The 55,463-nt window shown below is 61.5% G+C and carries 54 protein-coding genes and 1 other RNA gene (1 of these 55 running past the window's edge); 25 read left to right on the forward strand and 30 right to left on the reverse strand.

What is annotated here, in order from left to right:
* Positions 1 to 29: 29 nt before the first annotated feature.
* From ACIP8I_RS10430 to ACIP8I_RS10445, 4 genes are all read right to left on the reverse strand, one after another.
* Positions 30 to 1,247 carry a 2-octaprenyl-3-methyl-6-methoxy-1,4-benzoquinol hydroxylase gene (locus ACIP8I_RS10430; RefSeq protein ID WP_400760956.1) on the reverse strand — a complete coding sequence of 406 codons (1,218 nt, stop codon included), beginning with the start codon at positions 1,245 to 1,247 and terminating at the stop codon, positions 30 to 32.
* A 109-nt stretch (positions 1,248 to 1,356) separates the two neighbouring features.
* Positions 1,357 to 2,544, reverse strand: a complete 1,188-nt coding sequence (ubiH, locus tag ACIP8I_RS10435) for a 2-octaprenyl-6-methoxyphenyl hydroxylase (RefSeq protein WP_400760791.1) — start codon at positions 2,542 to 2,544, stop codon at positions 1,357 to 1,359.
* Positions 2,541 to 3,875: a Xaa-Pro aminopeptidase gene (pepP, locus tag ACIP8I_RS10440; RefSeq protein WP_183782965.1), complete on the reverse strand. Its 1,335-nt coding sequence runs from the start codon at positions 3,873 to 3,875 to the stop codon at positions 2,541 to 2,543. The genes ubiH and pepP overlap by 4 nt, the downstream gene beginning before the upstream one ends.
* 27 nt (positions 3,876 to 3,902) lie before the next feature.
* Positions 3,903 to 4,463, reverse strand: a complete 561-nt coding sequence (locus ACIP8I_RS10445; protein WP_400760794.1) for a YecA family protein — start codon at positions 4,461 to 4,463, stop codon at positions 3,903 to 3,905.
* Between the two features lie 134 nt (positions 4,464 to 4,597).
* Here ACIP8I_RS10445 and ACIP8I_RS10450 point away from each other — a divergent pair, with 134 nt between their 5' ends.
* From ACIP8I_RS10450 to ACIP8I_RS10465, 4 genes are all read left to right on the forward strand, one after another.
* On the forward strand, positions 4,598 to 4,807 hold the full coding sequence (locus ACIP8I_RS10450; RefSeq protein WP_007967945.1) for a TIGR02449 family protein: 210 nt from the start codon (positions 4,598 to 4,600) through the stop codon (positions 4,805 to 4,807).
* A complete protein-coding gene (locus ACIP8I_RS10455) occupies positions 4,804 to 5,121 on the forward strand; it encodes a cell division protein ZapA (protein WP_007967943.1) in 318 nt (105 codons plus the stop codon). The genes ACIP8I_RS10450 and ACIP8I_RS10455 overlap by 4 nt, the downstream gene beginning before the upstream one ends.
* A 30-nt stretch (positions 5,122 to 5,151) precedes the next feature.
* Positions 5,152 to 5,330, forward strand: a non-coding RNA gene (ssrS, locus tag ACIP8I_RS10460) — 6S RNA.
* An 80-nt stretch (positions 5,331 to 5,410) separates the two neighbouring features.
* Complete coding sequence (locus tag ACIP8I_RS10465) at positions 5,411 to 6,016, forward strand: 5-formyltetrahydrofolate cyclo-ligase (protein ID WP_400760798.1); 606 nt, start codon at positions 5,411 to 5,413, stop codon at positions 6,014 to 6,016.
* Between the two features lie 35 nt (positions 6,017 to 6,051).
* Here the strand turns inward: ACIP8I_RS10465 and ACIP8I_RS10470 are convergent, their stop codons facing one another.
* Positions 6,052 to 6,207 (reverse strand): hypothetical protein, encoded by a 156-nt coding sequence (locus ACIP8I_RS10470; RefSeq protein WP_367086142.1) that lies wholly within the window; start codon positions 6,205 to 6,207, stop codon positions 6,052 to 6,054.
* A 197-nt stretch (positions 6,208 to 6,404) separates the two neighbouring features.
* Between ACIP8I_RS10470 and ACIP8I_RS10475 the strand changes: the two genes are divergently transcribed.
* From ACIP8I_RS10475 to ACIP8I_RS10490, 4 genes are all read left to right on the forward strand, one after another.
* A complete protein-coding gene (locus ACIP8I_RS10475) occupies positions 6,405 to 6,854 on the forward strand; it encodes an EVE domain-containing protein (RefSeq protein WP_007968408.1) in 450 nt (149 codons plus the stop codon).
* Between the two features lie 121 nt (positions 6,855 to 6,975).
* Entirely contained in the window at positions 6,976 to 7,941 is a 966-nt protein-coding gene (locus tag ACIP8I_RS10480; protein WP_400760800.1) for an HlyD family secretion protein, read from the forward strand.
* Entirely contained in the window at positions 7,938 to 10,664 is a 2,727-nt protein-coding gene (rbbA, locus tag ACIP8I_RS10485; RefSeq protein ID WP_400760803.1) for a ribosome-associated ATPase/putative transporter RbbA, read from the forward strand. Before ACIP8I_RS10480 ends, rbbA begins: the two co-directional genes overlap by 4 nt.
* Positions 10,664 to 11,782 carry an ABC transporter permease gene (locus ACIP8I_RS10490; protein WP_367086145.1) on the forward strand — a complete coding sequence of 373 codons (1,119 nt, stop codon included), beginning with the start codon at positions 10,664 to 10,666 and terminating at the stop codon, positions 11,780 to 11,782. The genes rbbA and ACIP8I_RS10490 overlap by 1 nt, the downstream gene beginning before the upstream one ends.
* Positions 11,783 to 11,798: 16 nt before the next feature.
* Here ACIP8I_RS10490 and ACIP8I_RS10495 read toward each other — a convergent pair whose 3' ends face one another.
* The gene (locus tag ACIP8I_RS10495; protein WP_027610485.1) at positions 11,799 to 12,206 is read right to left on the reverse strand and encodes a flagellar basal body-associated protein FliL; all 408 of its coding nucleotides are present in this window, start codon (positions 12,204 to 12,206) and stop codon (positions 11,799 to 11,801) included.
* Positions 12,207 to 12,356: 150 nt separating this feature from the next.
* Here ACIP8I_RS10495 and ACIP8I_RS10500 point away from each other — a divergent pair, with 150 nt between their 5' ends.
* A complete protein-coding gene (locus ACIP8I_RS10500; protein ID WP_115985873.1) occupies positions 12,357 to 13,334 on the forward strand; it encodes an NADPH:quinone oxidoreductase family protein in 978 nt (325 codons plus the stop codon).
* A gap of 82 nt (positions 13,335 to 13,416) precedes the next feature.
* On the opposite strand, the gene ACIP8I_RS10505 is transcribed toward ACIP8I_RS10500, so the two are convergent.
* Positions 13,417 to 14,031, reverse strand: coding sequence for an energy transducer TonB (locus tag ACIP8I_RS10505; RefSeq protein ID WP_400760808.1), 615 nt, complete (start codon positions 14,029 to 14,031; stop codon positions 13,417 to 13,419).
* A 178-nt stretch (positions 14,032 to 14,209) separates the two neighbouring features.
* Positions 14,210 to 14,839, reverse strand: coding sequence for a flagellar basal body-associated protein FliL (locus ACIP8I_RS10510; RefSeq protein WP_367086148.1), 630 nt, complete (start codon positions 14,837 to 14,839; stop codon positions 14,210 to 14,212).
* 225 nt (positions 14,840 to 15,064) lie between these two features.
* On the opposite strand from ACIP8I_RS10510, the gene glpT reads away from it, so the two are divergent.
* On the forward strand, positions 15,065 to 16,414 hold the full coding sequence (gene glpT / locus ACIP8I_RS10515) for a glycerol-3-phosphate transporter (protein ID WP_003229323.1): 1,350 nt from the start codon (positions 15,065 to 15,067) through the stop codon (positions 16,412 to 16,414).
* On the opposite strand, the gene ACIP8I_RS10520 is transcribed toward glpT, so the two are convergent.
* Positions 16,390 to 17,058: a gamma-glutamylcyclotransferase gene (locus tag ACIP8I_RS10520; RefSeq protein WP_400760811.1), complete on the reverse strand. Its 669-nt coding sequence runs from the start codon at positions 17,056 to 17,058 to the stop codon at positions 16,390 to 16,392. The genes glpT and ACIP8I_RS10520 overlap by 25 nt on opposite strands.
* A 354-nt stretch (positions 17,059 to 17,412) precedes the next feature.
* Between ACIP8I_RS10520 and ACIP8I_RS10525 the strand changes: the two genes are divergently transcribed.
* Positions 17,413 to 17,886 (forward strand): sn-glycerol-3-phosphate transporter, encoded by a 474-nt coding sequence (locus tag ACIP8I_RS10525; protein ID WP_400760813.1) that lies wholly within the window; start codon positions 17,413 to 17,415, stop codon positions 17,884 to 17,886.
* 50 nt (positions 17,887 to 17,936) lie between these two features.
* Here ACIP8I_RS10525 and ACIP8I_RS10530 read toward each other — a convergent pair whose 3' ends face one another.
* The 6 genes from ACIP8I_RS10530 to ACIP8I_RS10555 all read right to left on the reverse strand — a co-directional run bounded on the left by ACIP8I_RS10530 (position 17,937) and on the right by ACIP8I_RS10555 (position 25,302).
* Positions 17,937 to 18,905, reverse strand: a complete 969-nt coding sequence (locus ACIP8I_RS10530) for a CDP-6-deoxy-delta-3,4-glucoseen reductase (RefSeq protein ID WP_329697061.1) — start codon at positions 18,903 to 18,905, stop codon at positions 17,937 to 17,939.
* A complete protein-coding gene (gene ubiD, locus ACIP8I_RS10535; RefSeq protein ID WP_003229330.1) occupies positions 18,905 to 20,371 on the reverse strand; it encodes a 4-hydroxy-3-polyprenylbenzoate decarboxylase in 1,467 nt (488 codons plus the stop codon). The genes ACIP8I_RS10530 and ubiD overlap by 1 nt, the downstream gene beginning before the upstream one ends.
* Before the next feature lie 69 nt (positions 20,372 to 20,440).
* Entirely contained in the window at positions 20,441 to 22,441 is a 2,001-nt protein-coding gene (locus ACIP8I_RS10540) for an acyltransferase family protein (RefSeq protein WP_400760817.1), read from the reverse strand.
* A 195-nt stretch (positions 22,442 to 22,636) separates the two neighbouring features.
* Positions 22,637 to 23,896, reverse strand: coding sequence for a transcription termination factor Rho (gene rho, locus ACIP8I_RS10545; RefSeq protein WP_003229334.1), 1,260 nt, complete (start codon positions 23,894 to 23,896; stop codon positions 22,637 to 22,639).
* Positions 23,897 to 24,144: 248 nt separating this feature from the next.
* The gene (gene trxA, locus ACIP8I_RS10550; protein WP_003206727.1) at positions 24,145 to 24,474 is read right to left on the reverse strand and encodes a thioredoxin TrxA; all 330 of its coding nucleotides are present in this window, start codon (positions 24,472 to 24,474) and stop codon (positions 24,145 to 24,147) included.
* Between the two features lie 120 nt (positions 24,475 to 24,594).
* Positions 24,595 to 25,302 carry a FadR/GntR family transcriptional regulator gene (locus tag ACIP8I_RS10555; RefSeq protein ID WP_400760818.1) on the reverse strand — a complete coding sequence of 236 codons (708 nt, stop codon included), beginning with the start codon at positions 25,300 to 25,302 and terminating at the stop codon, positions 24,595 to 24,597.
* A gap of 256 nt (positions 25,303 to 25,558) precedes the next feature.
* On the opposite strand from ACIP8I_RS10555, the gene ACIP8I_RS10560 reads away from it, so the two are divergent.
* The 5 genes from ACIP8I_RS10560 to ppx all read left to right on the forward strand — a co-directional run bounded on the left by ACIP8I_RS10560 (position 25,559) and on the right by ppx (position 30,151).
* Positions 25,559 to 26,344, forward strand: coding sequence for a transporter substrate-binding domain-containing protein (locus tag ACIP8I_RS10560; RefSeq protein ID WP_400760820.1), 786 nt, complete (start codon positions 25,559 to 25,561; stop codon positions 26,342 to 26,344).
* Positions 26,345 to 26,366: 22 nt separating this feature from the next.
* Entirely contained in the window at positions 26,367 to 27,035 is a 669-nt protein-coding gene (locus ACIP8I_RS10565; protein ID WP_400760822.1) for an amino acid ABC transporter permease, read from the forward strand.
* Positions 27,032 to 27,682 carry an amino acid ABC transporter permease gene (locus tag ACIP8I_RS10570; RefSeq protein WP_400760824.1) on the forward strand — a complete coding sequence of 217 codons (651 nt, stop codon included), beginning with the start codon at positions 27,032 to 27,034 and terminating at the stop codon, positions 27,680 to 27,682. The genes ACIP8I_RS10565 and ACIP8I_RS10570 overlap by 4 nt, the downstream gene beginning before the upstream one ends.
* Entirely contained in the window at positions 27,669 to 28,406 is a 738-nt protein-coding gene (locus tag ACIP8I_RS10575; RefSeq protein ID WP_400760826.1) for an amino acid ABC transporter ATP-binding protein, read from the forward strand. The genes ACIP8I_RS10570 and ACIP8I_RS10575 overlap by 14 nt, the downstream gene beginning before the upstream one ends.
* 242 nt (positions 28,407 to 28,648) lie before the next feature.
* A complete protein-coding gene (ppx, locus tag ACIP8I_RS10580) occupies positions 28,649 to 30,151 on the forward strand; it encodes an exopolyphosphatase (protein WP_400760829.1) in 1,503 nt (500 codons plus the stop codon).
* A 171-nt stretch (positions 30,152 to 30,322) separates the two neighbouring features.
* On the opposite strand, the gene ppk1 is transcribed toward ppx, so the two are convergent.
* Together ppk1 and hemB are read right to left on the reverse strand one after the other, a co-directional pair.
* Positions 30,323 to 32,548, reverse strand: a complete 2,226-nt coding sequence (gene ppk1 / locus ACIP8I_RS10585; protein ID WP_041072035.1) for a polyphosphate kinase 1 — start codon at positions 32,546 to 32,548, stop codon at positions 30,323 to 30,325.
* A gap of 18 nt (positions 32,549 to 32,566) precedes the next feature.
* The gene (hemB, locus tag ACIP8I_RS10590; protein WP_367086153.1) at positions 32,567 to 33,580 is read right to left on the reverse strand and encodes a porphobilinogen synthase; all 1,014 of its coding nucleotides are present in this window, start codon (positions 33,578 to 33,580) and stop codon (positions 32,567 to 32,569) included.
* Between the two features lie 207 nt (positions 33,581 to 33,787).
* Between hemB and ACIP8I_RS10595 the strand changes: the two genes are divergently transcribed.
* Positions 33,788 to 34,438: a DedA family protein gene (locus tag ACIP8I_RS10595; RefSeq protein WP_007968447.1), complete on the forward strand. Its 651-nt coding sequence runs from the start codon at positions 33,788 to 33,790 to the stop codon at positions 34,436 to 34,438.
* Here the strand turns inward: ACIP8I_RS10595 and ACIP8I_RS10600 are convergent.
* Positions 34,419 to 35,654: a sterol desaturase family protein gene (locus ACIP8I_RS10600; protein ID WP_400760833.1), complete on the reverse strand. Its 1,236-nt coding sequence runs from the start codon at positions 35,652 to 35,654 to the stop codon at positions 34,419 to 34,421. The genes ACIP8I_RS10595 and ACIP8I_RS10600 overlap by 20 nt on opposite strands.
* 114 nt (positions 35,655 to 35,768) lie before the next feature.
* Here ACIP8I_RS10600 and elbB point away from each other — a divergent pair, with 114 nt between their 5' ends.
* The gene (gene elbB / locus ACIP8I_RS10605) at positions 35,769 to 36,437 is read left to right on the forward strand and encodes an isoprenoid biosynthesis glyoxalase ElbB (RefSeq protein WP_400760835.1); all 669 of its coding nucleotides are present in this window, start codon (positions 35,769 to 35,771) and stop codon (positions 36,435 to 36,437) included.
* 117 nt (positions 36,438 to 36,554) lie between these two features.
* Here elbB and ACIP8I_RS10610 read toward each other — a convergent pair whose 3' ends face one another.
* From ACIP8I_RS10610 to ACIP8I_RS10620, 3 genes are all read right to left on the reverse strand, one after another.
* Positions 36,555 to 37,010, reverse strand: a complete 456-nt coding sequence (locus ACIP8I_RS10610) for a YaiI/YqxD family protein (RefSeq protein ID WP_400760838.1) — start codon at positions 37,008 to 37,010, stop codon at positions 36,555 to 36,557.
* A gap of 108 nt (positions 37,011 to 37,118) precedes the next feature.
* Positions 37,119 to 39,014, reverse strand: coding sequence for an FTR1 family protein (locus ACIP8I_RS10615; protein ID WP_400760840.1), 1,896 nt, complete (start codon positions 39,012 to 39,014; stop codon positions 37,119 to 37,121).
* Positions 39,015 to 39,100: 86 nt separating this feature from the next.
* Complete coding sequence (locus tag ACIP8I_RS10620; RefSeq protein WP_400760843.1) at positions 39,101 to 40,000, reverse strand: LysR family transcriptional regulator; 900 nt, start codon at positions 39,998 to 40,000, stop codon at positions 39,101 to 39,103.
* A 184-nt stretch (positions 40,001 to 40,184) separates the two neighbouring features.
* Between ACIP8I_RS10620 and ACIP8I_RS10625 the strand changes: the two genes are divergently transcribed.
* From ACIP8I_RS10625 to ACIP8I_RS10645, 5 genes are all read left to right on the forward strand, one after another.
* A complete protein-coding gene (locus ACIP8I_RS10625) occupies positions 40,185 to 41,579 on the forward strand; it encodes a COG3014 family protein (RefSeq protein WP_400760844.1) in 1,395 nt (464 codons plus the stop codon).
* 214 nt (positions 41,580 to 41,793) lie between these two features.
* Positions 41,794 to 43,188 carry a COG3014 family protein gene (locus tag ACIP8I_RS10630; RefSeq protein ID WP_400760847.1) on the forward strand — a complete coding sequence of 465 codons (1,395 nt, stop codon included), beginning with the start codon at positions 41,794 to 41,796 and terminating at the stop codon, positions 43,186 to 43,188.
* A 15-nt stretch (positions 43,189 to 43,203) separates the two neighbouring features.
* Positions 43,204 to 43,578: a YcfL family protein gene (locus ACIP8I_RS10635; RefSeq protein ID WP_198758798.1), complete on the forward strand. Its 375-nt coding sequence runs from the start codon at positions 43,204 to 43,206 to the stop codon at positions 43,576 to 43,578.
* A 36-nt stretch (positions 43,579 to 43,614) separates the two neighbouring features.
* Positions 43,615 to 44,202: a penicillin-binding protein activator LpoB gene (lpoB, locus tag ACIP8I_RS10640; protein WP_003229365.1), complete on the forward strand. Its 588-nt coding sequence runs from the start codon at positions 43,615 to 43,617 to the stop codon at positions 44,200 to 44,202.
* 3 nt (positions 44,203 to 44,205) lie between these two features.
* Positions 44,206 to 44,949, forward strand: a complete 744-nt coding sequence (locus ACIP8I_RS10645; RefSeq protein ID WP_400760850.1) for a penicillin-binding protein activator LpoB — start codon at positions 44,206 to 44,208, stop codon at positions 44,947 to 44,949.
* A 189-nt stretch (positions 44,950 to 45,138) separates the two neighbouring features.
* On the opposite strand, the gene ACIP8I_RS10650 is transcribed toward ACIP8I_RS10645, so the two are convergent.
* From ACIP8I_RS10650 to ACIP8I_RS10660, 3 genes are all read right to left on the reverse strand, one after another.
* Entirely contained in the window at positions 45,139 to 45,771 is a 633-nt protein-coding gene (locus tag ACIP8I_RS10650) for a LysE family transporter (RefSeq protein ID WP_400760852.1), read from the reverse strand.
* A 167-nt stretch (positions 45,772 to 45,938) separates the two neighbouring features.
* Positions 45,939 to 46,520 (reverse strand): mechanosensitive ion channel domain-containing protein, encoded by a 582-nt coding sequence (locus ACIP8I_RS10655; RefSeq protein WP_400760854.1) that lies wholly within the window; start codon positions 46,518 to 46,520, stop codon positions 45,939 to 45,941.
* Entirely contained in the window at positions 46,520 to 48,430 is a 1,911-nt protein-coding gene (locus tag ACIP8I_RS10660) for an ATP-binding cassette domain-containing protein (RefSeq protein WP_400760856.1), read from the reverse strand. The genes ACIP8I_RS10655 and ACIP8I_RS10660 overlap by 1 nt, the downstream gene beginning before the upstream one ends.
* A gap of 50 nt (positions 48,431 to 48,480) precedes the next feature.
* Between ACIP8I_RS10660 and ACIP8I_RS10665 the strand changes: the two genes are divergently transcribed.
* Positions 48,481 to 48,945, forward strand: coding sequence for a TIGR02444 family protein (locus ACIP8I_RS10665; RefSeq protein WP_400760859.1), 465 nt, complete (start codon positions 48,481 to 48,483; stop codon positions 48,943 to 48,945).
* Here the strand turns inward: ACIP8I_RS10665 and ACIP8I_RS10670 are convergent.
* Positions 48,942 to 50,087, reverse strand: a complete 1,146-nt coding sequence (locus ACIP8I_RS10670) for an AlgP family protein (protein WP_400760862.1) — start codon at positions 50,085 to 50,087, stop codon at positions 48,942 to 48,944. The two genes, ACIP8I_RS10665 and ACIP8I_RS10670, sit on opposite strands and share 4 nt — an antisense overlap.
* A 192-nt stretch (positions 50,088 to 50,279) precedes the next feature.
* Between ACIP8I_RS10670 and ACIP8I_RS10675 the strand changes: the two genes are divergently transcribed.
* A complete protein-coding gene (locus tag ACIP8I_RS10675) occupies positions 50,280 to 50,945 on the forward strand; it encodes an FKBP-type peptidyl-prolyl cis-trans isomerase (RefSeq protein ID WP_400760864.1) in 666 nt (221 codons plus the stop codon).
* Positions 50,946 to 51,022: 77 nt separating this feature from the next.
* On the opposite strand, the gene rsd is transcribed toward ACIP8I_RS10675, so the two are convergent.
* The 5 genes from rsd to ACIP8I_RS10700 form a co-directional block, all read right to left on the reverse strand.
* Entirely contained in the window at positions 51,023 to 51,481 is a 459-nt protein-coding gene (gene rsd, locus ACIP8I_RS10680; protein ID WP_183783004.1) for a sigma D regulator, read from the reverse strand.
* Between the two features lie 186 nt (positions 51,482 to 51,667).
* A complete protein-coding gene (locus tag ACIP8I_RS10685) occupies positions 51,668 to 52,219 on the reverse strand; it encodes a disulfide bond formation protein B (RefSeq protein WP_400760866.1) in 552 nt (183 codons plus the stop codon).
* A gap of 218 nt (positions 52,220 to 52,437) precedes the next feature.
* Positions 52,438 to 53,676, reverse strand: a complete 1,239-nt coding sequence (locus ACIP8I_RS10690) for a heme biosynthesis protein HemY (protein WP_400760869.1) — start codon at positions 53,674 to 53,676, stop codon at positions 52,438 to 52,440.
* Entirely contained in the window at positions 53,673 to 54,815 is a 1,143-nt protein-coding gene (locus ACIP8I_RS10695) for a uroporphyrinogen-III C-methyltransferase (RefSeq protein ID WP_333989203.1), read from the reverse strand. Before ACIP8I_RS10695 ends, ACIP8I_RS10690 begins: the two co-directional genes overlap by 4 nt.
* A 16-nt stretch (positions 54,816 to 54,831) precedes the next feature.
* A protein-coding gene (locus tag ACIP8I_RS10700; protein ID WP_400760872.1) for a uroporphyrinogen-III synthase crosses the window boundary here: on the reverse strand, positions 54,832 to 55,463 show its 3' portion. It continues 136 nt past the right edge of the window; only the last 632 of its 768 coding nucleotides appear in the window; the start codon falls outside the window, past its right edge; it ends in the stop codon at positions 54,832 to 54,834.

Below are 55,463 nucleotides of genomic sequence, written 5' to 3' on the forward strand. Positions count from 1 at the left end.
GCTCCCTCTCCACAAAGAAGTAATTGCCTTCAGGGTTTGGCGAGCGCTGGGAGGTCGCCTGTGAGGCCAAGGGCTTCGCGAACAAACAAGGCCTTGGCCTCCGGCATCTGCTCCACCAGCTTCAACCCGGCGTTACGCAACCAGCGCACCGGCAGCGGATCGGCCTGGAACAAGCGCTCGAAGCCCTCCATCGCCGCCATCAATGCCAGATTGTGCGGCATGCGCCGACGCTCGTAGCGGCTCAGCACTTTCACATCGGCCAGACGCTCGCCACGTTCGGCGGCTTGCAACAGCACTTCAGCCAAAACCGCCGCATCGAGGAAGCCGAGGTTCACACCCTGCCCGGCCAACGGGTGAATGGTGTGCGCCGCATCACCGATCAACGCCAGCCCTTCGGCGACGTAGCGCTTGGCATGTCGTTGACGTAACGGCACGCACAGCCGTGGATCGGCACTGATCACTTCGCCAAGGCAACCTTCGAATGCCCGCTCCAGCTCACGACAGAATGCCGCTTCATCCAGCGCCATCAGGCGCTCGGCTTCACTCGGTGTGGTCGACCAGACGATCGAGCACCAGTCCTGCTGCCCGTCACGCTCCAGCGGCAGAAACGCCAGCGGCCCGTGATCGGTGAAACGCTGCCACGCGGTCATCCGGTGCGGCTTGCTGCTGCGCACGCTGGTGACGATGGCGTGATGCAGATAATCCCACTCGCGGGTGGCGACGCTGGTCAGCCGGCGCACCGCCGAATTCGCACCGTCCGCTGCAATCACCAGCGGCGCACGCAACTGCCGACCATCGGCCAGGGTCAGCAGCCAGTCATCGCCAGAGCGGCGCATCTGTTCCAGCCGTGCGTTGGCCAGCATGCCCAGATCGCAGTCGTGCAAACGATCGAGCAAGGCATCCTGCACCACGCGGTTTTCGACGATATGGCCGAGCACTTCGGCATGCACACTGCTCGCCGAGAAATGAATCTGCCCGGTGCCGCTGCCGTCCCACACGTGCATGTCGGTGTACGGGCTGCTGCGGCGCTTGGCGATGCCGTCCCAGACGCCAAGGCGTTCGAGTATCCGCTGGCTGGCCGCCGACAAGGCGCTGACCCGCGGCTCGAACGCTGCGGATGCGTCGAACGGTTTGACGCTCAGCGGGCTGCCGTCGAGCAGCAGCACTTCCAGGCCGCTGTCCTGCAACGCCAGCGCGAGGGCGCTGCCGACCATTCCGGCTCCGACAATCAGCAGATCTGCGCGCATTTCCATGCTTTAAGCCTGTCTCGCTGGCGGCATGCGCCGCCCGTAAAGGGTTTTAGCCAGCGCGCCAGTTAGTGGCGCGCTGCTGAAAGTGAAAGTGCCGACCCGCCGCTCAAGCATCCGGCCGCGTCCCCAGCCCCATGGCCTGACGGGCAAACCAGCGCTTGGCCGGTGGCAACAGATCGAGACCGAGCAGGCCGATGTTGCGGCCCAGCGAGACCAGCGGCTGAGTGCTGCCGAACAATCGCGTGACCTGATCGGAGAAGCCCACCGTGAGCTCCTGATCCAGACGCTGCCGCTCGCGATAGGCCTGCAAGGTGGCGAAGTCGCCCAGCGGCTGGTCACTGGCGAGCAGTGCGGCAGCCAGCGCATCAGCATCCCGCAGGGACAGGTTGAAACCTTGTCCGGCAATCGGGTGCAGGCTGTGCGCGGCATTGCCGAGCACGGCCAGATGCGAGCGTACTTGCTCCTCGGCCTCGACCAGCGACAGCGGATACAAATGCCGCGCACCGACCTGTTTCAAGGTGCCGAGGCGGTAGCCGAACACACCTTGCAGTTCGCTGAGAAAATCGCGCTCGCTGAGGTCTGCCAGGCGTTGCGCGTCCATGCCCAGGCGGGTCCAGACCAGTGCGCAGCGGTTGTCCGGCAGCGGCAGCAAGGCCATCGGGCCTTCGTCGGTGAAACGCTCGAAGGCCATGCCGTTGTGCGCTTCGCTCGGGGTGATGTTGGCGATCAGCGCGCTCTGGTTGTACGGACGCTTGCGCACGTTGATACCCAGTTGCTCGCGCAAACCGGAACGGCCGCCATCGGCCAGCACCGCCAGATCGCACTCGACGGTGGTTTCATCATTGAGGGTCAGGCGATAGCCGTCGGGCAGCGGCTCCATGCGCGTGACTTCCGCCGGGCAGCGCCAGCTGATCACGTCTTTGTCGAGGTGCTGCCACAGGCATTGGCCGAGCCAGGCGTTTTCCACCACGTAGCCAAGCGCCGGCACGCCCTCTTCCATCGCCGACAGGCGGGCAGTGGAGAAGCGACCACGGTCGGAGACGTGAATCTGTTTGATCGGCTCGGCGCGGCGGGAAATCTCCTGCCACACGCCCAGCCGTTGATAGATCTGCCGCGAACCGAAGGACAGCGCCGACGAACGCGCGTCGTAGCTCGGCTGCCAGCTGTCGCCGGGGGCGAACGGTTCGATCAGGACGATTTTCCAGCCACGGGCCTTGGCCCCGGACTGCAAGGCCAACGCCAGACTGGCGCCGACCAGGCCGCCACCAATGATTGCCAGATTGACTCGACTCATGCCGCGTGTGTCCGTGCTTGCGCCATCAGCGCTTCGATCTCGGCGACGGTTTTCGGTACGCCGCTGGTCAATATTTCACAACCGGTCTTGGTCACTACCACGTCATCCTCGATGCGCACGCCAATGCCGCGCCATTTCTTCGCTACGTGCTGGTTGTCCGGGGCGATATAGATGCCCGGTTCCACGGTCAGCGCCATGCCGACCTCCAGCACCCGCCATTCGCCGCCGACCTTGTACTCGCCGACGTCGTGTACATCCATGCCCAGCCAGTGGCCGGCACGGTGCATGTAAAACGCTTTATAGGCTTCGGTCGCGATCAACTCATCGACCTCGCCTTGCAGGATTCCGAGCTTGACCAGGCCCGCGGTAATCACCCGCACCGTGGCTTCGTGCGCCTGATTCCAGTTTTTGTTCGGGGCGATTTCAGCGAACGCGGCTTCCTGCGAAGCCAGCACCAGCTCGTAAATTGCTTTCTGCTCGGCGGAAAACTTGCCGTTGACCGGCCAGGTGCGGGTGATGTCGCTGGCGTAGCAGTCGATCTCGCAACCGGCGTCGATCAACACCAGATCGCCGTCCTTGAGCAGCGCGTCATTCTGCTGGTAATGCAGGATGCAGCTGTTGCGCCCGGCGGCGACGATCGAACCGTAGGCCGGCATCTTCGCCCCGCCCTTGCGGAATTCGTAATCGAGCTCGGCTTCAAGGCTGTACTCGTACAAACCCGGCCGGCTGGCCTGCATCGCCCGGATATGCGCCTGAGCAGAGATCCGTGCGGCTTCGCGCATCACCTTCACTTCTGCCGCCGATTTATACAGGCGCATGTCGTGCAGCAGGTGATCCAGGGCAACGAATTCGTTCGGTGGCTGCGCGCCGAGGTGTGCCTTGGAACGGATCACGTTGATCCAGTCCATCAGGTGTCGATCGAATTCCGGGTTGCTGCCCATCGCCGAATACACCCGGTCGCGCCCCTCGATCAGGCCCGGCAGGATGTCGTCGATGTCGGTAATCGGGAACGCGTCGTCAGCGCCGTAATCACGGATTGCACCTTCCTGCCCTGCGCGCAGGCCGTCCCATAACTCGCGTTCGGCGTTACGCTCACGGCAGAACAGTACGTACTCGCCGTGCTCACGGCCGGGCATCAGAACGATGACGGCCTGCGGCTCGGGAAAACCGCTGAGGTACTGGAAGTCGCTGTCCTGGCGGTAGACGTGCTCGACGTCGCGGTTGCGGATCGCCACTGCGGCGGCGGGCAGGATCGCGATGCTGTTGGGTTCCATCTGCGCCATCAGGGCCTTGCGGCGACGGCTGTATTCCGCTTTGGGGATATGGGTCATGGGCAGATGGCTTTCCCTGGCACGCGATTAATGCAGCGACGGCTTGGCGGCTGGCGGCACGTCGGCTTTTTTGGTTTCCGAGAACAGCAGCAGCGGCGCGACGCGCAGGTATTCCATGACTTCCATGTAATCGCTTTCGCCGTCTTCGGACTCTTCCAGGGCGTCTTGCACCTGGGAGATCGCAGCCAGATCCTGCAGCACTTCGGTGGCTTCGGTGCTGAGCATGCTGCTGTCGCGGCAGTTCAGGCCGAAACCGCTGAGGAAGCCCTGGCACCATTGGCCCAGTGCGGCGGCGCGGTCAGCCAGTGGTGCGTCATCGGTTGGCAGCAGCAGAACGACGGTGACGTCGCTGCCGGTCAACTCACCCTTGACCATTTCTTGCAGGCCGATCAGGGCGTTGCGGACGTTGTCCTGGATGTCGCCTTCGAGCAGTTCGGCGGCGTCGATCAGCCAGCCTTCGTTATCGAAGCCGGCACCGGCACAACTGCGGCCGAGCAGCAGGCCGTGCAGTTCGGCAGGCGAGACGTTGTGGCCGCTGGCAGTCAGCAGGGTGGCAAAGGCTTGGTACGGGGAATTCGCAATGGTCATGGGCAGCTAGGCGCCAGACGGCGCTATGTCTAGAATGAAGGCCTTGTATCCTACATCGACAGACTCGCCAAGACTATTAAAGGCTGTCCGCCAGCCAGGCGCCTGCCGCCCATCAGATGAATTCAGTGGACACAATGGAAGACACCGACCTGCAAGCGCTGATGGCCAGACTCGAAAAGCTGATTGGCCGAGTCGAGCAACTAAAGAGTCAAAACGCACTCTTACTAGCTCAGGAAAAGACCTGGCGCGAGGAACGCGCTCACCTCATTGAAAAAAACGAAATCGCCCGGCGTAAGGTCGAATCGATGATTTCGCGCCTCAAGGCCCTGGAGCAAGACTCATGAGTTCAAGCAATAGCGTTACCGTGCAGATCCTCGACAAAGAATATTCGATCATCTGCCCCCAGGAAGAACGCAGCAATCTGGTCAGCGCCGCCCGCTACCTGGACGGCAAGATGCGCGAGATTCGCAGCAGCGGCAAAGTCATCGGCGCCGACCGTATTGCAGTGATGGCCGCGCTGAACATCACCCACGACCTCTTGCACAAAGAAGAGCGCCCGGACATCCAGGCCAGCGGCTCGACCCGTGAACAGGTGCGCGACTTGCTCGATCGTGTCGATCTGGTCCTGGCCGACGATCCGGACATCAGCAAGGGCTGATTCGCCAGGCCGCTTGAGGTATACTCGCGGCACTCCCTGGGGTGCTTGCCAGTTGACGATGTCCCTGAGCCGATTTGCACTACCCTGGAGGTTGCACGTTGGGCTGGTGTGCATGTCCGCCAGACGGAAAGCCTTAAAGTCTACTGCATCCTCCACCTTGAACTTTCGGGTTCAAGGGCTAAGTTGACAGCGGTTCATCCGGGGAGCCTGATTCGAATCCGATGCCGGTTTTTGCCGGCATCGGATTTTTTATGCGTGCGTTTTCGCCCTCACCTGCCGAAGCCGAACCATGACCGAACCTGCGCTACTGCCCCGCCCGCAACTCCGCCGTCTGCTGCGCAAGGCGCGCCGCGCGCTGACGGCCGGTGAACAACGACAGGCCGCCAAAGGCCTGTTCCGCCAACTGGCGCAAGACCCGCACTTTCGCCGGGCGAAACACATTTCCCTGTATCTGCCGACCGATGGCGAAATCGACCCGCGCCTACTGCTGCGCGAAGCCCAGCGCCGGGGCAAAGCCACGTATCTGCCGGTGCTCAGCGCTTGGCCGCGAACCAAAATGGTGTTTCAGCGGATTCGCCCCGGCGACAAGCTCAAGCCCAATCGCTTCCGCATTCTCGAACCGCGGGCCAATCTGGCTCGTCAGCGCAAGATCTGGACCCTGGATCTGGTGTTGTTGCCACTGGTGGGGTTTGACGACGTCGGCGGACGCCTGGGAATGGGCGGTGGTTTCTACGACCGCAGTCTGGCGTACCTGGCCCGTCGCAAGAGCTGGCGCAAGCCGACGCTGCTGGGCCTGGCCCATGAATGTCAGAAGGTCGAACGCCTGGCGCAGGCAAGCTGGGATGTACCGTTGCAAGGCACGGTCACCGATAAGGCGTGGTATTTCGCAGGGTAGACGCCGCGCAGATCAGCGGCGTCGGGAAGGCAGTTTCAGCGTTTGAAGGCGCTCGACTGTTGGACCTGTTGCGCGACTTCAACCGGAGCATCGGTCTTGCTCGTCCACAGACTTTGCGCGTAACCGGTGGTCACGACGCCAAGGCCGAACAAAATAACCAAAGTCCATAGCAAATCCGGTTTGCGTTTCATCGATTGCCCCCCTCAAGGCACATCATCACGATGACAGCAGCGGTTTCCGTTCGTAGGCCGTGCAGCAGCGTCAAGCTTTAAAGGCCGGCATTTTGCGACAACGTGAACCTCGGCGCAAACGCTGACGTCAACCGACCGTCGGTTTGTCATAAAATTGCCCGACAACCTGCCCAATGACCGCTTGAGGAGCAAAAGACATGGCCTATTGGCTGATGAAATCCGAGCCTGACGAACTCTCGATCAAAGGTTTGGAGAAACTCGGCACAGCGCGCTGGGACGGGGTTCGCAACTATCAGGCAAGAAACTTCCTGCGGGCGATGGCCGTTGGCGATGAGTTCTTTTTCTACCACTCCAGTTGCCCGGAGCCAGGGATTGCCGGAATCGGCAGGATTATTCAGGCTGCGTACCCGGATCCCACCGCACTGGAACCCGAGAGCCATTACTTCGACCCGAAAGCCACACCCGAGAAAAACGCCTGGAGCGCCATTGATGTGGCACATGTCGAGACGTTTGCCCGGGTGCTGAAGCTCGATTATCTGAAACAGCAGACCGCGCTGGCCGAAATGCCGCTGGTGCAAAAAGGCAGTCGCCTGTCGGTCATGCCAGTGACGGCCGAACAGTGGGCCGCCGTGCTCGGCTTGCGCTGAGAACTTGCCGGTCACGGTTTTTACCGACAAAAGGGGCTAGGCTTGACGCTCATTTGACTGACATCAAGCGAACGGAACGCTTGAACAGTCAGACTGCAAGCCACTGCCGCAGGATGCCCCCATGTCGACGCACAGCCGCTCTTCACTTCTATACGCCGGTTCGCTCCTGGTGTTACTCGCCGCCGCTGGCGGATTGGGTTACTGGATGTCCATCAGCAGCCGCCTGGTCGAAGGACTGTCGATGGGCAACGGGCGGCTGGAAGCCACTGAAGTGCAGATCGCCAGCAAGACCCCCGGGCGCCTCGCCGAGGTGCTGGTCGATGAAGGCGACAAAGTCAGCAAAGGGCAACTGCTGGCGCGCATGGACACCCGCACCCTCGAAGCCCAGCGCAATCAGGCCGAAGCCGAAGTGTTGCGCGCCCGGGAAAATCTCAACGCCGCTCAAGCCAACGTGCAATTGCGCCAGAGTGAACTGCTGCTGGCCCAGCAGGAGCTCGGGCGTTCGCAATCACTGTTCAAGCACGGTTATGTCAGCGCGCAGATCATCGATCAGTTGCAGTCACGCATCGGCACTGGCAACGCTGCCGTTGTCGCCGCCCGGGCCCAGGTCTCTGCTGTCAGTGCGGCGATTGGCGCGGCACAGGCTCAAGTCGCACAGTTGACCAGTGAAATTGACGACAGCAGTCTGCGCGCGCCGATTGATGGCGTGATCCAGCTGCGCATGGCCGAGCCCGGCGAAGTGCTGGGGGCCGGTGGTCGCGTGCTGCTGCTGATCGATCCCAACGACCAGTACATGAACCTCTATCTGTCAGCCGCGGTGGCCGGGCGCCTGGCGGTGGGCGATGAGGCGCGCGTGCTGCTCGATGCTTTGCCCGATAACCCGCTGCCGGCAAAAATCAGCTTCGTCGCGGCCAAATCGCAGTTCACCCCCAAAGAGGTCGAGACCCGCGACGAGCGGCAAAAACTGGTGTTCCGCGTCAAGCTGCGCCTGGTCCAGCCCAGCGCCGTGCCGCAAGCCAAACCCGGCATGCCCGGGGCCGGCTACGTGCGGATCGCGCCCGTCGAATGGCCGGTCAATCTGCAATGAGCGGCCTTGCGGTTCAAGCGACCGGTATCGCCCACCGCTACGGTAAACAGCAAGCGCTGAGCGACATCGCCTTCAGCCTGCCCGCCGGCACCCGCTGCGGGCTGATCGGCCCCGATGGTGCGGGCAAGTCGAGCCTGCTGGGATTGATTGCCGGCGTGAAGACCTTGCAGCAAGGGCAACTGGAGGTGCTCGGTGGCGCGATCGAGGATCGCCGGCATCGCGACACACTCTATGCGCGCATCGCTTTCATGCCGCAGGGCCTGGGCGGCAACCTGTACCCGGAGCTGTCGATCTGCGAGAACATCCAGTTCTTCTCGACCCTGTTCGGCCTGTCGAAGACTGAAAGCGAGCAACGCATGCACAGCCTGCTGCTCGCCACGGATCTGCTGAAGTTCGCCGAGCGCCCCGCCGGCAAGTTGTCCGGCGGCATGAAACAGAAACTCGGGCTGTGTTGCGCGCTGATCCATGAACCGGATCTGCTGATCCTCGACGAGCCGACCACCGGCGTCGACCCACTCTCGCGCCGGCGCTTTTGGGAGTTGGTCGACGACGTGCGACGCCAGCGCCCGCAACTGACGCTGCTGGTCGCCACGGCCTATATGGAAGAAGCCGAGCAGTTCGAGCATTGCCTGATGCTCGACGCCGGCCAGTTGATTGCCACCGGCCTGAGCCGTGAACTGGCCACCGTCACCCCCAGCGGCAAACTCGATGACGCCTTCACCCACTTCCAGGGCGACAGCCAGCATGACGCTCAGCCGCTGGTGATTCCACCGCGCACCGGCAACAGCAGCGACATCGCCATCGAAGCCCACGACCTGACGCTGCGCTTCGGCGATTTCACCGCTGTGGATCACTTCAGTTTTGCCATTGGGCGTGGCGAGATTTTCGGCTTTCTTGGCTCCAACGGCTGCGGCAAGACCACCACCATGAAGGTCCTGACCGGGCTGATGCCGGCCAGTGAAGGCAGTGCGACGCTGCTCGGCAACCCGGTTAATGCCAAGGATCTGGCCACGCGCAAGCGGGTTGGCTTCATGTCGCAGAGTTTTTCGCTGTACGGCGAACTCAGTGTGCGGCAGAACCTCGAACTGCACGCGCGGCTGTTCGACCTGCCCAAAACCGAGAGCGCGCAACGCATCGAAGCGTTGATCGAGCGCTTCAATCTGCGCGGCGTCGCTGATCAGCCGTCAGGTGCCCTGCCCCTTGGGCTGCGCCAGCGTCTGTCATTGGCGGTGGCCGTGTTGCATCGCCCTGAAGTGCTGATTCTCGACGAGCCGACTTCCGGCGTTGATCCGGCAGCTCGCGATGACTTCTGGCGACTGTTGATCGAGTTGTCCCGTGAACAGGGCGTGACGATCTTCCTCTCCACGCATTTCATGAACGAAGCGCAGCGCTGCGACCGCATCTCGCTGATGCACGCGGGCAAGGTTCTCGCCTGCGACACCCCGGCGGCGCTGCAACGGCAGTTTGCGGGGGAGACGCTGGAAGCGGCCTTTGTCACTTGCCTGGAACAGGCTCAGGGCGCTCAACCATCAGCGCCTGTGGCCGAGCCGCAAATGGCACCGCCGAGCGCTGCGGCAACACCAGTGCCCCAGCACGGTTTCAGCCTCGGTCGCCTGTTGGCCGTGGCCAGTCGCGAAGGCAAGGAGCTGCTGCGCGACAAAGTGCGCATGGCGTTCGCCTTGGCCGGGGCGATTTTCATGATGGTGATCTTCGGTTACGGCATCTCGCTGGACGTGGAAAACCTCGCGTTTGCCGTGTACGACCAGGATCAGACGCCGCAGAGCCGAGCTTATCTGGAGGCGTTTCGCGGCTCCCGGTACTTCGACGAACAGCCGGCCATTCATGACCCGCAGCAACTGCACCGGCGCCTGCAACGCTCGGAAATCAAACTGGCGCTGGAGATTCCCCCCGGATTCGGCCGCGATCTGTACGCCGGGCGCCAACCCGCTGTGGCGGCGTGGCTGGATGGCGGCATGCCGTTTCGCGCCGAAACCAGCCGTAACTATGTCGAAGCCGTGCACCTGGGCAATCTGCAACAGCTGGCCGAGCAGAGCAGCCCGGCGCTGGCCCACCCGGCGGCGGCCAGTCTGGAAACCCGCTTTCGCTACAACCAGGACGTGGTCAGCGTCAACGCTATCGGCCCCGGGGTCATGGCGCTGATCCTCGCCTTCATTCCAGCGATGCTCACGGCGCTCGGCATCGTCCGCGAAAAGGAGCTGGGTTCGATCACCAACTTCTACGCCACACCCCTGACCCGTCTGGAGTTTCTGCTGGGCAAACAGACGCCGTATCTGTTGATCAGCCTGGTCAACCTGGCGCTGCTGGTGGCGATGAACCGCTGGCTGTTCGGCGTGCCGTTCAAGGGCAGCCTGCTGACACTGGCGTTCGGCGGACTGCTGTACGTGTTGGCGACCACCAGCATGGGCCTGCTGATTTCGGCATTCACCCGCACGCAAATCGCCGCGATCCTCGGCACCATGATCATCACCAGCCTGCCGACCATCCAGTTCTCCGGGCTGATCGTGCCGCGCTCGTCACTGGAAGGTGCGGCAGCAGTGATGGGCATGCTGTTTCCGGCGGGGCACTTCCTCGACATCGCGGTGGGTACGTTCACCAAAGCGCTGGACTTGCGTCAGCTGTGGCCACAGTGCCTGGCGCTGTTCGGGTTCTTTGTCGGATTCACCGGGTTGAGCCTGATCATGCTGAAAAAGCAGGAGGCCTGATGCACAAGTTCGCGCACATCCTGCGCCTGGGACTCAAGGAGCTGACCAGCCTGCGCCACGACAGCGTGTTGCTGCTGTTCCTGTTCTACGCCTTCACCGTGGCGATCTACATGCCCGCCGCCGGCTCGGTGATCGGCGTGCACAACGCCAGTGTGGCGATCGTCGACGAAGACCACAGCGCCCTTTCGCGCCAGTTGGCCCAAGCCCTGCAGCCGCCGGAATTCCAGACGCCGGTGCTGTTGCCTTATGCGCAACTGGATCAGGTCATGGACAGCGGTCAGTACACCTTCGTCATCAACATCCCGGCGGGCTTTCAAACCGACTTGCTCGCCGCGCGGCAACCGGCGATTCAGGTCAACGTCGATGCCACCGCCATGAGCCAGGCATTCATGGGCGCCGGCTACATCGGCCGGATCTTCCAGCGCGAATTGCTCGACTATGCCGGTCAGGGCGATGCAGCCGCCAAGGCGCCTGTGCTACTGACCACCCGCGCCCTGTTCAACACCAATCTGGAGGGTGGCTGGTTTCTGGCAGTCATTCAGATCGTCAACAACATCACCATTCTGGCGATCATCCTCACCGGCACGGCGCTGCTGCGCGAACGCGAACACGGTACGCTCGACCATTTGCTGGTGCTGCCACTGACGGCGCTGGAAATCATGCTGGCGAAAATCTGGAGCAACCTGCTGGTGGTGGTGCTGTGCACCTGGCTGTCGCTGGAAGTGGTGGTCAAAGGCCTGCTGGATGTGCCGTTGGCCGGCTCGATGAGCCTGTTTTTGCTGGTGACTGCGGTTTATCTGTTTGCCAGTACCGCGCTGGGCATCTTTCTGGCGACGCTCGCGCGTTCGACGCCGCAGTTCGGCCTGCTGGCGATTCCGGTGATCATCCCGATGTTGCTGCTGTCCGGCGGCAGCACGCCATTGGACAGCATGCCGCAGTGGCTGCAGTGGGTTATGCAGGGCTCGCCGTCCACACACTTTGTCAGCCTCAGCGCCGCGATTCTGTTTCGCGACGCCGGGCTGAGCGTAGTCTGGCCGGACTTGTTGGCGCTGACGGCCATCGGCCTGCTGTTCTTTCTCATCGCGCTGGCGCGCTTTCGCAAAAGCCTGGCGTCCTGAACAGCGGCCAGCGTGGTTACTGAATGATCAGGTTGTTGAACAACAGATCTTCCACCACCGGTTTGCCGGTCTCGTCATTCATCACTTGCTGGGTCTGCTTCAGGGCTTCCTGACGCAGTTTTTCCTTGCCTTCGATGCTGCCCATCGCCTCGGTGGTCTGCTGAGTGAACAGCGCCACCAGTTGATTGCGGATCAGCGGCTCGTTGGCCTTGACCAGTTTGGTCGCCTCTTCGCCGGTCACACGCAGCGCCACGTCGGCCTTGTAGACCTTCAGCTTCGGTGTGCCGTCCAGCCCGTAGTTGCCCACGAACGGCGGGCTCAGGGTGATGTAGTTGACCTTCGGCGCCTCGCCTTCTTTGGCTTCTTCGGCCAGCGCTGCCACAGGCAGAGACAGGGCCAGCAACAACATGATCCACGCTTTCACAATTCGCTCCTTATCCGGTTTGCGGCCTAGCATAACGACCCGCCGCGCAAGCACAAGCTTATGGCTGACTATCAGGGCCGGGCATGCTCGTTGACCCGTTGACTGACACACCTACACTTATCGGCCATCACTCCCAAAGGAATAGCCCTGATGAAAGCCGTGCTGTGCAAAGCCTTCGGCCCTGCCGAATCGCTGGTGCTGGAAGACGTCGCCAGTCCTGTCGCGAAGAAGAACGAAATCCTCCTGGAGGTGCACGCCGCCGGGGTCAACTTCCCGGACACGCTGATCATCGAGGGCAAATACCAGTTCAAGCCGCCCTTCCCGTTTTCGCCGGGGGGCGAAGCGGCCGGCGTGGTCAGCGCCGTCGGTGAGAAAGTCAGCCATCTGAAAGTCGGCGACCGGGTCATGGCCCTGACCGGCTGGGGCAGCTTCGCCGAACAGGTCGCGGTGCCGGGCTACAACGTACTGCCGATCCCGCCGTCGATGGACTTCAACACCGCCGCCGCGTTCAGCATGACCTACGGCACTTCGATGCACGCCCTCAAACAACGGGCCAATCTGCAACCGGGCGAGACCTTGCTGGTGCTCGGCGCTTCCGGCGGTGTCGGCCTGGCGGCGGTGGAAATCGGCAAGGCCATGGGTGCCCGGGTCATCGCCGCCGCCAGCAGCGCGGAAAAACTCGCCGTGGCCAAGGCCGCCGGCGCCGATGAACTGATCAACTACAGCGAAACCAGCCTCAAGGATGAAATCAAACGCCTCACCGACGGCCAGGGCGCCGACGTGATCTACGACCCGGTCGGCGGCGACCTGTTTGACCAGGCCATCCGCGCCATCGCCTGGAACGGACGGCTGCTGGTGGTCGGCTTCGCCAGCGGACGCATTCCCGAACTGCCGGTCAACCTCGCGCTGCTCAAGGGCGCAGCGGTACTCGGCGTATTCTGGGGCTCCTTCGCCCAGCGCCAGCCGCAGGACAACGCGGCGAACTTCCAGCAGTTGTTCGGCTGGTTCGCCGAGGGCAAGTTGAAACCGCTGGTGTCGCAGGTGTACCCACTGAGCAATGCGGCGCAGGCAATCAATGATCTGGGGCAGCGCAAGGCGGTGGGCAAGGTGGTGGTGCAGGTGCGCTGAGTTTTTTCAGGCCGGTGACTCTCGGCGCCGGCCTGATCCGCGCCAGGCAGCAACGCAGTGTCACTTTCGGCGGCGCTGGTTTTCAAAGCAACTCACGAACCTCTCCCGGCAGAAAACTCATGTATCTACGCATAGGGGCTTCCCGGCAGCCTCTGACGATCATCGGTACGCGTCGGTTCATCCTGGCGATTATTGCCAGACGTTGTTCATCGGCCATCTGACTCTTGTGGATCACGTTCGAAACGTAAGCACGGGTGTAATTAAACACTTCTGCGTCGACCCAGGCGTGCTCAGGCATGTTCCTGAAACCGTCATTGATGACCCGACACTTTACTGACTTCAGCCACTGGTTGATGTCGATCGGCTGATCCCTGGCCAATCGAAAGAGCATCGGCGCCACGACAGACTGCTGCGCAGGCCGACCGTCCTCAACCGTCCAAGGTCTGAAGCGCCACTGTGTTATTGCGTCTTTGACCGCCTCAGCCAGATCGGGATGATCACTTCGCACAATGTCGATCGCGCTGACCGAACCATCGGCCTTGACCATGAAGCTGACCCTGACCTCGCCTTCGACCCCAGCCCTGGACAACATCTTTGGGTAAATCGGCCGGGGATTGTTTTCAGGTATGAGTAACCCTTCTGCCGCCAGTGCAAGACTGAAGATCGTCAATAAAAGCCCCGCAAAAAACCACCGCATGATCGCGCCCCTTCCCGAGTGAGATGCCTTATCCGGCAACAGCACAAAGGTTACGGAGCGCGCCCTTTTAACTGAATGGCGCAGCTTCGCTTTTGGATGCAGGACATTTCCTGATCCCGACGGGAAATCTGACGAAACCGTTGGGCAAATGGGAGTAGGTACATTTTCTGACGGACGTTTAGCCGCCGCTCGGCCCGGCCGAGTCACCTGGCAACAGGTGCTCCTGCACCTTCAGGCTGCGGGACGGAATCAACCGTCCCTTGTCATCGAAGCGCAGGACGATCAGCCAGTCGAAGACCTCATCCGGCCATTTTTCCTGGCCCATCAGCGCCGTGGGGTCGCCGCCAAAGGCTTTGAGCAGTTTATTGATATGGCCGTGATGCCAGGCGATCAGCACCGTCTGCGCCTGATTGCTCTTGCGCAACAGTTTGACCAGTTGATGCAGGTCGCCATTGACGTAGGGCTGCTCGATCACAAGGTTCAGGCGCTGGGCCAGCGGGGTCAGGGTCAGGCGTGAGCGCGAACTCTCCGGGGTGTCGCCAGCAGCGATCAAACGCTGCGGGACCAGTGCCTGGCCGTCGACCTGCAGCGGATTGAAATAGTCGACATAGGCAGCGGCGCGCTGTTCGCCTCGGGCATTGAGCACCGATCCCGTATCCGGTTTTTCCGCATGTCGAATGATCAGCACCGTGGCATTGCGCAGACCGGAATGGGCGGGATGATCGGTGACAATCAATGTCAGCAACACGACGGCAAGTCCCGCTGCCACCAAAAATCTCGGCACCAACATGCGAACCTTCAGTGACATTGCTTATCTCGGCTGATCAATCGGCTGGACGGGCCGCGAGTCTAAGTCACTCCATGTTCATAAGTGGTGAAAACGCCCTGTTCTTACAGCTGAGCGACAGGTTCGTAAAAGAACGCGCGAATTCCAACATTTCCACTGTTTTGCCAATGCGAACTGGTGCTATTTTCGGTAACGAAACTGTAACATTCGCATCCGCAGTCAAAACAAGAAATCTGGAGCTCTTGAATGTTTGCTTTCTTTCGTCCTGCCGCACATCAGGCTCCATTGCCTGAAGAAAAAATAGACAGCACTTACCGACGCCTGCGCTGGCAGATCTTCGCCGGTATCTTCTTTGGCTACGCGGGTTATTACCTGCTGCGCAAAAACTTCTCGCTGGCCATGCCGTACCTGATCGACGAAGGCTACAGCCGTGGCGATCTGGGTCTGGCGATGTCGGCCATCGCCATAGCCTACGGCCTGTCCAAGTTCCTGATGGGCCTGGTGTCCGACCGTTCCAACCCGCGCTACTTCCTGCCATTCGGCCTGCTGGTGTCGGCCGGGGTGATGTTCATTTTCGGTTTCGCGCCATGGGCAACGTCCAGCGTGACCATGATGTTCATCCTGCTGTTCATCAACGGCTGGGCCCAGGGCATGGGCTGGCCGCCGAGCGGACGCACCATGGTGCACTGGTGGTCGCAGAAGGAACGTGGCGGCGTGGTCTCGGTGTGGAACGTGGCGCATAACGTCGGCGGCGGCCTTATCGGCCCGCTGTTCCTGATCGGCATGGGCCTGTTCAATGACTGGCACGCAGCCTTCTACGTTCCGGCAGCGGTGGCGCTGGGCGTGGCGGTGTTTGCCTTCATCACCATGCGCGACACCCCGCAATCGGTCGGCCTGCCGCCGATCGAAAAGTACAAGAACGACTACCCGGAAGGCTACGACGCCAGCCACGAAGACGAATTCAGTGCCAAGGAAATCTTCGTCAAATACGTGCTGCGCAACAAAATGCTCTGGTACATCGCCATGGCCAACGTCTTCGTCTACCTGCTGCGTTACGGCGTACTGGACTGGGCACCGACCTACCTCAAAGAAGCCAAGCACTTCGACGTCGACAAGACTTCGTGGGCCTACTTCTTCTACGAATGGGCGGGCATCCCGGGCACGCTGCTGTGCGGCTGGATGTCGGACAAGATCTTCCGTGGCAACCGTGGCCTGACCGGCATGGTGTTCATGGCGCTGGTGACCGTGGCGACCCTGGTTTATTGGCTGAACCCGGCCGGCAACCCGACCGTGGACATGATCGCGCTGTTCTCCATCGGCTTCCTGATCTACGGCCCGGTGATGCTGATCGGTCTGCAGGCGCTGGAACTGGCACCGAAGAAAGCCGCCGGTACGGCAGCGGGCTTCACCGGTCTGTTCGGCTATCTGGGTGGTTCGGTCGCGGCAAGTGCGGCGATGGGCTACACCGTTGACCACTTCGGCTGGGACGGTGGTTTCGTGCTGCTGGTGGGCGCTTGCCTGCTGTCGATGGCCTTCCTGGCGCCGACGCTATGGCACAAACAAGTCGCCAGTCAGAGTCGTGAAGCCGTCGCCTGATCGGCTTTTGACTGACAGCGCTTGAGCCGCGCCTCCAGATTTCGATCCGGCATGGCGTGGCTGCGCAGGGCGTGGGCGGTCTGCTCGACATAATCGCGAGTGGTGCCGTAGCGCCCGCAAGCGCTTTCAAACACCTGGCTCAGCACATGATCCGGCAGGTTGCCGGCGTAGCTGGGCAGGTGTCGCTCCAGAACAAACCCTAGCGCCTGAACCTGACTGCCATCTTCGAGTCGGCAGTTGAGCCAGTGCGGGCGATAGGACGGAAACGGCATCTCGCGTTTCCACAGCGCGTACAACGCACTGTCGAGATTCTCTTCCGGCAGCCGATAGGCGAAGCCGCTGCACGAACCGCCGCGATCCAGACCAAATACCAGCCCGGGCATTTCCGGCGTCCCGCGGTGCTCGTGTGACCACAGGTACAAGCCACGATGATAGCCATGCACCCGCCCGCGCACCCGCTCCACCGCCGTGCACTCCGGACGCCAGATCAGCGAACCGTAGGCGAACAGCCACACCGGCCCGCCCTTGTGGCGCGCCATGGTCGATTGCATCGAGACGAGAAGTTGTTCGTGGGTCAGCTGCGGCCCCAGATCGAGCCGCGGAGGATAAGCCAGATTCACAAAAGCAGATTCAATGGCTGTCATGACGGAAGTGTTCGGCCCCGCAAGTATTACAAGATGTAAGCACAATTCGCTTGATAGAACATATAGCAGTAACTGTAAAACGAAAAGTGCTAAAGGATGTATGACCTGCCCGATAGCGTTAATTGGGGATTATCAGCCCCTGCCATGCGGTTTTATATAGCCTAATACCATTGCAGAAATATCTTAAATACCCGAATGAAATATGCATAAGCCTTCGCTCGTTCAGGTTTCGTTCATGAAGGCGCGGGAAACTTCCTACTAAAATATCGGACTTTCTTTCTTCTCCGTCGCTGAACGCCTACGTATAACGGCCTTCCTCTGGCGCAAGCCATTCCGTTTAACCGAGGCTGCACAATGAAAATCCCAAGACTTCTGGCCGCATTGCTGATGACTCAGGCCGGCCATGCATTGGCCGAGGACGATGCACAGGACAAAGGCTTCTGGTATGCCCAGACCAGCGTCTACACCCGACATTATTCGCCTGACCCCGAACACAATAATCATCAGGACCTGATCGGCATCGAACGTAATCAGGCTTCCGGCTGGGTATTTGGCGGGGCAACTTTCCGCAATTCGTTTCGTCAGCGCTCGAACTATGCCTATGTCGGCAAGCGCTATGACAGCAACGAGTACCCGCTGTATCTGAAAGTCACCGGTGGGCTGTTGCAGGGTTATCGCGGTGACTACAAGGACAAGATCCCGTTGAACCGCTACGGCGTTGCGCCGGTGATCATCCCTTCTGTAGGTACTCACTATGGCCCGTTGGCTGCCGAGTTGGTATTTCTCGGCGCCAACGCGGCGATGGTGACCAGCGGCGTACGTTTCTAGGGGCGGGACTCAAACGCACGGCTCAATTCGTGCGGCTCAATTCGCGCGGGTCAAGACCGAGGCGCATACGCAAATACATCAGCGCGCATCTGGTGCGCATCCATGCCGGCTTCCACCAGCGCATCCAGCGTGCCATAGACCATCGCCGGCGAGCCGCTGGCGTAGACGTGCAGGGACTTCAGATCCGGGAAGTCTTCGCACACGGCCTGGTGCAACATCCCGCAGCGCCCTTCCCAACCGCACTGGTCGCTGACGACTTTGTGCAGGAACAGGTTGGGCAGCTTCAGCCATTCGTCCCAATGCTCGATCTGGTAGAAGTCTTCCGGACGGCGCACGCCCCAGTACAGATGCACCGGGTGTTTGAAACCGTTGGCGCGGCAGTGTTCGATCAGGCTGTGGATCTGGCCCATGCCGGTGCCCGCGGCGATCAGCACCAGCGGACCGTCGGGCAGTTCGGCAAGGTGCGTGTCGCCGAACGGCAGTTCGACGCGCACCAACGGGTTGCGTTGCAGTTGCTCGATCAGGCTCAGCGCACTGGCTTCGCGGGCCAGTACGTGGATTTCCAGATCGCGCCCGCCATGCGGCGCCGAGGCCATGGAGAACGCCGATTTTTCGCCGTTCTCGCGCTCGATCATCAGGTATTGCCCGGCGTGATAACGCGGCGGCTTGCCGGCCGGCGCCCGCAGGCGCACGCGCCAGGTGTCGCCGCCGACATCCCGGCATTCGATGACCTGACACGACAGGCTGCGCACCGGCAGTTCTCCCAGCGCGAGCACGCCATCCCACAACAGGACGCAGTCTTCCAGCGGCTCGGCTATGCAAGTGTAGAACTCGCCGTGGTCGTGCACCTTGCCGGCCTGTTCGACCCGGCCTTCCACCAGCAGCGCCGCACACACGTGGCAATTGCCATTGCGACAGCTTTGCGGGCATTCGTAGCCCAGGCGCCGCGCACCATCGAGAATCCGCTCGCCGGGCCGTATCTCGAGCACCGCTCCGGAGGGCTGCAGGGTTACACGCATCAATCTATTCCTAACTGATTCCAGATGGCATCGATCCGTTGGGTAACGGCGTCGTCCTTGACGATCACGCGGCCCCACTCGCGAGTGGTTTCGCCCGGCCATTTGTGGGTGGCGTCCAAGCCCATTTTCGAGCCCAGGCCGGAGACCGGCGAGGCGAAGTCGAGGTAGTCGATCGGCGTGTTGTCGATCATCACCGTGTCGCGCTTGGGGTCCATGCGCGTGGTGATGGCCCAGATCACGTCGTTCCAGTCCCGGGCGTTGATATCGTCGTCAGTGACGATAACGAACTTGGTGTACATGAACTGTCGCAAAAACGACCAGACACCGAGCATCACGCGCTTGGCATGCCCCGGATACGACTTCTTCATCGTCACCACGGCCATGCGGTACGAGCAGCCTTCCGGCGGCAGGTAGAAGTCGGTGATCTCCGGGAACTGCTTCTGCAGGATCGGCACGAACACTTCGTTCAGCGCCACGCCGAGAATTGCCGGTTCATCCGGCGGACGGCCGGTGTAGGTGCTGTGGTAAATCGGCTTGATCCGGTGGGTGATGCGTTCGACGGTGAACACCGGGAAGCTGTCGACTTCGTTGTAGTAACCGGTGTGGTCGCCGTACGGGCCTTCGTCGGCCATCTCGCCCGGATGGATCACGCCTTCGAGGATGATCTCGGCAGTGGCCGGCACTTGCAGATCGTTGCCCCGGCACTTGACCAGCTCGGTACGGTTACCGCGCAGCAGACCGGCGAAAGCGTATTCGGAAAGGCTGTCCGGCACCGGCGTCACGGCACCGAGGATGGTCGCCGGATCGGCGCCCAGCGCCACAGAGACCGGGAACGGCTGGCCCGGGTGCTTCTCGCACCACTCGCGGAAGTCCAACGCACCGCCACGGTGGCTGAGCCAGCGCATGATCACCTTGTTGCGGCCGATCACTTGCTGACGGTAGATACCGAGGTTCTGGCGGTCCTTGTTCGGGCCTTTGGTGACAGTCAGGCCCCAGGTGATCAGCGGGCCGACGTCGCCAGGCCAGCAGGTCTGCACCGGCAGCATCGCCAGGTCGACGTCGTCGCCTTCGATGACCACTTCCTGGCACACCGCGTCTTTGACGACTTTGGGCGCCATCGAGATGATCTTGCGGAAGATCGGCAGCTTCGACCACGCATCCTTCAAGCCCTTCGGCGGCTCCGGCTCCTTGAGAAAGGCCAGCAGCTTGCCGATCTCGCGCAGCTCGCTGACCGACTCGGCGCCCATGCCCATGGCCACCCGCTCGGGGGTGCCGAACAGGTTGCCGAGTACCGGGATGTCGTAACCGGTCGGCTTCTCGAACAGCAGCGCCGGGCCCTTGGCCCGCAGCGTACGGTCGCACACCTCGGTCATTTCCAGCACCGGCGAGACGGGAATCTGGATGCGTTTCAACTCTCCGCGCTGCTCAAGCTGCTGCACGAAATCCCGAAGATCCTTGAATTTCATTGACGATGGCACCCTCAAAATAGGCGTACATCCTACCTGCTATGCAGCCCTGTGGCAGCCTGTCGCTGCTTACTTGGCTGCATTCGTCTGCGCTTTGCCAAGGTTTTCCCGGCCTTGCAGGCCGATAAACAGCGGCTCAAGGATCGGCGCCACAAACCGCGCACCGACTTCGGACAGGTGATTGTCATCGGTGTACAGCGAATACCCACCGAGTTCGGCGTGACACAGGCCGTTTTCATCACACAGTCGCGGCGCCGGATCGACCACGCGCACTGCCGGATCATTCTGCGCCAACTGCGCGAACAACTGACTGATGAACACCTGACGCTTGTGGTGCGCCTCAACGGCCAGACCGACGTCATCCACCGGACGATCAAGCATCGCCAGCCGCGTCAGCCGATACGGCGGGCTGAACGCCTGCAACGGTGCCTCTTTTACCAGCCATACGCGATGCCCGGCCGCCCGCAATTGTGTGACCCGCGCATGCAGCCCCTCGGCAAAGCGCCGCTCGGCATCGGCACGATCATAGCGGCCATCGGGCGTTCGCAGCACATGGCCCAGATCGCCCTTGGCGTCACCGTACAAATACAGACTCCAACGCGCGACCAGCACCACATCGCTGATCGCCTGGGTTTTCAGCCCCTGTTCGACCCGCTTGTTGAAGCGCGCACAGACACCGTCATGCTCCAGCCCGTCGACCGGAATACAACCCGGAGAACTGGCCAGAATCACGCTGACACCGTGGGCTTTGGCACCGTCATCGAACACCGGGATCAGCGCCGTGGCATGGCTGTCGCCCCAGACCAGCGCGCGGGTCGGCAGATCCTTCACGCCGTAATGGCAGAACAGCTTGTCGTCAGGGGTCTTGTCATCCGCCAGACACGCCATCAGCTCCGGCCGCCACTCGCGGCCCTTGGCGTATTGCAGCGCCTGCTCGGACAAGCGCCATGGCAGGCCATCGGTCCAGCGCAGCGATTGCCCGGCCAGACCAAGCAGCATAATCCCGCAGAAACCGGCCAGCAGAATCTGCCGCCGCCCGGCGAGCAAGCGCCGTTCACGAAACGGCGTTTCGACGAACTTCCACGACAGATACCCCAGCACCAGGGTCAGCAGAATCAGTCCGGCCGTGTCGAGTGCGCCCGGTTCATCGACACTGGCGTAGCTGGAGAACACGAATACCGGCCAGTGCCACAAGTACCAGGAATAGGAGATCAGCCCGAGGCCGACCATCACCCGGCTGCTCAACAATTGACCAACCAGCGTTTCGCGATGACCGTTGGCCAGAATCAGCAGCACCACGCCCAGCACCGGCAGCAACGCGGTGACACCCGGGAACGGCGTCGACTTGTCATAGGCAAACACCGCCAGCAGGATCAACCCCATGCCGAGCAGGCTCAAGGCCTGGGCGGCCAGCGGTTTCAAGCGCCAGGCGTGTTTCGGCGCAATCGCCAGCATCGCCCCGGCGAGCAACTCCCAGGCGCGCATCGGCAGCAGGAAGAAAGCCTTTTCCGGATGATGCTGGATCGCCCACACACTTAGAACGAACGACACCAGCAGCACGCCGAACAGCGCCAGCCGCCAGTGTTTCAGGCGACTCGAGAGCAACGTCAGCAGCAGCGGGAAGAAGATGTAGAACTGCTCCTCCACCGCCAGTGACCAGGTGTGCAGCAGCGGTTTGAGGTCAGAGGCGACGTCGAAGTAGCCGTCCTGGCGCATGAACAGGATGTTTGAGACGAACGTCACCTGATAGCGCACCGAGCGCCCGAGCTCTTCATAGTCTTTGGGCGCCAGCAGGAACCAGCCCACCGCCAGCACCGCAATGATCATCGCGAACAGCGCCGGCAGAATCCGCCGCGCGCGCCGTGCCCAGAACTCGACAAAGCTGAAACGCCCGGCCTGCCGCTGGTTCCAGATGATCGAGGTGATGAGGTAGCCGGAAATCACGAAGAACACGTCCACGCCGACAAAACCGCCGGTAAACCCCGGGACGCCAAAGTGGAACAGCACCACGGCGATCACTGCGACTGCGCGCAGGCCGTCGATATCCCTTCGATAAGCGAGTGTGCTCATAAAATCTTTAATGCCAATCAGATGGTTGTTTTTTGTACAGCTCGAGCGTGAATCAAAGAGGCTCCGAGCACTGTTTGTTGAGTTGCCCGATCACAGACCTTACCAGATCGGGAACCTCCCATAATCCGGACAAAATTCAGGCAAAAAAAGGGCGCCCCGCAAGGGGCGCCCTTTTTATCGGTGCAACCGGCGATGTTACTTGCGCTTCATCGACAGGAAGAACTCGTCGTTGGTCTTGGTCGTTTTCAGCTTGTCGACCAGGAACTCGATGGCAGCCACTTCGTCCATCGGGTGCAGCAGCTTGCGCAGAATCCACATGCGCTGCAGTTCGTCGTCGGCAGTCAGCAACTCTTCGCGGCGGGTGCCGGAACGGTTGATGTTGATCGCAGGGAACACACGCTTCTCGGCGATCTTGCGATCCAGCGGCAGTTCCATGTTGCCGGTACCCTTGAACTCTTCGTAGATCACTTCGTCCATCTTCGAGCCGGTTTCAACCAGCGCGGTGGCGATGATGGTCAACGAGCCGCCTTCTTCGATGTTGCGCGCCGCACCGAAGAAACGCTTCGGTTTCTCCAGGGCGTGAGCATCGACACCACCGGTCAGCACCTTGCCGGAGCTCGGAATCACGGTGTTGTAGGCACGGGCCAGACGGGTGATGGAGTCGAGCAGAATCACCACGTCCTTCTTGTGTTCGACCAGGCGCTTGGCCTTCTCGATCACCATTTCGGCAACCTGCACGTGACGGGTCGGCGGCTCGTCGAAGGTCGAGGCAACCACTTCGCCGCGCACGGTGCGCTGCATTTCGGTCACTTCTTCCGGACGTTCGTCGATCAACAGCACGATCAGGTGAACTTCAGGATTGTTACGTGCGATGTTCGCGGCGATGTTCTGCAGCATGATCGTTTTACCGGCTTTCGGCGGTGCAACGATCAGGCCACGCTGGCCTTTGCCGATCGGGGCGCACAGGTCGATCACTCGACCGGTCAGGTCTTCGGTGGAACCGTTACCGGCTTCCATCTTCATGCGCACGGTCGGGAACAGCGGGGTCAGGTTCTCGAAGAGAATCTTGTTCTTCGCGTTCTCCGGACGATCGAAGTTGATCGTGTCGACCTTGAGCAGAGCGAAGTAACGCTCGCCTTCCTTCGGAGGGCGGATCTTGCCAACGATGGTGTCACCGGTGCGCAAGTTGAAACGACGGATCTGGCTCGGCGAGACGTAGATATCGTCCGGGCCGGCCAGGTAGGAAGCGTCAGCGGAGCGCAGGAAGCCGAAGCCGTCCTGGAGAATCTCCAGCACGCCATCACCGGAGATTTCCTCGCCGCTTTTCGCGTGCTTTTTCAGCAGGGAGAAAATCACGTCCTGCTTGCGCGAACGGGCCATATTTTCTATGCCCATCTGTTCGGCCAATTCGAGCAGTTCGGTAATCGGCTTTTGCTTGAGTTCAGTCAGATTCATATAGGAATGACGTAATCATTTATGGAGGGGGGGAAATTAAGCTTTTGGCTTAATGAGGCCGCGCCGCGGAGAAGGCGACAGGATCGCGAACTTGTTCGAAAAGGAGTGCGTCGGCGACGGCTAGCAGGGGGCAGTGGAGAAACCAGTGCGGGGCCGAATGTACCACCTGAGTTTCGGAGCGTCTAGCCCTGAATACGCAAAAAGCCCCGCAAATTGCGAGGCTTTTTTTCGGCGATTTACTGCGACGCTTAGATGTTGGCGTCGAGGAAAGCAGCCAGTTGCGACTTCGACAGGGCGCCGACTTTGGTCGCTTCAACGTTGCCGTTCTTGAACAGCATCAGCGTCGGGATACCACGCACGCCGTGCTTGGCCGGGGTTTCCTGGTTTTCGTCGATGTTCAGTTTGGCAACGGTCAGCTTGCCTTTGTAAGTCTCGGCAATCTCGTCCAGAACCGGAGCGATCATTTTGCAAGGGCCGCACCATTCAGCCCAGTAGTCGACCAGTACAGCGCCTTCGGCCTTGAGTACGTCGGCTTCGAAGCTGGCGTCGCTAACGTGTTTGATAAGATCGCTGCTCATGGAATTCTCCAGGTTGTAAGCAAAAAAACGTGGCCCATCATAGCCGCCCTTCCCTTGTTCAGGAAGCCGCAGTTGATTGAGTCTTGCTATGGCACTCGATGAGTTTGGGTATAGCCCAAGTCACGCCGTGGCAGGGGCAATGAAGGAAATTCCGGTGCGCAGGGCGGCGTTGCGCACGTGTTCCTGCATGGCCTTCTGGGCCGCAGCGGATGCCCGGCGCGCCAGCGCACGAAGGATCTTGCGGTGCTCCTGCCAGGTTTCCATCGCCCGCTCGGCGCGGATGAACGGTAGCTTCTGGCTCTCCAGAAAGATCTCGGCGCTGGCGGTGAGGATGCTCAGCATCGCCTGATTGCCGCTGGCCAGCAGGATGCGCCGGTGGAATTCGAAGTCGAGTTTCGCCGCCGCCTCGAAATCGCCGGCCTTCAATTGCTCGCGCATCGCCGCGACGTTGTCCTCCAGCGCATCCAGGTCGAACGTGCTCAGGGTCACCGCTGCCAGCCCGGCGGCAAAACCCTCCAGCGCATAGCGCAACTGAAAGATGTCCAGCGGCGAAGCCTGCGCCGCAAACGGCCAGCCCGGCGCATTTTCACCGTGGGCAAGTTCCACCGGCGCCTGCACGAATACGCCTTTGCCCGGCTGGATGCTGACCACGCCCAGCGCACTGAGCGACGACAACGCCTCACGCAAAGACGCCCGGCTGACCCCCAGTTGCAGCGCCAGATCCCGTTGCGAGGGCAACGCATCGCCCGCGCCGAAACCTTGCTCGGTGATCAGTTTGCGGATCGCTTGCAGCGCCACTTCGGGTACGGCGCGGGAGATCGAATTCATGGTTTTTCAGACGCGTCAGGCCAAGGTGCGGCTAGTTGTAAAGCTATTCGCCGAGTCCGGCAAGTCATGCCCCAGCGGGGTTCGGTGAACGGGACCGATGCGCTATCGCAGTGCGAAAAACAACCTGACTGTTCAGACCAGTAAGACCGAACAAACCCGCTGAAACCGCGGCCCGCCGCGGCGAAAGCCACGTCTTGGCACGACGCATGCTCTGTCCGATCGCAGAAATCACTTCCCGCCGATCCGGAGATTGTCCATGACCCAGCGTTACAGCGCCCTCCTCACCGCCCTGTTTGCCAGCCTGATGCTGAGCCAGGCCCCCGCCCATGCCGACGGTCTGGGCGACGTGGTCAAACGCGGCACACTGAAAGTCGCCGTGCCTCAGGACTTCCCGCCGTTCGGCTCGGTCGGCCCGGACATGAAACCCCGTGGTCTGGACATCGACACGGCAAAACTGCTGGCCGAGCAACTCAAGGTCAAACTCGAACTGACCCCGGTCAACAGCACCAATCGCATCCCGTTCCTCACCACCGGCAAGGTCGATCTGGTGATCTCCAGCCTGGGCAAGAACCCGGAGCGCGAGAAAGTCATCGACTTCTCCCACGCTTACGCGCCGTTCTATCTCGCGGTGTTCGGCCCGCCTGATGCCGCAATCACGACGCTCGACGACCTCAAGGGCAAAACCGTCAGCGTCACCCGTGGCGCCATCGAAGACATCGAGCTGACCAAGGTCGCCCCCGAAGGCGTGACCATCAAGCGCTTCGAAGACAACAACTCGACCATCGCCGCCTACCTTGCCGGCCAGGTCGACCTGATCGCCAGCGGCAACGTGGTGATGGTGGCGATCAGCGAGAAGAACCCGAAACGCGTACCGGCGCTGAAAGTGAAGCTCAAGGATTCGCCGGTCTACGTCGGCGTGAACAAGAACGAGCCGGCGCTGCTGGGCAAGGTCAACGAGATCCTCGCCACCGCCAAGGCTGATGGCGCGCTGGAGAAAAACTCGCAGACCTGGCTCAAGGAGCCACTGCCGGCCGATCTCTGATCGGGCGCGCGGGAGACAATCGATGGCTTATCAGTTCGATTTCATGCCGGTGCTGCAAAACACCGACCTGCTGCTGCGCGGCGCCCTGTTCACCCTGGAGCTGACGGCCATTGGTGCACTGTTCGGGGTCGGCGTGGGCATCATCGGCGCGCTGGTGCGAGCGTGGAACATCCGCCCGTTCTCGGCACTCTTCGGCGTCTACGTGGAGTTGATCCGCAACACGCCGTTCCTGGTGCAGTTGTTCTTCATCTTCTTCGGCCTGCCGTCGCTCGGGGTGCAGATTTCCGAGTGGCAGGCGGCAGTGCTGGCGATGGTGATCAACCTCGGCGCGTACTCGACCGAGATCATCCGCGCCGGCATCCAGGCGATTCCGCGCGGCCAACTGGAAGCCGCCGCCGCACTGGCGATGAGCCGTTTCGAAGCGTTCCGACACGTGATCCTGCTGCCGGCGCTGGGCAAGGTCTGGCCGGCCCTGAGCAGCCAGATCATCATCGTCATGCTCGGCTCGGCGGTGTGTTCGCAGATCGCCACCGAAGAGTTGAGTTTCGCTGCCAACTTCATTCAGTCGCGCAATTTCCGCGCCTTTGAAACCTATGCGCTGACCACGCTGATCTACCTGTGCATGGCGCTGCTGATCCGCCAGTTGCTGAACTGGGTCGGTCGCCGCTATATCGCAAGGAGCAGCCGATGAGCGACTTCACCTTCTGGGACATCCTGCGCAACCTGCTCACCGGCCTGCAATGGACGCTGGCGCTGTCGCTGGTCGCGTTCATCGGTGGCGGCATTGTCGGGCTGCTGATTCTGATCATGCGCATCTCGAAAAACCCGTTACCGAGCAATATCGCCCGCACCTGGATCGAGCTGTTCCAGGGCACACCGTTGCTGATGCAGCTGTTTCTGGTGTTCTTCGGCGTGGCGCTGGCCGGGATCGAAATCTCGCCGTGGGTGGCGGCGGCGATTGCCCTGACCCTGTTTACCAGCGCTTATCTGGCGGAGATCTGGCGCGGTTGCGTCGAAGCGATCCCGTATGGCCAATGGGAAGCCTCGTCGAGCCTGGCGCTGAATCCGCTGGAGCAGTTGCGCTACGTGATCCTGCCGCAGGCGCTGCGCATCGCCGTGGCGCCGACCGTGGGTTTCTCGGTGCAAGTGGTGAAAGGCACGGCGGTGACCTCGATCATCGGCTTCACCGAGCTGACCAAGACCGGCGGCATGCTCGCCAACGCCACCTTCGAACCGTTCATGGTCTACGGCCTCGTCGCCCTCGGCTACTTCCTGCTCTGCTACCCCTTGTCGCTCAGTGCGCGCTACCTGGAAAGGAGACTGCATGCCTCTGCTTAGAATTTCCGCCCTGCATAAATACTACGGCGACCACCACGTGCTCAAAGGCATCGACCTGAGCGTCGAGGAAGGCCAGGTGGTGGCGATCATCGGCCGCAGCGGCTCGGGTAAATCGACCCTGCTGCGCACCCTCAACGGCCTGGAGTCGATCAACGACGGAGTAATCGAAGTCGATGGCGAATACCTCGACGCCGCCCGCGCCGACCTGCGCAGCCTGCGGCAGAAAGTCGGCATGGTGTTCCAGCAGTTCAACCTGTTCCCGCACCTGACCGTGGGCGAGAACGTGATGCTCGCGCCGCAAGTGGTGCAGAAAGTATCGAAGGCCAAGGCGGCCGAACTGGCGCGCAAGATGTTGGAACGCGTCGGGCTGGGGGAGAAGTTCGATGCCTTCCCGGATCGACTTTCCGGTGGGCAGCAACAGCGGGTGGCGATTGCCCGGGCGCTGGCGATGTCGCCGAAAGTGCTGCTGTGCGACGAAATCACCTCGGCGCTGGACCCGGAACTGGTCAATGAAGTGCTGGCCGTGGTGCGCCAACTGGCCAGGGAAGGCATGACGCTGATCATGGTCACCCACGAAATGCGCTTTGCCCGGGAAGTCGGCGACAAGCTGGTGTTCATGCACCATGGCAAGGTGCATGAAGTGGGGGATCCGAAGGTGTTGTTTGCCAATCCGCAGACGGCGGAGCTGGCGAATTTCATTGGTACCGTCGAAGCCGCCAACTGATCCTGCACATCTTCTGTGGCGAGGGAGCTTGCTCCCGCTCGGCTGCGCAGCAGTCGTGAAACCCGCCGACCGCGATTTACCTGAATCGCAAGGTGAATGGCTTCAGGGCCGCTTCGCTGCCCAGCGGGAGCAAGCTCCCTCGCCACAGAAGCTGTGTTGGATCAAGGGTTTGAGCCATGCGCGTTGGCGTCAGCGTTTGATCGTGGCACGATGGCGGGGTTATCGACCGAGACCCCCTGACCATGCCGCAATCCAAAGCCAAGAATCTGTCCCTGATCGCCGCAATCGACCTGGGCTCCAACAGCTTTCACATGGTCGTGGCCAAGGCCCAGAACGGTGAGATCCGTATCCTGGAACGCCTCGGAGAGAAAGTGCAGCTCGCCGCCGGCATCGACGATGAGCGCCATCTCAACGAAGAATCGATGCAGCGCGGCCTCGACTGCCTCAAGCGTTTTGCCCAACTGATCAACGGCATGCCCTTGGGCGCCGTGCGGATCGTCGGCACCAACGCCCTGCGCGAAGCGCGCAACCGTCTCGAATTCATCCACCGCGCCGAAGAAATCCTCGGCCATCCGGTGGAAGTCATCTCCGGCCGTGAAGAGGCCCGCCTTATTTATCTGGGCGTTTCGCACACCCTCGCCGACACCCCGGGCAAGCGTCTGGTGGCCGACATCGGCGGCGGCAGTACCGAATTCATCATCGGGCAGCGATTCGAACCGTTGTTGCGCGAAAGCCTGCAGATGGGCTGCGTCAGCTTCACTCAGCGCTACTTCAAGGACGGCAAGATCACTCCGGCCCGTTACGCTCAGGCCTACACCGCGGCGCGGCTGGAGATCATGAGCATCGAGCACGCCCTGCACCGCCTGACGTGGGATGAAGCCATCGGCTCCTCGGGCACCATCCGCGCCATCGGCCTGGCGCTGAAGGCCGGCGGGCATGGCACCGGTGAAGTGAATGCCGAAGGCCTGGCGTGGCTCAAGCGCCGGTTGTTCAAACTGGGGGATGTCGACAAGATCGACTTCGAAGGCATCAAGCCTGACCGTCGCGCGATCTTCCCGGCAGGCCTGGCAATTCTCGAGGCGATCTTCGACGCCCTCGAACTGCAACGCATGGATCATTGCGAAGGCGCGCTGCGTGAAGGCGTGCTCTACGACCTGCTCGGCCGCCATCATCACGAAGACGTGCGCGAGCGCACTCTGACTTCGCTGATGGAGCGTTATCACGTCGATCTGGAACAAGCGGCCAGGGTTGAACGCAAAGCCCTGCACGCCTTCGATCAAGTGGCCGTGGATTGGGAGCTGGATGACGGTATCTGGCGCGAACTGCTCGGTTGGGCGGCGAAGGTCCACGAAGTCGGCCTCGACATCGCGCATTACCACTATCACAAGCACGGCGCCTACCTGATCGAGCACTCGGACCTTGCCGGTTTCTCCCGCGAAGACCAGCAAATGCTCGCCCTGCTGGTGCGCGGCCATCGCCGCAATATCCCCAAAGACAAGTTCGCCGAGTTCGGTGACGACGGCGACAAGCTGATCCGCCTGTGCGTGCTGCTGCGCTTCGCGATCCTGTTCCACCACATCCGTGGCACCCAGGCGATGCCGCAAGTGACGCTGCACGCCAAAGGCAACACCCTTGACGTGGAATTCCCGGAGAACTGGCTGGATGAGAATCAGCTGACCCAGGCCGACTTTGGCCTCGAAGCCGACTGGCTGACGCGGGTTGGCATCGTGCTAACAGTCCACTGATAACCTTGTGGCAAGGGAGCTTGCTCCCGCTGGGGCGCGAAGCGGCCCTTCCTTTGAAGGCATTGGCCTGCTGCGCAGTCCAGCGGGAGCAAGCTCCCTCGCCACAGGTGGGTGAACGACAGCCACAAAAAAGGCGATCCGCAAGGATCGCCTTTTTTATTGGGCTGAAGATCAGCTGCTCACCGGCAGAATCGGGCTGCCCAGACGTTCCAGCAAGGTCGCCTGCGCACTGCGCGGGTTCTGGTTGCCGGTTGGCGTGTTGCGGATGTAACGGCCATCCGACTGCAGGCTCCAGCTGTGGGTGTTGTCGGTCAGGTACAGCTCCAGCTCTTTCTTGACGCGGGTCAGCAGCTTCTTGCCTTCCACCGGGAAGCAAGTCTCGACGCGCTTGTCGAGGTTGCGCTCCATCCAGTCGGCGCTGGAGAGGAACATCTGCTCCTCGCCGCCGTTGAGGAAGTAGAACACTCGGGTGTGTTCAAGGAAGCGACCGATGATCGAGCGCACATGGATGTTGTGCGAAACCCCGGCGATGCCCGGACGCAGGCAGCACATGCCACGCACCACCAGATCGATGCGCACGCCGGACTGGCTGGCCTTGTACAGCGCGCGAATGATCTTCGGATCGGTCAGAGAGTTGAACTTGGCGATGATGTGCGCCGGTTTGCCTTCGACGGCGAACTGGGTTTCCCGGGCAATCATGTCGAGCATGCCTTTCTTCAGGGTGAACGGCGCATGCAGCAGCTTTTTCATGCGCAGGGTTTTACCCATGCCGATCAACTGGCTGAACAGTTTGCCGACGTCTTCGCACAAGGCATCGTCGGAGGTCAGCAGGCTGTAGTCGGTGTACAGACGGGCGTTGCCGGCGTGGTAGTTACCGGTACCGAGATGCGCGTAACGCACGATTTCACCGGCCTCGCGACGCAGGATCAGCATCATCTTGGCGTGGGTCTTGAAGCCGACCACGCCGTAAATCACCACCGCACCGGCCGCTTGCAGACGGCTGGCCAGTTGCAGGTTGGACTCTTCGTCGAAGCGTGCGCGCAGTTCAATGACCGCAGTCACTTCCTTGCCGTTACGCGCGGCGTCCACCAGCGCATCGACGATTTCCGAGTTGGCACCGGAGCGATACAGGGTCTGGCGTACGGCCAGAACATGCGGGTCTTTGGCGGCCTGACGCAGCAGATCGACCACCGGGGTGAACGACTCGAACGGGTGCAGCAGCAGGATGTCCTGCTTGCTGACGACGCTGAAAATGTTCTCGCTGTTCTGCAGCAGTTTCGGGATCTGCGGGGTGAACGGCGTGTATTGCAGCTCCGGGTGGCTGTCCAGACCGGTGATGCTGAACAGACGGGTCAGGTTGACCGGGCCGTTGACCTGATACAGCTCGGTCTCGCTCAGGTTGAACTGCTTGAGCAGATAGTCCGAGAGGTGTTTCGGGCAGGTGTCGGCGACTTCCAGACGCACCGCATCACCGTAGCGCCGCGAGAACAGTTCGCCACGCAGAGCGCGCGCAAGGTCTTCGACGTCTTCGGAGTCGAGCGCCAGGTCGGCGTTTCGGGTCAGGCGGAACTGGTAGCAACCCTTGACCTTCATGCCCTGGAACAGGTCATCGGCGTGGGCGTGGATCATCGACGACAGGAACACATAGTTGTCGCCCGGGCCGCCGACTTCTTCCGGCACCTTGATGATCCGCGGCAGCAGGCGCGGTGCCGGGATGATCGCCAGACCGGAATCGCGACCGAAGGCGTCGATGCCTTCCAGTTCGACGATGAAGTTCAGGCTCTTGTTCACCAGCAACGGGAACGGGTGCGTCGGGTCGAGGCCGATCGGGGTGATGATCGGCGCGATCTCGTCGCGGAAGTAGCGGCGCACCCAGGTCTTGATCTTGGTCGTCCAGTGACGGCGACGGATAAAGCGCACCTGATGCTTTTCCAGCTCCGGCAGCAGGATGTCGTTGAGGATCGCGTACTGGCGGTCAACGTGACCGTGCACCAGCTCGCTGATCCGCGCCAGCGCCTGGTGCGGTTGCAGACCGTCGGCACCGGCCTGTTCGCGAGCGAAGGTGATCTGCTTTTTCAGGCCAGCGACGCGAATTTCAAAGAATTCGTCGAGGTTGCTGGAGAAGATCAGCAGGAACTTCAGCCGCTCCAGCAACGGATAGGACTCGTCCAGCGCCTGTTCCAGCACGCGGATGTTGAATTGCAGTTGCGAGAGCTCGCGGTGGATGTACAGGCTGCTGTCATCCAGCCCGGGGATCGCAATCACCGGCGCCGCCGCGACGGCTTCGGTGACCGGCGCGGGTGGCGCAGGCTCGAGTTCCGGCGGAGTTTCGGTGATTTGCTCCACCACCGGTTGAGCTTCTTTTACTGCAACTTCAGTGAGTCCTTCGGTATTCATCGAATGTTCCTGGGAGGGCTATTTCTGCTCTCGTAACAATTGAGCGGCACGGACAGCAAAGTAAGTCAGGATGCCATCAGCGCCGGCACGTTTAAAGGCGGTCAGTGATTCAAGAATTACCGCCTCGCTCAACCAGCCATTCTGGATCGCCGCCATGTGCATGGCGTATTCGCCGCTAACCTGATAGACGAAGGTCGGCACTTTGAAGGCATCTTTTACCCGGAAAAGAATGTCCAGGTACGGCATGCCGGGTTTGACCATGACCATGTCCGCGCCTTCAGACAAGTCCGCGCCGACTTCGTGCAGCGCTTCGTCGCTGTTGGCCGGGTCCATCTGATACGAGGCCTTGTTGGCCTTGCCCAGATTCGCTGCCGACCCCACCGCATCGCGAAACGGCCCGTAATAGGCACTGGCGTACTTGGCCGAATAGGCCATGATCCGCACGTTGACGTGGCCGGCAATCTCCAGTGCTTCGCGGATCGCCTGGATACGCCCGTCCATCATGTCCGACGGCGCCACGACCTGAGCACCGGCTTCAGCGTGGGACAGTGCCTGCTTGACCAGTGCGTCGACGGTGATGTCGTTCTGCACATAGCCTTCTTCGTCGAGAATGCCGTCCTGCCCGTGAGTGGTGAACGGATCGAGCGCGACGTCAGTGATCACGCCTAGCTCCGGAAAACGCTCACGCAAGGCGCGAGTGGCGCGCTGGGCAATGCCCTCGGGGTTCCAGGCTTCGGCAGCATCAAGGGATTTCAATTCGACAGGCGTGACCGGGAACAGCGCCAACGCCGGAATCCCCAGCTCGACCCATTGCGCCGCCTCTTCAAGCAGCAGGTCGATGGTCAGGCGTTCGACACCGGGCATCGAGGCCACGGCTTCGCGACGGTTTTCACCCTCAAGCACGAACACCGGCAGGATCAGGTCATCGACCGTCAGCACATTTTCCCGCACCAGCCGACGCGAAAAATCATCACGACGGTTGCGACGCAAGCGAGTGGCGGGGAACAGACGATTGGCAGGGGTAAAGCTCACGGCAGACTCCTGAGCCCGCGCAAACGGGCGAGCGTGACAGTTATAGACGGCCATTATGACCAACAGATTACAGTTGTGCGTACCCCGTGACATGTAGCCGCATTCCATTGTTAGCGTAGGAATTGTTCACGTCGAGACACATTTCGACACTTTCATGAATGTGTCCGAAGGGTTAGGCTGCGCGTTCATTTCGCCAGCACCCAGACAATGCTCCAACAATTTCTGCATGACTTTGGCTACTTTGCCTTGTTCCTCGGCACGTTCTTCGAAGGCGAAACCATCCTGGTGCTCGCAGGCTTCCTCGCGTTCCGTGGATACATGGACATCAACCTGGTGGTGGTCGTGGCGTTCTTCGGCAGCTATGCCGGCGATCAGCTGTGGTACTTCCTGGGGCGCAAGCACGGGCGCAAATTGCTCGCGCGCAAACCGCGCTGGCAGATGATGGGCGACCGCGCGCTGGAGCACATCCGCAAGCACCCGGACATCTGGGTCCTGAGCTTCCGCTTCGTTTATGGCCTGCGCACGGTGATGCCGGTGGCGATCGGCCTGTCGGGTTATCCGCCGGGACGTTATCTGCTGCTCAACGGCATCGGCGCCGCAATCTGGGCCACCGCGCTGGCGGCCGCCGCCTACCACTTCGGCGCGGTGCTCGAGGGCATGCTCGGCAGCATCAAGAAGTACGAACTGTGGGTGCTCGGCGCGCTGCTGATTCTTGGCGTTGGTCTGTGGCTACGTCGCCGCTTCAAGAATGCGCGCCTGGCCAAGCAGGTCTATGCCGACGAGCAAGCCGCAAAAGCGGCGCACCTGCTTCAAGCGGAGCAAACCAAACCCGCCGAACCTAAGACGCCAGCCGAGTAACGCGCTGGCGACAGCCATACAGCCCGATGCCGCTGAGCAGGCTGTAACCGAGCAAACCAGCCCAGGCCAACGGGCTGGCCGGCCATAGCCCCACCAGCGGCGCCAGCCACACCAGCGGCAGGTTCGACCCCAGCCGCAGCAGCTCGACCGTCAACGCTAACGGGCGATTCTCCAGGGCCACGCCCAGCGCAAACAAACCCCACGCCACCGCGCCCCAACCCAGCACCAACGCTGCGACTGGCAAATGCTGCGCCTGACCCATCAGGTAACTGCCCAGCGCGATATAGACGCAGAACTGCAGCGCCACATAGCACTGTCGACGACTGTCGAGCAGCACTTCGAATTTGCGGAAGCGGCTCAGGTCGGGTTTGTTCAGCGGGTACTTGGCCGCGACGTCTGCCGGGCGCCAACCGGTGCGCATGAACCAGATACGCAGCTTGTCCCACTTGCTCTCGGCACGGCGCGCGTCGTGCCACAACTGCGCATAGAACTGCACGTTGGCCCACAGCGGGTTCCAGCTCGCCAGCGGCGTGGTCACGCCGAAAATCACCGGTTCCTTGTCGTCCTCCTCCTGGAACGTGCCGAACAGCCGATCCCAAAGAATGAACACCCCGCCGTAGTTGCGATCCATGTAGAGAGCGTTCTGTGCATGGTGGGCCCGATGATTGGATGGCGTAACGAAGAACCACTCGAACCAGCCGAGCTTGGGAATGTGCCGGGTGTGAACCCAAAACTGATACAGCAGATTCATCGCCGCGACACTGACGAACACCAGCAGCGGCACGCCGAGCACGGCCATCGGCAAATAGAAGATCCAGCCCAGCAGAAACCCGGTACTGGTCTGGCGCAACGCCGTGGAGAGGTTGTACTCCTCGCTCTGGTGATGCACCGAGTGCGCGGCCCAGAGGATGTTGCGCTCGTGGCCCAAGCGGTGCAGCCAGTAATAGCAGAAGTCATAGAAGACAAAGGCCAACACCCAGACCCAGAGGCTGTTCGCCGGCAGCCTGAGCAGCGACAGATGTTCCAGGGCAAACGCATACGTCAGCAGTCCGACGCCTTTAGTCAGCAGTCCGGTAGTGGTCGACAACACCCCGGCGCTGAGACTGTTTACCGAGTCGGCGAGGCGATAGTGGCTGGTCCCGCGCCAACGATCGACAAGCAGCTCGGCGGCCATCAGCACGAAGAAAAACGGCACTGCATACAGAATGAAGTCCATGGCGCGCCCCGGTCGGATTCTATGGACAGATCCTAGGTGTAGCCGCCCTTTTCCCCTATGGCAACGCACGACAAATTAGTGGACATTTAGCGCCATGAATCTGGAGAGAAACCCATGAGCAAAAAAGTTGCAGTGATCCTGTCCGGCAGCGGCGTGTATGACGGCGCCGAGATCCACGAGAGTGTCATCACCTTGCTGCGCCTCGATCAACGCGGCGCGCAGGTACAGTGTTTCGCGCCGAACATCGTGCAATTGCATGTGATCAATCACCTCACCGGTGAAGAAATGCCCGAAACGCGCAACGTGCTGGTGGAGTCGGCGCGCATTGCCCGCGGCAACATCAAGGACATCCGCGAGGCCGACGTCGAAGACTTCGACGCGCTGATCGTGCCTGGTGGTTTTGGCGCAGCGAAGAACCTCTCGAACTTTGCCGTCGAGGGCGCCGGCTGCACCGTGCAGCCTGAAGTGCTGGCCTTGGCGGAAGCGTTCGCTGAAGCGGGCAAACCGGTGGGGCTGATGTGCATCTCGCCGGCGCTGGCAGCGAAAATCTACGGCCCGGGCGTGACCTGCACCATCGGCAATGACGCCGATACCGCCACTGCGATGAACAAGATGGGCGCCAGCCACGAAGACTGCGCGGTGAGCGACATCATCGAAGACAAGGCGCGCAAACTGGTGACCACCCCGGCATACATGCTGGCGCAGAACATCAGTGAGGCGGCTTCGGGGATCAACAAACTGGTTGATCGCGTTCTGGAACTGACCCACGAGAACGATGCCTGACACGATCTGAAGTAGGAGTGAGCCTGCTCGCGATGGCAGTGGTACAGGCAACAACTCTGTTGAATGTCCTACCGCTATCGCGAGCAGGCTCACTCCTACAGGGGATCTTTGTTTGGTTCAGGACTGACGTGCAAGGCGCGTGAGGATCCGGTCCAGCGCATTGGCAAACGCCTGCTTCTCACGCTCGCCGAACGGCGCCGGGCCGCCGCTGATCTGGCCCTGTTCACGCAGGTCGGTGAACAGGTTGCGCACCGCCAGCCGCTCGCCCATGTTTTGCGCGTCGAACTCCTTGCCCCGTGGGTCCAGCGCCGCCACGCCCTTCTTCACCAGACGATCGGCCAGCGGAATATCGCTGCAGATCACCAGCTCTCCGGGCACCGCGTGCTCGACTAGGTAATCGTCCGCCGCATCCGGACCGCTGGGCACCACGATCAGTTTGACGATGGCCAGCCCCGGCTTGGTCTGCGGCTGTCCGGCCACCAGCACCACTTCGAACCGGCGCTTGAGGGCGAACTTCACCACCAGATCCTTGGCCGCCCGAGGGCAGGCATCGGCATCGATCCATACACGCATGATTTTTTCCTTTTCTTAAAAGCATCGCGGGCAAGCCCGCTCCCACAAGGTTAACGCTAAACCTGTGGGAGCGTGGCTTGCCCGCGAATGTGAGCGCAGCGAATGCTGTTACGCAGTGACCCGCTTCTTCTCCGCGATCCGACTCCGCCCGTACAGCACAACAATCGCCAGAATCGCCACCGCCTGCGCCGTCAGCGAATAGGCATCGGCATGGATCCCCAGCCAGTCGAATTCAAAGAACGCCACCGGCCGCGTGCCGAAGATCCCGGCTTCCTGCAGCGCTTTCACGCCGTGCCCGGCGAACACCACCGACAACGCACAGAGCAGCCCGGCGTTGATGCTGAAAAACAGCGCCAGCGGCAGTTTCGCCGAGCCACGCAGGATCACCCAGGCCAGACCGATCAGCAGCACCAGTGCGGTCGCACCACCGGCCAGCACCGCGTCGTGCCCGGCGGGACCGGCCTGCAGCCACAGGGTTTCGTAGAACAGGATCACTTCGAACAGCTCGCGGTACACCGAGAAGAACGCGAGGATCGCAAAGCCGAAACGCCCGCCGCCGCCCACCAGACTCTGCTTGATGTAATCCTGCCAGGCCGCCGCGTGCCGCCGGTCGTGCATCCATACACCGAGCCACAGCACCATGACGCTGGCGAACAGCGCCGTGGCGCCTTCGAGCAGTTCACGCTGCGAGCCACTGACGTCGATTACATACGCCGCCAGCGCCCAGGTACCCAGACCGGCGAGCAGCGCCAGTCCCCATCCGATGTTGACGCTGCGCACCGCCGACTGCTGGCCGGTGTTGCGCAGAAACGCGAGGATCGCCGCCAGCACCAGAATCGCTTCGAGGCCTTCGCGCAGCAGAATCAGCAGGCCGGAAATAAAACTCAGCGACCAGCTCAGGCCATCGCTGCCGAGCAGTTCTGCAGACTCTTTCAATTTGCCCTTGGCTGCGTCCAGGCGTTGTTCGGCCTGCGCCACCGGCAAGCCGTCCTGCAACGACTGACGGTAGGCCATCAGCGATTTTTCGGTGTCCTTGCGCACGTTGGCGTCAACGTTATCCAGCGAGCTTTCGACCAGTTCGAAGCCCTCCAGATACGCCGCCACCGACAGGTCATAGGCCTGATCGTGATCGCCGGCGCGGTACGCCGCCAGACTCTTGTCCAGCGTGGCGGCGGTGTAATCAAGCAACTGTGCAGGGCCGCGCTTGACCTGCGGCGGCTGCGCGCGTTGGGCGCGGAAGGTTGCGGCGACCTGCGGGCCTTCGGCGGCCTGCACTTCGGCCGGCGTCTGGCGCGCCAGATCGGCGATATTGAAGGTCTTGTCGGACTTTGCTGAGGCCGGGTCGGCACTGAAACCGGCGATGTAGGTCGCCAGATCCCAACGCTGACGGTCGTCCAGCTGATCGGCGAAGGCCGGCATGTCGGTGCCTTCGACGCCCTGGCCGAGGGTGCTGTAGATCGCGTACAGGCTCAGATGATCGATGCGTGCGGCATCGCGCAGATTGGCCGGTGGTGGCGTCATGCCGAGGCCTGCCGGACCGTCGCCGACACCGGTGTCGCCATGACAGACCGAACAGTTCTGCGCGTACAGCGGCGCGCCCCGAGTCGGATCGGGAGTGATGATCGGCGCCTGGCTGACTTCATACGCCACCGCCAGTTTCGCCCCCAGCTGCCGGGCCTGACGGGCGACTTCGGAACCCTCCTGCTTCGCGCTGATGGCCGCGTGCAACGCTTCGACGCCCTGCTCCAGCGCAGCCTTCTCCGGTTTGGCCGGCAGACCTGCGATCAGCCCTTGCAGCACCTGGGTGAACTCCAGTTGCTCACGGTATTCGCCGTCATCGACGACCTTGCCCGCCTCGACTGTCGGCGGGTAATCGGCGCTGATGTAATCGAGCAGGTGCAGCGCCTGCGGGGCGCCCTCCACGGTGTCGGCCAGCAGGTTGAAGCTGCTCAGGGCGCACAGAGGGAACACCAGCCAGGCCAGGAATCGGGACGCGGCAGTCATGAATGAGTCTCAAATGGAAATGCGAAGTTACATATTGTTCACTTCGAACGCCTGTCACTCAAGCTTTGTCGACGTCTCGTGGCGTTTTAGCGCAACGCTGTGGCGGTGTTGCGGTAGTGCTCAAGCATGAACTCGACGAACACCTGCACCTTCAGCGCCACATGCCGGGCATGCGGATAGAGCGCGTAATAGTGACGCTGGCCGAGGCTGTAGTTAGGCAGGATCTGCACCAGTCGGCCACTGAGCAGATCGTCCTGCACGGTGGCCCGGGTGAACGCGGCGATGCCGACTCCGGCCAACGCGGCGGCGTGCAGCGAACTGATCGAATCGGCCTTGAACCGCCCCTGCACGCGCACACCAGTGGTGAGCCCGCGCGCGTCGGTCAGCGTCCAGTCGCTGCCGCCGGCAAACGCCAGTAACTGCTGCCCGACGAGTTCGCGCACCTGACGCACCAGACCGTTGCGCGCCACATACACAGGCGAAGCCACCAGCAGCAAATCCGAAACGGTCAACAACCGCGCCACCATGGACGAATCGGCCAATGGCCCGCAGATGCGCAGCGCCACATCAAAGCCCTCGGCGATCAGATCGACGAAACGGTCATCGCAGGACAGGTCCACCTCGATCTCGGGATAGCGCTGCTGAAACGCCGGCAGCCAGCTTGCCAGCTCCAGCGTACCGATGACCATCGGCGCGCTGATTCGCAGCACACCGCTGGGGCGCTCATGTGCCTGGCCCACCGCCAGCGCGGCCTGATCGAGGCGTTCGAGAATGTCCACACACGCCGCATAATACTGCTGCCCCGCCGTGGTCAGGCTGAAACCCCGGGTGTTGCGGTTGATCAGCCGCGTGCCCAGCTCGCTTTCCAGCTGCTGCAACTGCCGGGAGATGGTCGAGTGAGTGGTGTCGAGGCGCTCGGCGGCGGCGCTGAACCCGCGACACTCGACGATGCAACGAAACGCGCGCATTGCCAGCAGTTGATTCATTGATGTTCCGCAGTGGGTTAAGTCTCAGGCCGGCAAGGCTAGCTCAATCCCGTCGCTCATCCCACCGGTCAGTCCACACTCGACGGGGGCGATTGACGACGAAAAAAATGACGCATCACTTAGCCACTATCGCCCCCTATAATGCGCCACCTGCCGTATTACCCGCTCAAGGATGAACCTCTTCATGCGCCATCGCTTGCTGCTGCCGCTGTTGATTGCCGCCGTTTTGCAACTCAACGGCTGTGGTGCATATCGCAATTACGACCTGGAACTGCAACAGACCACCGACCAGTTCAAGGCCGGCAACATCGACGGTGCTCTGACGCTGATCGAAGCGCACAACCCGGACCCGGAAAAAGACCTGCTCTACTACTTCGAAAAAGGCGCCGTACTCAGCGCTGGCGGCGCACTGCCGCAGAGCCAGACAACCTGGCGCAGCGCCGAGCAGATGATCATCGAACGTCAGGACACGATCGAAACCACCGGCGACAAGTTGCTCGCGGCGATGGGCAATCAATGGGGCAGCATCATCAATGACAAGCTGCGGCGCTACGATGGCTACGACTATGAAAAAGTCATGCTGACCACGCAAATGGCTCTCAACCAGTTGGCGGTGAATGACTTCGACGGCGCCCGTGCCGACATCAAGAAAACCCACGAACGCGAAGCGTTGATCGCCCGGCAACGGGAACTGGAATACGAAAAGGTCGAGGAAGCCGCCAAGGCCCAGGGCGCGCGCGTGCACTACAAGGACCTGCAGGGTTATCCGGTGGTGATGCTCGAATCCCCGGCAGTGATTGCCCTGAAAAACGGTTACCAGAGCGCCTTCAGTCACTACCTCGCCGGCTTCACCTATGAGGCGCTCGGCGAAAAAGACCTGGCGGCGCCCGGTTATCGTCAGGCCATCGAACTGCGCCCGGACATGCCGTTTTTCCAACAGGCACTGCGCGACCTCGACAGCCCCGGACTCAAGGCCGACGAAAGCGATGTGCTGATCATCGTGCAAAGTGGTCTCGCACCGGCCCGCAGTTCGGTGCGGGTACCGTATCCGGTGCAACTCAAGGACGGCCAGGTGATCGTCGCCAATATTTCCTTCCCGGTGATGGTGCCGGATAACTCCACCGCGCCGTTCAATCAGGTCCGCATCGACGGTCGCGAGAAAAAGCTGATCGCGGTCAACAGCATCACCGATATGTCTTTGCGCACACTGCGTGACGACATGCCCGGGATTATCCAGCGCACCACCTACCGGGCGTTCCTCGCGGCGGACGTTCAAGGTACCGACAATCGCCGCAATCCGGCCAAGGCCTCGTACGTCACCCAGTGGGATGGTTTCGAGCAGGCCGACACCCGCACTTGGCGCACCCTGCCCAACCTGACACAGGTCGTGCGCCTGCGTCTGAAAAAGGGCGAACACCAGATCAGCCTGCCGAACACGTCAGGCGCTCCACTGAACATCCGCATCGACCAGAATCGCCAGATGATCGGCCTGCGCGTGCTGGGCGAGCGGATTTACGCGAACGGCAGCGCATTTCAATCCGCAACGTCGCTGGGAAGTCGCGTATCCGCTCTGAAATAAGTAATGGCACCAAACTAACAAGTGCGATTAAAAAGCTATTACATGGCCAGCATCGCCTGCTTATAATGCCGCGCCCGCGCTATCGCGACGCGGCATAAAAGCTCCTCTGGTTATGAGGAATTGGCAGGAGGCCAGCGCCACTGTCGATGGGTCACACCAGCCCGACCAGCACCGGCGGCTGATGCAGTTACTAGCTCAGGGAAGAAGTACCCCCATGGCATTGCGCACTCCCACCTTGATCGCGCTCAGCGCTGTCACTCTGCTGTCCGGCTGTTCGGCGTTCCGCAACTACGATTCGGAACTGGCCCAGACCAATCAGCAACTGGCATCCGGCAACGTCGACGCCGCGCTGACCCTGCTGGAAAAGAACAACACCGGCCCCGACAAAGACTTGCTCTATTACTTCGAGAAAGGTGAGTTGCTGCGCGCCAAGGGCGACCTGTCCGGCAGCCAGAATGCCTGGACCAGCGCTGATCAGGTGGTTGGCCAGTGGGAAGATTCGGTCAAGCTCGATACCGGTAAATACCTGGCGCAGTTCGGCAGCTTCCTGGTCAACGACAAGGTGCGTCGCTACGAAGGCTACGACTACGAAAAAGTCATGCTGACCACGCAGATGGCCCTCAACCTGCTGGCCGTCAACGACTTCGACGGCGCCCGCACCGCGATCAAGAAAACTCACGAACGTGAAGCGGTGATCGCTGACCTGCGCGACAAGGAATACCTCAAGAGCGAGGAAGAGGCCGAGAAAGAAGGCATCAAGACCCAGTACAAGGATCTGCAAGGCTACCCGGTCGCCAGCCTCGACGCGCCGGAAGTGGTCGGCCTGAAAAACAGCTACCAGAGTGCGTTCAGCCATTACCTGGCCGGTTTCGTCTACGAAGCCCTGGGCGAGAAGGACCTGGCTGCACCGGGCTACCGCAAGGCCGCCGAACTGCGTCCGAACACGCCGTTGCTGGAACAGGCGCTGGTCAACCTCGACAAGCCGAGCAAGTCCGACGACAGCGACATCCTGATCGTGGTGCAAAGCGGTCTGGCACCCTCGCGTGATTCGATCCGCGTGCCGCTGCCATTGCCGATCTCCAACAATGTGGTGATCACTCCACTGTCGTTCCCGATCATCAAGCCTGACACCTCCACTGCGCCGTTCGCGCAGATTGGCGTCGATGGCCAGCAAGTCAACCTGACCGCCCTCAACAGCACCACCGCCATGTCGCGCCGCGCCCTGCGCGATGACATGCCGGGGATCATTGTGCGCACCACCGTGCGCGCAATCACCAAAGGCGTGGCGCAGAAGAAGATCAACGAAACCAACCCGCTGGCCGGCCTCGCCGTGGGTATTTCTTCAGCTGTGCTGGAAGGTGCCGATACCCGTACGTGGCGCACCCTGCCGGACAACACCCAGGTGGTGCGTCTGCGCGTGAAGAAAGGCGAGCACCAAGTCAGTCTGCCGAGCGCCGTCGGCGGTTCGCTGGTCAAGGTCACCGTCGATCAGCGCTACCAAGTGATCAGCCTGCGTGCCGTGGGCAATCAGGTGTTTGCCGGTGGCGTCGCCGCCCATGTCATCCCGAGCGCCGGCGCGACTAACGTCGCCAGCCTCAAACAACCTTAAGAACGGAGTCTTTGCATGCGCTTGAAACTCTTCGCCGTTGCCGCTCTCGCCGTCCTGGCCAGCGGCTGCGCCACCCCGCCACCACCGGAGCCGGGCAGCGCCGCGAGCAAGGTCGTGGCCATGGGCCCGCAGAAACACATCGCGGTTGGCGCCATGCGCGTCGCCCGTGAGAACGGCTTCATGACCGTCAATGTGCAGTTGACCAACACCCTCAACAGCAACAAGACGTTCTACTACCGCTTCGCCTGGCTCGGTGCGGAAGGTTTCCCGATCGCCGAGGAAGAGGTCTGGAAGAGCCAGATGATGTACGGCGCCCAGACCAGCTTTATCCAGGGCATCGCCCCGACCCCGAAAGCCGTGGATTTCCGTCTCGAACTGAAGACACCTTAAGTCCGCCACCCTATTCCTGTTTTAGAGAGCATTCCCATGTTTGCACGCTTTTCCCTGATCGCTGTCCTCGCCCTGCTGGCTTCCGGTTGCGCCAACACCTCGCCGACCCTGGGTAGCAAGAACATCAGCTACGGCGACACCAAAGCGGTTGAAACCGTGACCAACGAATTCGGCTCGACCGACCTGCAAATGATCGCCGAATCGATGACCCGCTCGCTGGCCCAGTCCGGCATTCTGCAGGGCCGCCCGGTGGTGCAGGTTTACGACGTGAAGAACAAGACCAGCGAGTACATCGATACCCGCGAAATCACCACCAGCATCAAGACTCAATTGATGAAGTCCGGCACCGCCCGCTTCGCCAGCGACAACACCGCGATGCAGAGCCAGGTGGACCAGCTCAAGCTGCAGAACCAGAGCGGCCTGTACAAGAAGAGCACCGTGGCCAAGACTGGCAACATGATCGCCGCCAAATACCGTCTGGAAGGTTCGATCAGCTCGATCGTCAAGCGCAGCAGCGACTACAAGGACGTCTTCTACAAATTCAGCCTGCAACTGATCGACGTTGAAAGCGGTCTGGCCGAGTGGATGGACGAAAAAGAGATCCGCAAAACCACGGAGCGTTAATTGATGCGCGCATGGATTGGCATGATGGCCCTGGCTTGCGCGTTCAGCGTGCAAGCGGCCCCGAGAGTCGCGGTGACGGATCTGGCGTATCAGGAGCGTGTGGAGCAGTACATCCACATCGTTTCGGCGCAGAACAATTACCGCGAGGGTTACTACAGCTCCAGTGGTTCGTCGAACTACAACGAGCTGGAAGCGACCACCAGCTACATCGAACAGGGTGAACTGCGTAAATTCACCGGCGACATCAAAGGTGAAATCCTGCGCACCGGGATGTTCCAGCTGGTGCAGGGCACGCCGTACACGGCGGCGTCCAAGGGTGACGTCTACGACGTGATCAAGCGCATCAAGGCCGGCAACTTCAAGGGTGCCGACTATGTGCTGTTCGGCACCGTGTCGGACATCGACTTCACCCAGGACATGAACGAGCTGGCGCATACCGACAGCTACTCGGCGGTGCTCGGCCTGACGCTGGTGGCGGATTTCAGCCTGATCAACACCAAGACCTACGAGATCACTTCGGCCTTCACGGCGATGGGCGAAGCGCAGGACACCAAACTGGTGAACGGTCGCGACATCAAGATCTCGCTGAACCGCCCTCGGGTGGTGCGTGAAGTGTCGAAAGCGCTGGGTGAGGACGTGGCCGGACAGCTGAGCATGCAGCTCGGTGGCGGCGGTTACGAGCAGCCGCGTGAGGCGCAGCAGCGCAACAATCTGCCGCGTGATACCGCGCCGGTGATTTTGCACTGACTCTTGGCTGAACGCGTTCTGTGGCGAGGGAGCTTGCTCCCGCTGGGCTGCGAAGCAGACCCAAAAGCTTGTGAGCGCTGCGCACTCAAGCGGGAGCAAGCTCCCTCGCCACAATTGAGCGTCACTCCAAAGTCTTGGCGGATAAAAAAAGGCGACCTCAAGAGGTCGCCTTTTTTGTGGCCGAAGCTTTTACACCACCGCTTTACGCAATGTCGCCATGAACGCCGCCGCACCGATGAACAGCCCGGCAAAGGTGCGGTTCATGCGTTTCTGCTGCTGCGGTGTACGCAACAGGCGCAGCACCTTCGACGCGAGGCCGGTGTAGCCGGCCATGACGATCAGGTCCACGCAGATCATGGTCGCCCCGATCACCACATACTGAATCAGCAACGGTGCATGGGGATTGATGAACTGCGGCAACACCGCCAGCATGAACACCAGCGCCTTGGGGTTGCTGATGTTCACCAGAAAGCCACGGAACACCAGCGCCAGCGGCTTGCCGATCGGTCGCACCGCCGCGTCATCGCTCATGTCCATGGGCAGTGCGCGCCATTGCTTGATCGCCAGATAGACCAGATAGGCCACGCCAAACCATTTGATCGCATAGAACGCAGTGGCCGAGGCGGTGAGAATTGCGCCAACACCGGCGCCAACGATCGCAATCTGCACTGCCAGGCCGATCTGCAGGCCGAGGGCGTTCCAGTAACCGCGCCAGAAACCGTATTGCAGACCGCTGGACATCGACGCAATGGCGCCCGCGCCCGGGGACAGACTGATCACCCAGCAGGCGGCAAAGAATGCCAGCCATGTTTGAAGCTCCATCGCACACCTCGACTCTGAATCGTGACAGACGTCAAAGCTAATGCGGTTTGGGCTTAAAAGCAAAAGATCGTCCGATCGCGGCCCGAGCCTGCGGCAGCTCCTACACAGGAATGCGGTCCCTGTAGGAGCTGCCGCAGGCTGCGATCTTTTGATCTTGCTTGTAAAATTTACTTCTCGAAACCGCTCGAGGGAAACACATCCGTCCCGCGCCAACGCCGCACCGAACGCTGAAAGAACAAACTGTTCGGCACCTGCACCATGGCGCTGCCAGTCCCCAGCTCCTCGGCTTCGATCAACGTGGTGTAAAGCAGATTGATCGCCACCACCCGGCCTTTGACGCCGGGCTTGTCGGTGGTATCCACCAGCTCCACCACATCGCCGAGACGGAACGGGCCGACGGTGAAGATCAGAATCGCGCAAAGCAGGTTCGACAGCACACTCCACATGGCGAAGAACGCCACCGCCGCCACCGCGACGAACCCCGACAGCGCCGTCCACAACACCGTGGCCGACACGCCTAGCCGCTCCAGCACAAAGATCACCGCGCTGCCCATGATCAGCCAGCGCAATACGCCACGCAGCGGCATCAACAGCTGCGGCGGAAACGGATAGCGCTCACCCAGGCGGGTGAGGAATCGCGCGACGACACGCTGAGCGAAATAACCGGCCAGCAGGATCAGCAGAATCTGCACACCGAGCCAGATCGGCTCGACCCACACCGCCGGCAGCGGCCACTGAAACGCATCCATCAGGACAACGCCTCCAGCTCCGCCTGCATGCTTTCCAGCGTTTCGAGTGCCTCCATCCACGCCTCTTCCAGCTCGGCTTCGCGCACCTTCAATTTGGCTTGCTCGGCCAGCAGATCGCGCAACTCGTTCTTGCGCGCCGGCTCGTAGATGTCGCTGTCAGCGAGGCTGGCGTCGACCTTGGCGAGTTTTTCGTGGAGCTTGCCCAGTTCGGCTTCGAGCTTGTCGGCTTCACGCTTGTGCGGTGCCAGTTGCTGACGCAGCGCAGCAGCGGCCTGCCGCTGGGCCTTCTTGTCGGTCTTGTCCGGGTTGACCGGGGTGTTGCTGACCGGGGCGTTGCGCTGACGGTATTCCACCAGCCAGCGCGCGTAGTCTTCGAGGTCGCCATCGAACTCTTCGACCTTGCCGTCCGCGACCAGGTAGAAGTTGTCGGTGGTGCTCTTGAGCAAGTGCCGATCGTGAGACACCACCAGTACCGCGCCGCTGAACTCCTGCAGCGCCATGGTCAGCGCCAGGCGCATTTCCAGGTCGAGGTGGTTGGTCGGTTCGTCGAGCAGCAACAGGTTCGGCCGTTCCCAGGCGATCAACGCCAGCGCCAGACGCGCTTTCTCGCCACCGGAGAAATTCAGCACCGGTTCGTCGATACGCGCGCCACGGAAGTCGAAACCACCGAGGAAGTCACGCAGCGTTTGTTCACGTTCGGTCGGTGCCAGACGCTGCAGGTGCAGCAGCGGGCTGGCCTTGGCATCCAGCGAGTCAAGCTGATGCTGGGCGAAGTAGCCAACCACCGTGTTCTCGCCACGGGTCAGACGCCCGGCCAGCGGCTCGAGCTCACCGGCGAGGTTCTTGATCAGGGTCGATTTACCGGCACCGTTCGGCCCGAGCAGACCGATTCGCGCACCCGGGGTCAGTTGCAGCTTGACCTTCTCCAGGATGGTTTTATCGCCATACCCCAGACGTGCATCGGACAGGTCGATCAGCGGGCTGGAGATCTTGGTCGATTCGCGGAAGACGAAATCGAACGGCGAATCGACGTGGGCCGCCGACAGCTCTTCCATGCGCTCCAGGGCCTTGATCCGGCTCTGCGCCTGACGGGCCTTGGTGGCCTGGGCCTTGAAGCGCGCGATGTAGCTTTCCATGTGCGCACGTTGCGCCTGCTGCTTCTCGTAGGCCTGTTGCTGCTGGGCCAGACGTTCGGCACGGGCACGTTCGAACGCAGTGTAGCCGCCACGATAGAGGGTCAGTTTGCGCTGATCGACATGCGCCACGTGATCGACCACTTCATCGAGGAAGTCGCGGTCGTGGGAAATCAGCAGCAGGGTGCCCGGGTAGCTTTTCAGCCACTCTTCGAGCCAGATGATCGCGTCGAGATCCAGGTGGTTGGTCGGTTCGTCGAGCAACAACAAGTCCGACGGACACATCAAGGCCTGCGCCAGGTTCAGACGCATCCGCCAGCCACCGGAGAAATCGCCTACCTGACGATCCATCTGTTCATTGGTGAAACCGAGACCGGCCAGCAACTTGCGCGCCCGCGCATCGGCGGTATAGCCGTCGGCGCTGTCGAGTTCGGCGTGCAGACGGGCCAGAGCCGTGCCATCGTGGGCCGCTTCGGCGGCGGCGAGGTCACGTTGCACTTCGCGTAGACGCAGGTCGCCATCGAGCACATAGTCGACCGCCAGGCGTTCGAGCGTGTCGACCTCCTGGCGCATGTGCGCGATCCGCCAGTCGGCCGGCAGCAGGCAATCGCCCGAGTCCGGGTGCAACTCGCCGCGCAGCAAGGCAAACAGGCTGGATTTGCCGGCGCCGTTGGCACCGATGAGGCCGGCTTTGTGGCCGGCGTGCAGGGTCAGCTCGGCGTCTTCTAGCAGACGTTGCGGGCCACGCTGTAAAGTCAGGTTCTGAAGTCGGATCATAATGGCGGCGGAGTCTACCAGCTTCGCTCACAACTGGCGCGAGTAGCACGATGTCCTCTGACCTGTGGAGCTTTTCCCTTGCCACCTACGCCCGACCGGGCGTGGAACCTGCCTGCCTGCAACTGCAAACGGCAGGGGCCAATGTCTGCCTGCTGCTGTGCGGTCTGTGGTTGGAACAACGTGGCGTGGCCTGCGACGAACAACGCCTGGAGCAGTTGAAAACGCTGGTGGGGCCTTGGGATGCGGAGGTGGTGCAGCCACTGCGTGCATTGCGCACTCAATGGAAAACCCTGGCCGAGGAAGATCCGGTACTCAAGGGTCTGCGAGAACAAATGAAAGCATTGGAGCTGGAAGCCGAACGGCATCTGCTGTGGCAACTGGAACAGGTTGCGCAGGATTGGCCGCGCGATGACGCATCAGCGTCGGGGGAGTGGCTGGAGAGTCTGACGGGATCGGCCGCCAGCCCGAACCGCGACGCGCTGCAAGTGCTGCGCGTCGCGGCAACCGGCACTTAGGAAGCGCTGGTCGGATTGCTGCTGACGCTCGACGCAGCGGCTGGCGTTGGCGCAGTCGTGGTGGTCGAGGTAGAAGCGGCTGGAGCCGGTGCGGCGGCCGGCGTCGGAGCGGCTGGCTTGGCAGCCGGTGCAGTCGCCGGTTTGGCGGCAGCGGGTTTGGCAACGGCCGGTTTTTTCGCGGCAGGTTTTGCTGCTGGCTTGGCGGCTGGCTTAGCGGCTACTGGTTTGGCAGCAGGCTTGGCCGCAGCGGTCGCAGGTTTTGCTGCTGCAGGTTTGCTCGCTGGTTTGGCAGCGGTTTTAGCGGCAGGCTTGGCCGCCGGTTTGGCAGCAACCTTGGCAGCGGGTTTTGTCGCGACCGGTTTGGTTGCAGGCTTGGCTGCCGGTTTTGCAGCGGCGGTTTTCGCCGCAGGTTTGGCAGCCGGTTTAACCGCGATTTTGGCAGCAGGTTTGGCAGCAGCGGTTTTGGCCGGAGCGGCTTTGCGCGCAGCTGGTTTTGCCGCTGGCTTGGCAGCCGGTTTTGCCGCTGCAGGCTTGGCAGCAGCAGTACGTGCGGCCGGTTTTGCAGCGCTCGCCGCAGCCGGTTTTTTCACTGCGGTTTTTGCAGCAGGTTTGGCGGCAGTTTTAGCCGGTGCCTTGGCTGCTGGTTTTGCCGCTGGTTTGGCTGCAGCAGTTTTCGCCGGGGCTTTCGCCGCAGCCGGTTTGGCTGGCGCTTTTTTCGCAGACGCTGCAGCAGGTTTGGCAGCGCGGGAAGACAACGCCTTGCCGGCGGCCTCTTGCACGCGACCGACACCCTGGGCCAGTTTCAGGCTTTCCTGGGCATCGCGCTTGAGTTGCAGGATGTAGCCGCGCGTGTCGGATTGACGCTCCTTCAGCGCATCGAGCAGGTCTTCGAGTTCTTTGACGGCAGCCTTGGCTTTGTTCTGCGCCTTGGCTTTACCGGCAGTGGCTGCGTCCTGCAGTTTAGTGCGGGATTTGTGCAGTTTTTCTTGCGCCTTGCCGCGTTGCTTTTCCAGTTTGGCGAGCAGTTTTTCAGCATCAGCCAAGGCTTGGGAGCAAGCGTTTTCCAAATGCTCGAGCAGGCTGCCCGAGAGTTGTTGGAGTAAGTGCAACGGAGTGTTTACAGGCTTCTTGGTGGCCGACATGGTTTACCTCCTGGCTGACGTGAGTGCGGCTCATACTAGACCTCTGCAGTTACCGCCGCTAGGTCATCTTGACAGTAACGAAACCGTTGCGTTGCAACGCAGCGAAAATGTTCTGCACAAAGACAAAAGCAGTTCACCGTTGCAGACCTTCGCGCTGGCATAATCGCCCGCATCTCAGGACGGAGAGTGCCCATGTCGCGCTACCTTTTTTTATCCCTCTGGATGATTTTTTCCGTGGCCCAGGCCGAGGAAAAAACCACCGCGAACGATGCTCACGATCTGGCCTACAGCCTCGGCGCCAGCCTCGGTGAACGCTTGCGCCAAGAAGTGCCGCAACTGCAGATTCAAGCACTGGTCGACGGTTTGCAGCAGGCCTATCAAGGCAAGCCACTGGCACTGAGCGAAGCACGGATCGAGCAGATCCTCGCCGATCATGAATCGCAGAACGCCGAACACTCATCGCAGCCGTCGAGCGATGCCGCGATGGAAAACGAACAGCGTTTTCTTACCGCCGAAAAAGCCAAGCCGGGCGTGAAGGAACTGGCCGACGGCATCCTGCTGACCGAGCTGACACCAGGCACCGGCACCAAGGCCGGCCCGGATGGAAAAGTCCAGGTGCTGTATGTCGGTCGTCTGCCGGACGGCACCGTGTTCGATCAGAACACTCAGCCGCAATGGTTCAGCCTCGACAGCGTGATTGCCGGTTGGCGCACCGCACTGCAGAACATGCCGGTGGGTGCCAAGTGGCGACTGGTGATTCCATCGGATCAGGCCTACGGCGCCGACGGTGCCGGCGATCTGATCGCGCCGTTCACACCGTTGGTGTTTGAAGTCGAATTGCGCGGAGCAACGAGCTGACCGACGCCGACTCGCCGGCATAAAAAAACGCGGTGCGCTTTCGGCGCACCGCGTTTTTCATGCTTTCGAAAAACCAATCAGGCCTGAACCGGATCTTCCTGCTTGTGTGCCGTGTGCAGCACTTCGATCAGGCAGTCTTCCAGTTCGAAGCGTTCGTGCAGCAGGCCACCCAGTTCTTTGAACTTCTCGGCGACGCATTTGCCTTCATCGCAAAGGTCGTTGAACGCGAGGAGTTTTTCGGTGATGACGTCGATACGCGGGTAGAGGGTTTCGGCGAGTTCCAGACCGCGCTTGTCGTTGAAGGCCTTGGCTTCACCGGTCAGCTGTTCGTAGATCTCGAAGTGCCCGGCCGAGACGTAATCGACCAGCACGCCGCAGAATTCCAGCAAGGGTTTACGGTTCTCGGACAGAGCCTGTGGTTTGTCGCCCAACTTGTCGTAGGCACCGATCAGTTCTTCACGCTCCTGCAACCAGCGGTCGATCAGCAGATGAACTCCACCCCAGCGTTCCTGAGCATTCTGACAACTTTCGAGCATGGCGATCTCTCTTCCCTTGTGGGTCATGCTGCTCTACACCCGCGCCCCACTTCTGGCTTTTATCGCTTGGAGGCCGACCGGGCAGAGCGTCATCGAGCAACATAAATCCAATGACACGTGCGGGCCAGATTATGCCCGCACGCCTATGGCTTCAAGGTACGCAGGAGATAAAGTTCATACAAGTGTTTAATCCCCGACCAGCACCCGGTGCGACGCTTCGCCGCTGAGCGGTCGTTGCAGGGCGCTCCAGACCAGACGCAGCAATTGGTACACCGCCAGGATCGACATCGCCACAAAGAACAGCAGACTCCATTCCGGGATGCTCAAATCGAACAGCGTCCAGGAAATTTCCGCGCAATCGACACCACCCTTGAACATCCGCATCGTTGCACACAACCACGGCAGGTTGCTGAACAGCGCTTCGGAATCGGGCGCGCAACGGGTCATTTGCACCAGCGGATCACTCTGTAACAGCACCTGCCGCCAGGCCGCCGTGGTACCAGCCAGGCTCAGGCCAAGCGCGGCAGCCCAATAGAGCGACAGGCCGACACGCCGTGGGCCATGGATCGCCGCCAGCCCGCAACAGGCTGCCAGCAACGCCATGAAGAAGCGTTGCGCCAGGCACAGGCTGCAGGGCGTCAGCCCCACCGCGTATTCGAGATAATAGGAAGCTCCCAAGGCCAGTGCGCCTGCAGTGAAAGCCGTGAAAAACAAGGAGCGTGAACAGGCCAACGACATGGCTTTTCCGTAACAGTGGAGACAGGCAGTTACGGTAGAGGAAAGCTTGTCAGCCTTTCAAGGCAGGTGCATGGCGACAGTTCACCAGAAGTGTAGGGAAAACCCGACAGGCGCGAGAAGAAAAGGTGTATCCCGTTGTAGGACTTTGCCCAAGACGCCCGCCACAGGTAATTTTTCGCTCACTGAACGTTGACGAGGGAGCATGCTCCCTCGCGATATCAGGCGTGAACCGGCACCGGCAACGGCGCGGCCAGCAGACGCTCATCCAGCAATCCGAGACCTTCCTGGAACAGCTGATTACTGCGCTCGGTGTCACCCAGTTGCGCAAGCAGACGCGCCAGCTCGGCGCAGGCTTCCGGGTTGCGCTGCACGCGCAGACTGCTTTCCAGATAATCCCGTGCCTTGCCCCACAAGCTGGTTTGCAGACACAGCCGACCGAGGGTCAGCAACAGGCTCGGATCCGCCGGATGCTCCTTGAGCCAGCCTTCAGCGGCCTGCAACTGACGCGCCGGATCGCTGCCGCGCACCAGCCCATACTGACGCGCAAGATGGCTGTCGTACTTGCGCTTGAGGGCGCTGCGCAGGACTTCCTCGGCTTCCAGCTGAGCACCCAGCTGACGCAGTTGTTCAGCGTATGCCAGCACCAGCGCCGGCTCCTGACGCTGCGCGGAAGTCAATTGCTCCCAGGCACGGGTGAGTGACTGCAGACCAATTTTGCCGTCCTCGTCGCGGTGTGCCGCCAGCGACAGGTTGTTACCCCAGGCGCGTCGTTCGAGTTCAGCCAGTTCGGCTGGCGGCAAAGCCTTGTCCTTGCGCAGTTCCGGCAACAGGCGAATCACCGCCGACCAGTCGCCGCGCTGCTGATGCAGACGCTGCAACTGTCGCAAGGTCTGCACGTTATGCGGATGCCGCTCGTGCATCGCTTGCAGGGTCACCAGGGCGCCGTCGGTGTCACCACGATCGGTCTGCAACTGCGCATGACTCAAGGCAATCGCCAACTCGGCCTGCGGCTGGCGCTCCAGCGCACGTTCAAGCAACTGATCGCACTCTTCGTACTTGCCTTGTTCGTTGGCCGCGCGTGCCGCGCCGAGGTAATACAACAGCGGCTGGCGCTCGGCCTCGGCGGCGCGAGACAGGTGACGTTGCGCGCTGGCCCAGCGACCCTCGGCCAGATCCAGCTGCCCGTGTTCGATGGCCACCTGCACCCGCCGGCTACGGTTACGGCGCGACCACGGATTGACCACGCCACTGGAGGCCATGACCAGCTCGACCAGAGCCTTGATCCCCCAGATCAGCAGCCACAACACTGCGATCAGTGCCAGCGCCGCCCATAGACTCGATTCATAGCGAAAGCTCTTGTAGGCAACCAGCACGTAACCGGAATGCTCGGCAATCGCCAGGCCCAGCGCCGCCGTCGCGGCGATCACCAGAAACACGATCACATACAGGCGTTTCATGGCGTGGTCTCCTGCGCGGTGTTGGCGGCAGGTTTGGCGAACGGTTTGACCGATTCTTCAGCGTTGACGTTGCGGCGTTCCAGATAAGCCTGCACCGCGCTCAGCGTGCCGGTCAGGTCCGGGGTCTTGACCGTGACCGGTTGCTGGCTCAGCTCGGCAACCTGTTCGAGCATGATTTTGCTCTGCGGATTATCCGGATTGAAATTGCCCTTGAGCACGTCCCGCGCCTCGGTCATTGCCTGGGTGTAGACCGGCGCCTGGCCATTGAGCGCAGCCCATTGCGCCTGCTCCAGCGCGAGGCTGAGGGCCAGACGCACCTGGCTCAGACTTTGCCCGGCCAGCAGTGGCTTCACATTCTTGTCGGCATTGAAATCGATGCGGATGTAGCGCGACACCTGATCCCACCACTGCGCCCAGCGACTGGCGCCATCGCCGTCAGCGGTCAGCCCCAGCAGCGATTCGCCGCGATCCTTGTACTCCGGCGCCAGCTCGGTCAGTTCGATGACCTGATCACGCAAGGCACCGATGCGCAGGAACAGGCCGGTGCGATCCGGCTGCTCGGTGCTGCGCAGGGCGACAAGGGTTTTCGCCACTTGCTCGCGGGCGGCGAAGGAGCCGGGATCGTTCTGTTCACGCAGAATTTCGTCGGCACCCTGCACCAGCGCCTGAGCGCTGCTGATGTCCTGCAAGGCCGAAAGACGCAGACTCGCCAGACGCAGCAGATGCTCGGCCTCAGCCAGACGCCAGTCCTTGCGACTGGCGCCGAGAACGGTTTCCAGACGCTGGTTGAGGCGCTGCTGATCCCCCTGCAGTTGCGTCACCAGACGCTGACGCTCGGCGAGTTCATCGGCACCAGGCAGTTGCGCGAGGCGCTCGGTCAGGCGCTGTTCGTTGAGCTTGAGGCTCTGCGCCTGATCGTTCAGCGCCTGTACCTGGCCTGACTGTTGTGCGGTGTTGCTCTGCAGGTGACGCACCTGCCAGACACCCCAGCCACCGATCGCTACGCCGGCAGCGCCGAGCAACAGGGCGACAATGGCCAGTCCGTTGCCTCGGCGCGGCTCTTTGGCCGGCGGTGGAGTTTCAACCTGGGCATCAATCACAGGCTGGACATCATCTTTAGGCAAGGCTGTTTCGCTCACGTATCCATCCTTTGCATTAGAGAACGGGCACGGGATGCTCCCGTAACGCCGTCAGCAAAGCCGCGGCACTCGCGCCGCGGCAATCCACAACTGTTCGGGCCCCGGCGGCATGTGCCAGCTCGGCGACCCTCGGGCTTGGAACAAACAACGGCAGCTGCGCAATCGCAGGCCAGGCATCGCCGGCCATCTGGCGCAGGTGCTCGAAACCCTGTCCACTGCTGACCACCAGCCCGTTCAAGCGTTCCGCAGCAATCCGTCGCGGCAGCTCTTGCGGTGGGTAAGCCGGCAGGTCACGCCGATACAACTCCAGATACTCGACACTAGCACCAAGCGCGCGCAGGCGCTCGGCGAGCAGCTCGCGACCACCCTCGCCACGCAGGATCAACACCTGCGCGCCGGGCCCGGTGACCGCCTCGCGCAGACGCGACAATTGCAGCAGGGCTTCACTGTCATCGCCGTCGGCGGGAAAGTGTACGTCGAGATCGTGATCGCGAAGAATCTGCGCAGTCGCCGCACCGACGCTGAACCACGGCATCGACAGCGACTGAAGCCCATGAGCGTCCAGCAGATCAAGCGCAATCCGCGCCGCCGGTTTGCTGACCACAATGACCGCGCTGCAACCCGGCAGCTGCGCCAGCGCCTGACGTA

This window comes from Pseudomonas sp. NPDC088414 (assembly GCF_044753325.1).
GTDB lineage: Bacteria > Pseudomonadota > Gammaproteobacteria > Pseudomonadales > Pseudomonadaceae > Aquipseudomonas.

Bases quoted from the DNA above. Each gene is read 5' to 3' on its own strand.
- ACIP8I_RS10430 (WP_400760956.1), bottom strand. From the start codon at position 1,247: ATGCGCGCAGATCTGCTGATTGTCGGAGCCGGAATGGTCGGCAGCGCC.
- ubiH (WP_400760791.1), bottom strand. From the start codon at position 2,544: ATGAGTCGAGTCAATCTGGCAATCATTGGTGGCGGCCTGGTCGGCGCC.
- pepP (WP_183782965.1), bottom strand. From the start codon at position 3,875: ATGACCCATATCCCCAAAGCGGAATACAGCCGTCGCCGCAAGGCCCTG.
- ACIP8I_RS10445 (WP_400760794.1), bottom strand. From the start codon at position 4,463: ATGACCATTGCGAATTCCCCGTACCAAGCCTTTGCCACCCTGCTGACT.
- ACIP8I_RS10450 (WP_007967945.1), top strand. From the start codon at position 4,598: ATGGAAGACACCGACCTGCAAGCGCTGATGGCCAGACTCGAAAAGCTG.
- ACIP8I_RS10455 (WP_007967943.1), top strand. From the start codon at position 4,804: ATGAGTTCAAGCAATAGCGTTACCGTGCAGATCCTCGACAAAGAATAT.
- ACIP8I_RS10465 (WP_400760798.1), top strand. From the start codon at position 5,411: ATGACCGAACCTGCGCTACTGCCCCGCCCGCAACTCCGCCGTCTGCTG.
- ACIP8I_RS10470 (WP_367086142.1), bottom strand. From the start codon at position 6,207: ATGAAACGCAAACCGGATTTGCTATGGACTTTGGTTATTTTGTTCGGC.
- ACIP8I_RS10475 (WP_007968408.1), top strand. From the start codon at position 6,405: ATGGCCTATTGGCTGATGAAATCCGAGCCTGACGAACTCTCGATCAAA.
- ACIP8I_RS10480 (WP_400760800.1), top strand. From the start codon at position 6,976: ATGTCGACGCACAGCCGCTCTTCACTTCTATACGCCGGTTCGCTCCTG.
- rbbA (WP_400760803.1), top strand. From the start codon at position 7,938: ATGAGCGGCCTTGCGGTTCAAGCGACCGGTATCGCCCACCGCTACGGT.
- ACIP8I_RS10490 (WP_367086145.1), top strand. From the start codon at position 10,664: ATGCACAAGTTCGCGCACATCCTGCGCCTGGGACTCAAGGAGCTGACC.
- ACIP8I_RS10500 (WP_115985873.1), top strand. From the start codon at position 12,357: ATGAAAGCCGTGCTGTGCAAAGCCTTCGGCCCTGCCGAATCGCTGGTG.
- ACIP8I_RS10505 (WP_400760808.1), bottom strand. From the start codon at position 14,031: ATGCGGTGGTTTTTTGCGGGGCTTTTATTGACGATCTTCAGTCTTGCA.
- ACIP8I_RS10510 (WP_367086148.1), bottom strand. From the start codon at position 14,839: ATGTCACTGAAGGTTCGCATGTTGGTGCCGAGATTTTTGGTGGCAGCG.
- glpT (WP_003229323.1), top strand. From the start codon at position 15,065: ATGTTTGCTTTCTTTCGTCCTGCCGCACATCAGGCTCCATTGCCTGAA.
- ACIP8I_RS10520 (WP_400760811.1), bottom strand. From the start codon at position 17,058: ATGACAGCCATTGAATCTGCTTTTGTGAATCTGGCTTATCCTCCGCGG.
- ACIP8I_RS10525 (WP_400760813.1), top strand. From the start codon at position 17,413: ATGAAAATCCCAAGACTTCTGGCCGCATTGCTGATGACTCAGGCCGGC.
- ACIP8I_RS10530 (WP_329697061.1), bottom strand. From the start codon at position 18,905: ATGCGTGTAACCCTGCAGCCCTCCGGAGCGGTGCTCGAGATACGGCCC.
- ubiD (WP_003229330.1), bottom strand. From the start codon at position 20,371: ATGAAATTCAAGGATCTTCGGGATTTCGTGCAGCAGCTTGAGCAGCGC.
- ACIP8I_RS10540 (WP_400760817.1), bottom strand. From the start codon at position 22,441: ATGAGCACACTCGCTTATCGAAGGGATATCGACGGCCTGCGCGCAGTC.
- rho (WP_003229334.1), bottom strand. From the start codon at position 23,896: ATGAATCTGACTGAACTCAAGCAAAAGCCGATTACCGAACTGCTCGAA.
- trxA (WP_003206727.1), bottom strand. From the start codon at position 24,474: ATGAGCAGCGATCTTATCAAACACGTTAGCGACGCCAGCTTCGAAGCC.
- ACIP8I_RS10555 (WP_400760818.1), bottom strand. From the start codon at position 25,302: ATGAATTCGATCTCCCGCGCCGTACCCGAAGTGGCGCTGCAAGCGATC.
- ACIP8I_RS10560 (WP_400760820.1), top strand. From the start codon at position 25,559: ATGACCCAGCGTTACAGCGCCCTCCTCACCGCCCTGTTTGCCAGCCTG.
- ACIP8I_RS10565 (WP_400760822.1), top strand. From the start codon at position 26,367: ATGGCTTATCAGTTCGATTTCATGCCGGTGCTGCAAAACACCGACCTG.
- ACIP8I_RS10570 (WP_400760824.1), top strand. From the start codon at position 27,032: ATGAGCGACTTCACCTTCTGGGACATCCTGCGCAACCTGCTCACCGGC.
- ACIP8I_RS10575 (WP_400760826.1), top strand. From the start codon at position 27,669: ATGCCTCTGCTTAGAATTTCCGCCCTGCATAAATACTACGGCGACCAC.
- ppx (WP_400760829.1), top strand. From the start codon at position 28,649: ATGCCGCAATCCAAAGCCAAGAATCTGTCCCTGATCGCCGCAATCGAC.
- ppk1 (WP_041072035.1), bottom strand. From the start codon at position 32,548: ATGAATACCGAAGGACTCACTGAAGTTGCAGTAAAAGAAGCTCAACCG.
- ACIP8I_RS10595 (WP_007968447.1), top strand. From the start codon at position 33,788: ATGCTCCAACAATTTCTGCATGACTTTGGCTACTTTGCCTTGTTCCTC.
- ACIP8I_RS10600 (WP_400760833.1), bottom strand. From the start codon at position 35,654: ATGGACTTCATTCTGTATGCAGTGCCGTTTTTCTTCGTGCTGATGGCC.
- elbB (WP_400760835.1), top strand. From the start codon at position 35,769: ATGAGCAAAAAAGTTGCAGTGATCCTGTCCGGCAGCGGCGTGTATGAC.
- ACIP8I_RS10610 (WP_400760838.1), bottom strand. From the start codon at position 37,010: ATGCGTGTATGGATCGATGCCGATGCCTGCCCTCGGGCGGCCAAGGAT.
- ACIP8I_RS10615 (WP_400760840.1), bottom strand. From the start codon at position 39,014: ATGACTGCCGCGTCCCGATTCCTGGCCTGGCTGGTGTTCCCTCTGTGC.
- ACIP8I_RS10620 (WP_400760843.1), bottom strand. From the start codon at position 40,000: ATGAATCAACTGCTGGCAATGCGCGCGTTTCGTTGCATCGTCGAGTGT.
- ACIP8I_RS10625 (WP_400760844.1), top strand. From the start codon at position 40,185: ATGCGCCATCGCTTGCTGCTGCCGCTGTTGATTGCCGCCGTTTTGCAA.
- ACIP8I_RS10630 (WP_400760847.1), top strand. From the start codon at position 41,794: ATGGCATTGCGCACTCCCACCTTGATCGCGCTCAGCGCTGTCACTCTG.
- ACIP8I_RS10635 (WP_198758798.1), top strand. From the start codon at position 43,204: ATGCGCTTGAAACTCTTCGCCGTTGCCGCTCTCGCCGTCCTGGCCAGC.
- lpoB (WP_003229365.1), top strand. From the start codon at position 43,615: ATGTTTGCACGCTTTTCCCTGATCGCTGTCCTCGCCCTGCTGGCTTCC.
- ACIP8I_RS10645 (WP_400760850.1), top strand. From the start codon at position 44,206: ATGCGCGCATGGATTGGCATGATGGCCCTGGCTTGCGCGTTCAGCGTG.
- ACIP8I_RS10650 (WP_400760852.1), bottom strand. From the start codon at position 45,771: ATGGAGCTTCAAACATGGCTGGCATTCTTTGCCGCCTGCTGGGTGATC.
- ACIP8I_RS10655 (WP_400760854.1), bottom strand. From the start codon at position 46,520: ATGGATGCGTTTCAGTGGCCGCTGCCGGCGGTGTGGGTCGAGCCGATC.
- ACIP8I_RS10660 (WP_400760856.1), bottom strand. From the start codon at position 48,430: ATGATCCGACTTCAGAACCTGACTTTACAGCGTGGCCCGCAACGTCTG.
- ACIP8I_RS10665 (WP_400760859.1), top strand. From the start codon at position 48,481: ATGTCCTCTGACCTGTGGAGCTTTTCCCTTGCCACCTACGCCCGACCG.
- ACIP8I_RS10670 (WP_400760862.1), bottom strand. From the start codon at position 50,087: ATGTCGGCCACCAAGAAGCCTGTAAACACTCCGTTGCACTTACTCCAA.
- ACIP8I_RS10675 (WP_400760864.1), top strand. From the start codon at position 50,280: ATGTCGCGCTACCTTTTTTTATCCCTCTGGATGATTTTTTCCGTGGCC.
- rsd (WP_183783004.1), bottom strand. From the start codon at position 51,481: ATGCTCGAAAGTTGTCAGAATGCTCAGGAACGCTGGGGTGGAGTTCAT.
- ACIP8I_RS10685 (WP_400760866.1), bottom strand. From the start codon at position 52,219: ATGTCGTTGGCCTGTTCACGCTCCTTGTTTTTCACGGCTTTCACTGCA.
- ACIP8I_RS10690 (WP_400760869.1), bottom strand. From the start codon at position 53,676: ATGAAACGCCTGTATGTGATCGTGTTTCTGGTGATCGCCGCGACGGCG.